61 protein-coding genes and 1 pseudogene (2 of these 62 cut by a window edge) are annotated in these 57671 nt (G+C 41.7%); 14 read left to right on the top strand and 48 right to left on the bottom strand.

Annotated elements, in window-relative coordinates; all coding sequences use genetic code 11:
* From V6Z54_RS11610 to degQ, 4 genes are all read right to left on the bottom strand, one after another.
* Window positions 1-104 carry the 5' portion of an ATP-binding protein gene (locus tag V6Z54_RS11610; protein ID WP_041088467.1) on the bottom strand. The gene continues 2209 nt to the left of window position 1, outside the view, so only the first 104 of its 2313 coding nucleotides appear in the window; it begins with the start codon at window positions 102-104; its stop codon lies off the left edge, out of view.
* Between the two features lie 54 nt (window positions 105-158).
* Window positions 159-329: a competence pheromone ComX gene (gene comX / locus V6Z54_RS11605; protein WP_073979080.1), complete on the bottom strand. Its 171-nt coding sequence runs from the start codon at window positions 327-329 to the stop codon at window positions 159-161.
* Complete coding sequence (locus V6Z54_RS11600; RefSeq protein WP_073979079.1) at window positions 326-1240, bottom strand: polyprenyl synthetase family protein; 915 nt, start codon at window positions 1238-1240, stop codon at window positions 326-328. Before V6Z54_RS11600 ends, comX begins: the two co-directional genes overlap by 4 nt.
* A 151-nt stretch (window positions 1241-1391) precedes the next feature.
* The gene (gene degQ, locus V6Z54_RS11595; protein WP_003213123.1) at window positions 1392-1532 is read right to left on the bottom strand and encodes a degradation enzyme regulation protein DegQ; all 141 of its coding nucleotides are present in this window, start codon (window positions 1530-1532) and stop codon (window positions 1392-1394) included.
* Window positions 1533-2037: 505 nt separating this feature from the next.
* Here degQ and V6Z54_RS11590 point away from each other — a divergent pair.
* A complete protein-coding gene (locus V6Z54_RS11590) occupies window positions 2038-2394 on the top strand; it encodes an inner spore coat protein (RefSeq protein ID WP_269102381.1) in 357 nt (118 codons plus the stop codon).
* A gap of 35 nt (window positions 2395-2429) precedes the next feature.
* On the opposite strand, the gene V6Z54_RS11585 is transcribed toward V6Z54_RS11590, so the two are convergent.
* From V6Z54_RS11585 to V6Z54_RS11545, 9 genes are all read right to left on the bottom strand, one after another.
* Entirely contained in the window at window positions 2430-3656 is a 1227-nt protein-coding gene (locus tag V6Z54_RS11585; RefSeq protein ID WP_041088461.1) for an HDOD domain-containing protein, read from the bottom strand.
* 137 nt (window positions 3657-3793) lie between these two features.
* Window positions 3794-5266: a nicotinate phosphoribosyltransferase gene (locus tag V6Z54_RS11580; protein WP_024423327.1), complete on the bottom strand. Its 1473-nt coding sequence runs from the start codon at window positions 5264-5266 to the stop codon at window positions 3794-3796.
* A gap of 17 nt (window positions 5267-5283) precedes the next feature.
* Entirely contained in the window at window positions 5284-5835 is a 552-nt protein-coding gene (locus V6Z54_RS11575) for an isochorismatase family cysteine hydrolase (RefSeq protein ID WP_024425949.1), read from the bottom strand.
* Window positions 5836-5895: 60 nt separating this feature from the next.
* A complete protein-coding gene (locus V6Z54_RS11570) occupies window positions 5896-6303 on the bottom strand; it encodes a YueI family protein (protein ID WP_269102383.1) in 408 nt (135 codons plus the stop codon).
* 27 nt (window positions 6304-6330) lie between these two features.
* Entirely contained in the window at window positions 6331-6579 is a 249-nt protein-coding gene (locus V6Z54_RS11565) for a YueH family protein (protein WP_041088665.1), read from the bottom strand.
* A gap of 96 nt (window positions 6580-6675) precedes the next feature.
* Complete coding sequence (locus tag V6Z54_RS11560) at window positions 6676-6897, bottom strand: spore germination protein (RefSeq protein WP_041088663.1); 222 nt, start codon at window positions 6895-6897, stop codon at window positions 6676-6678.
* Between the two features lie 98 nt (window positions 6898-6995).
* Window positions 6996-7217: a spore germination protein gene (locus tag V6Z54_RS11555; RefSeq protein WP_041088457.1), complete on the bottom strand. Its 222-nt coding sequence runs from the start codon at window positions 7215-7217 to the stop codon at window positions 6996-6998.
* A gap of 66 nt (window positions 7218-7283) precedes the next feature.
* Entirely contained in the window at window positions 7284-8387 is a 1104-nt protein-coding gene (locus V6Z54_RS11550; protein WP_041088455.1) for an AI-2E family transporter, read from the bottom strand.
* Between the two features lie 183 nt (window positions 8388-8570).
* Window positions 8571-8807 carry a YuzF family protein gene (locus V6Z54_RS11545; protein WP_024423334.1) on the bottom strand — a complete coding sequence of 79 codons (237 nt, stop codon included), beginning with the start codon at window positions 8805-8807 and terminating at the stop codon, window positions 8571-8573.
* Between the two features lie 176 nt (window positions 8808-8983).
* Between V6Z54_RS11545 and V6Z54_RS11540 the strand changes: the two genes are divergently transcribed.
* A complete protein-coding gene (locus tag V6Z54_RS11540; protein WP_231120179.1) occupies window positions 8984-10471 on the top strand; it encodes an alpha/beta hydrolase in 1488 nt (495 codons plus the stop codon).
* Here V6Z54_RS11540 and V6Z54_RS11535 read toward each other — a convergent pair.
* The 8 genes from V6Z54_RS11535 to V6Z54_RS11500 form a co-directional block, all read right to left on the bottom strand.
* Entirely contained in the window at window positions 10468-11001 is a 534-nt protein-coding gene (locus V6Z54_RS11535; protein WP_024423336.1) for an HD domain-containing protein, read from the bottom strand. The genes V6Z54_RS11540 and V6Z54_RS11535 overlap by 4 nt on opposite strands.
* A gap of 144 nt (window positions 11002-11145) precedes the next feature.
* Window positions 11146-11889, bottom strand: a complete 744-nt coding sequence (locus V6Z54_RS11530; protein ID WP_041088661.1) for a (S)-benzoin forming benzil reductase — start codon at window positions 11887-11889, stop codon at window positions 11146-11148.
* A 99-nt stretch (window positions 11890-11988) separates the two neighbouring features.
* Window positions 11989-12474 (bottom strand): type VII secretion protein EssA, encoded by a 486-nt coding sequence (essA, locus tag V6Z54_RS11525; RefSeq protein WP_073979075.1) that lies wholly within the window; start codon window positions 12472-12474, stop codon window positions 11989-11991.
* Window positions 12464-15361 carry a type VII secretion protein EsaA gene (gene esaA, locus V6Z54_RS11520; protein ID WP_338527344.1) on the bottom strand — a complete coding sequence of 966 codons (2898 nt, stop codon included), beginning with the start codon at window positions 15359-15361 and terminating at the stop codon, window positions 12464-12466. The genes essA and esaA overlap by 11 nt, the downstream gene beginning before the upstream one ends.
* On the bottom strand, window positions 15358-19833 hold the full coding sequence (gene essC / locus V6Z54_RS11515) for a type VII secretion protein EssC (protein ID WP_073979073.1): 4476 nt from the start codon (window positions 19831-19833) through the stop codon (window positions 15358-15360). Before essC ends, esaA begins: the two co-directional genes overlap by 4 nt.
* Window positions 19834-19884: 51 nt before the next feature.
* Window positions 19885-21198: a type VII secretion protein EssB gene (gene essB / locus V6Z54_RS11510; protein ID WP_041088444.1), complete on the bottom strand. Its 1314-nt coding sequence runs from the start codon at window positions 21196-21198 to the stop codon at window positions 19885-19887.
* Between the two features lie 14 nt (window positions 21199-21212).
* Window positions 21213-21452, bottom strand: coding sequence for an EsaB/YukD family protein (locus tag V6Z54_RS11505; protein WP_003213579.1), 240 nt, complete (start codon window positions 21450-21452; stop codon window positions 21213-21215).
* Window positions 21453-21547: 95 nt separating this feature from the next.
* Complete coding sequence (locus tag V6Z54_RS11500) at window positions 21548-21841, bottom strand: WXG100 family type VII secretion target (RefSeq protein ID WP_003213769.1); 294 nt, start codon at window positions 21839-21841, stop codon at window positions 21548-21550.
* 406 nt (window positions 21842-22247) lie between these two features.
* Between V6Z54_RS11500 and V6Z54_RS11495 the strand changes: the two genes are divergently transcribed.
* From V6Z54_RS11495 to V6Z54_RS11485, 3 genes are all read left to right on the top strand, one after another.
* Entirely contained in the window at window positions 22248-23477 is a 1230-nt protein-coding gene (locus V6Z54_RS11495) for a PucR family transcriptional regulator (protein ID WP_338527343.1), read from the top strand.
* 110 nt (window positions 23478-23587) lie between these two features.
* A complete protein-coding gene (gene ald / locus V6Z54_RS11490) occupies window positions 23588-24724 on the top strand; it encodes an alanine dehydrogenase (RefSeq protein ID WP_338527342.1) in 1137 nt (378 codons plus the stop codon).
* Window positions 24725-24841: 117 nt separating this feature from the next.
* Complete coding sequence (locus tag V6Z54_RS11485) at window positions 24842-25438, top strand: biotin transporter BioY (protein WP_041088439.1); 597 nt, start codon at window positions 24842-24844, stop codon at window positions 25436-25438.
* A gap of 39 nt (window positions 25439-25477) precedes the next feature.
* On the opposite strand, the gene V6Z54_RS11480 is transcribed toward V6Z54_RS11485, so the two are convergent.
* The 3 genes from V6Z54_RS11480 to V6Z54_RS11470 form a co-directional block, all read right to left on the bottom strand.
* Complete coding sequence (locus tag V6Z54_RS11480; protein ID WP_041088437.1) at window positions 25478-26254, bottom strand: sporulation protein; 777 nt, start codon at window positions 26252-26254, stop codon at window positions 25478-25480.
* A 158-nt stretch (window positions 26255-26412) separates the two neighbouring features.
* A complete protein-coding gene (locus V6Z54_RS11475) occupies window positions 26413-27741 on the bottom strand; it encodes a Na+/H+ antiporter family protein (RefSeq protein WP_041088435.1) in 1329 nt (442 codons plus the stop codon).
* Between the two features lie 141 nt (window positions 27742-27882).
* A complete protein-coding gene (locus tag V6Z54_RS11470; RefSeq protein ID WP_041088433.1) occupies window positions 27883-29373 on the bottom strand; it encodes a leucyl aminopeptidase in 1491 nt (496 codons plus the stop codon).
* A gap of 324 nt (window positions 29374-29697) precedes the next feature.
* Between V6Z54_RS11470 and V6Z54_RS11465 the strand changes: the two genes are divergently transcribed.
* A complete protein-coding gene (locus V6Z54_RS11465) occupies window positions 29698-30174 on the top strand; it encodes a divergent PAP2 family protein (protein WP_024423347.1) in 477 nt (158 codons plus the stop codon).
* 40 nt (window positions 30175-30214) lie between these two features.
* Here V6Z54_RS11465 and V6Z54_RS11460 read toward each other — a convergent pair whose 3' ends face one another.
* The 4 genes from V6Z54_RS11460 to V6Z54_RS11445 all read right to left on the bottom strand — a co-directional run bounded on the left by V6Z54_RS11460 (window position 30215) and on the right by V6Z54_RS11445 (window position 32839).
* On the bottom strand, window positions 30215-30859 hold the full coding sequence (locus tag V6Z54_RS11460; RefSeq protein ID WP_039181168.1) for a 3D domain-containing protein: 645 nt from the start codon (window positions 30857-30859) through the stop codon (window positions 30215-30217).
* A gap of 99 nt (window positions 30860-30958) precedes the next feature.
* Complete coding sequence (locus tag V6Z54_RS11455) at window positions 30959-31279, bottom strand: YuiB family protein (protein WP_039181171.1); 321 nt, start codon at window positions 31277-31279, stop codon at window positions 30959-30961.
* An 81-nt stretch (window positions 31280-31360) separates the two neighbouring features.
* Complete coding sequence (locus tag V6Z54_RS11450; RefSeq protein WP_158333015.1) at window positions 31361-31486, bottom strand: YuiA family protein; 126 nt, start codon at window positions 31484-31486, stop codon at window positions 31361-31363.
* A 135-nt stretch (window positions 31487-31621) separates the two neighbouring features.
* Window positions 31622-32839 carry an NAD(P)/FAD-dependent oxidoreductase gene (locus V6Z54_RS11445; RefSeq protein ID WP_024423350.1) on the bottom strand — a complete coding sequence of 406 codons (1218 nt, stop codon included), beginning with the start codon at window positions 32837-32839 and terminating at the stop codon, window positions 31622-31624.
* Window positions 32840-33230: 391 nt separating this feature from the next.
* Here V6Z54_RS11445 and yumC point away from each other — a divergent pair, with 391 nt between their 5' ends.
* Window positions 33231-34229 (top strand): ferredoxin--NADP reductase 2, encoded by a 999-nt coding sequence (gene yumC, locus V6Z54_RS11440; protein WP_041088429.1) that lies wholly within the window; start codon window positions 33231-33233, stop codon window positions 34227-34229.
* Between the two features lie 46 nt (window positions 34230-34275).
* Here yumC and V6Z54_RS11435 read toward each other — a convergent pair whose 3' ends face one another.
* Window positions 34276-34482 (bottom strand): hypothetical protein, encoded by a 207-nt coding sequence (locus V6Z54_RS11435; RefSeq protein ID WP_024423352.1) that lies wholly within the window; start codon window positions 34480-34482, stop codon window positions 34276-34278.
* Between the two features lie 238 nt (window positions 34483-34720).
* Here V6Z54_RS11435 and V6Z54_RS11430 point away from each other — a divergent pair, with 238 nt between their 5' ends.
* On the top strand, window positions 34721-35488 hold the full coding sequence (locus V6Z54_RS11430) for a MerR family transcriptional regulator (RefSeq protein WP_338527341.1): 768 nt from the start codon (window positions 34721-34723) through the stop codon (window positions 35486-35488).
* A gap of 296 nt (window positions 35489-35784) precedes the next feature.
* Here V6Z54_RS11430 and V6Z54_RS11425 read toward each other — a convergent pair whose 3' ends face one another.
* The 3 genes from V6Z54_RS11425 to V6Z54_RS11415 form a co-directional block, all read right to left on the bottom strand.
* Window positions 35785-36147, bottom strand: coding sequence for an iron-sulfur cluster assembly accessory protein (locus V6Z54_RS11425; RefSeq protein ID WP_024423354.1), 363 nt, complete (start codon window positions 36145-36147; stop codon window positions 35785-35787).
* Between the two features lie 74 nt (window positions 36148-36221).
* Window positions 36222-37076 (bottom strand): diaminopimelate epimerase, encoded by an 855-nt coding sequence (gene dapF / locus V6Z54_RS11420; protein ID WP_269102403.1) that lies wholly within the window; start codon window positions 37074-37076, stop codon window positions 36222-36224.
* Window positions 37077-37346: 270 nt separating this feature from the next.
* On the bottom strand, window positions 37347-37583 hold the full coding sequence (locus V6Z54_RS11415; RefSeq protein ID WP_008346813.1) for a YuzB family protein: 237 nt from the start codon (window positions 37581-37583) through the stop codon (window positions 37347-37349).
* 255 nt (window positions 37584-37838) lie between these two features.
* Here V6Z54_RS11415 and V6Z54_RS11410 point away from each other — a divergent pair, with 255 nt between their 5' ends.
* Window positions 37839-38906, top strand: coding sequence for an NAD(P)/FAD-dependent oxidoreductase (locus tag V6Z54_RS11410; RefSeq protein ID WP_034282611.1), 1068 nt, complete (start codon window positions 37839-37841; stop codon window positions 38904-38906).
* 50 nt (window positions 38907-38956) lie between these two features.
* Here V6Z54_RS11410 and V6Z54_RS11405 read toward each other — a convergent pair whose 3' ends face one another.
* Window positions 38957-39187 carry a hypothetical protein gene (locus V6Z54_RS11405; RefSeq protein WP_039181181.1) on the bottom strand — a complete coding sequence of 77 codons (231 nt, stop codon included), beginning with the start codon at window positions 39185-39187 and terminating at the stop codon, window positions 38957-38959.
* 98 nt (window positions 39188-39285) lie between these two features.
* Window positions 39286-39615, bottom strand: coding sequence for a YuzD family protein (locus V6Z54_RS11400; protein ID WP_075611862.1), 330 nt, complete (start codon window positions 39613-39615; stop codon window positions 39286-39288).
* A gap of 121 nt (window positions 39616-39736) precedes the next feature.
* Here V6Z54_RS11400 and V6Z54_RS11395 point away from each other — a divergent pair.
* Window positions 39737-40036: pseudogene (locus V6Z54_RS11395) on the top strand (NifU family protein).
* 226 nt (window positions 40037-40262) lie between these two features.
* Here the strand turns inward: V6Z54_RS11395 and V6Z54_RS11390 are convergent.
* The 6 genes from V6Z54_RS11390 to yutH form a co-directional block, all read right to left on the bottom strand.
* Entirely contained in the window at window positions 40263-42233 is a 1971-nt protein-coding gene (locus V6Z54_RS11390; RefSeq protein ID WP_338527340.1) for a S9 family peptidase, read from the bottom strand.
* A 104-nt stretch (window positions 42234-42337) separates the two neighbouring features.
* Window positions 42338-43270 carry a homoserine kinase gene (gene thrB / locus V6Z54_RS11385; RefSeq protein WP_041088416.1) on the bottom strand — a complete coding sequence of 311 codons (933 nt, stop codon included), beginning with the start codon at window positions 43268-43270 and terminating at the stop codon, window positions 42338-42340.
* Window positions 43267-44328, bottom strand: coding sequence for a threonine synthase (thrC, locus tag V6Z54_RS11380; protein WP_338527339.1), 1062 nt, complete (start codon window positions 44326-44328; stop codon window positions 43267-43269). Before thrC ends, thrB begins: the two co-directional genes overlap by 4 nt.
* A complete protein-coding gene (locus tag V6Z54_RS11375) occupies window positions 44328-45629 on the bottom strand; it encodes a homoserine dehydrogenase (RefSeq protein WP_041088412.1) in 1302 nt (433 codons plus the stop codon). The genes thrC and V6Z54_RS11375 overlap by 1 nt, the downstream gene beginning before the upstream one ends.
* 223 nt (window positions 45630-45852) lie before the next feature.
* The gene (locus tag V6Z54_RS11370) at window positions 45853-46821 is read right to left on the bottom strand and encodes a D-glycerate dehydrogenase (protein ID WP_073979066.1); all 969 of its coding nucleotides are present in this window, start codon (window positions 46819-46821) and stop codon (window positions 45853-45855) included.
* A 74-nt stretch (window positions 46822-46895) separates the two neighbouring features.
* Complete coding sequence (yutH, locus tag V6Z54_RS11365) at window positions 46896-47918, bottom strand: spore coat putative kinase YutH (RefSeq protein ID WP_041088408.1); 1023 nt, start codon at window positions 47916-47918, stop codon at window positions 46896-46898.
* A gap of 132 nt (window positions 47919-48050) precedes the next feature.
* Here yutH and V6Z54_RS11360 point away from each other — a divergent pair, with 132 nt between their 5' ends.
* On the top strand, window positions 48051-48551 hold the full coding sequence (locus V6Z54_RS11360) for a phosphatidylglycerophosphatase A (RefSeq protein WP_041088406.1): 501 nt from the start codon (window positions 48051-48053) through the stop codon (window positions 48549-48551).
* 39 nt (window positions 48552-48590) lie between these two features.
* Here the strand turns inward: V6Z54_RS11360 and V6Z54_RS11355 are convergent, their stop codons facing one another.
* The 3 genes from V6Z54_RS11355 to V6Z54_RS11345 are packed head-to-tail and all read right to left on the bottom strand — an operon-like array spanning window position 48591 to window position 50112.
* Window positions 48591-49364: a TIGR01457 family HAD-type hydrolase gene (locus tag V6Z54_RS11355; protein WP_338527973.1), complete on the bottom strand. Its 774-nt coding sequence runs from the start codon at window positions 49362-49364 to the stop codon at window positions 48591-48593.
* Window positions 49365-49382: 18 nt separating this feature from the next.
* Complete coding sequence (locus V6Z54_RS11350) at window positions 49383-49817, bottom strand: DUF86 domain-containing protein (RefSeq protein WP_041088402.1); 435 nt, start codon at window positions 49815-49817, stop codon at window positions 49383-49385.
* A gap of 19 nt (window positions 49818-49836) precedes the next feature.
* Window positions 49837-50112 (bottom strand): YutD family protein, encoded by a 276-nt coding sequence (locus V6Z54_RS11345; RefSeq protein ID WP_039181199.1) that lies wholly within the window; start codon window positions 50110-50112, stop codon window positions 49837-49839.
* Between the two features lie 120 nt (window positions 50113-50232).
* Between V6Z54_RS11345 and V6Z54_RS11340 the strand changes: the two genes are divergently transcribed.
* Window positions 50233-50868 (top strand): YhcN/YlaJ family sporulation lipoprotein, encoded by a 636-nt coding sequence (locus V6Z54_RS11340; protein WP_034659879.1) that lies wholly within the window; start codon window positions 50233-50235, stop codon window positions 50866-50868.
* A gap of 39 nt (window positions 50869-50907) precedes the next feature.
* On the opposite strand, the gene lipA is transcribed toward V6Z54_RS11340, so the two are convergent.
* A complete protein-coding gene (lipA, locus tag V6Z54_RS11335) occupies window positions 50908-51804 on the bottom strand; it encodes a lipoyl synthase (protein ID WP_008360456.1) in 897 nt (298 codons plus the stop codon).
* 326 nt (window positions 51805-52130) lie between these two features.
* Between lipA and V6Z54_RS11330 the strand changes: the two genes are divergently transcribed.
* Complete coding sequence (locus V6Z54_RS11330) at window positions 52131-53078, top strand: M23 family metallopeptidase (RefSeq protein ID WP_241768940.1); 948 nt, start codon at window positions 52131-52133, stop codon at window positions 53076-53078.
* A 27-nt stretch (window positions 53079-53105) separates the two neighbouring features.
* Here V6Z54_RS11330 and yunB read toward each other — a convergent pair whose 3' ends face one another.
* From yunB to V6Z54_RS11310, 4 genes are all read right to left on the bottom strand, one after another.
* Window positions 53106-53876 (bottom strand): sporulation protein YunB, encoded by a 771-nt coding sequence (gene yunB, locus V6Z54_RS11325; RefSeq protein ID WP_024423371.1) that lies wholly within the window; start codon window positions 53874-53876, stop codon window positions 53106-53108.
* 69 nt (window positions 53877-53945) lie between these two features.
* The gene (locus V6Z54_RS11320; protein ID WP_041088397.1) at window positions 53946-54251 is read right to left on the bottom strand and encodes a DUF1805 domain-containing protein; all 306 of its coding nucleotides are present in this window, start codon (window positions 54249-54251) and stop codon (window positions 53946-53948) included.
* Window positions 54252-54318: 67 nt separating this feature from the next.
* Window positions 54319-55692 carry a bifunctional UDP-sugar hydrolase/5'-nucleotidase gene (locus tag V6Z54_RS11315; protein WP_305960650.1) on the bottom strand — a complete coding sequence of 458 codons (1374 nt, stop codon included), beginning with the start codon at window positions 55690-55692 and terminating at the stop codon, window positions 54319-54321.
* Window positions 55693-55755: 63 nt separating this feature from the next.
* Window positions 55756-56607: a DUF72 domain-containing protein gene (locus tag V6Z54_RS11310; protein WP_064498081.1), complete on the bottom strand. Its 852-nt coding sequence runs from the start codon at window positions 56605-56607 to the stop codon at window positions 55756-55758.
* 305 nt (window positions 56608-56912) lie between these two features.
* On the opposite strand from V6Z54_RS11310, the gene V6Z54_RS11305 reads away from it, so the two are divergent.
* Window positions 56913-57671: the 5' portion of a helix-turn-helix domain-containing protein gene (locus V6Z54_RS11305; protein ID WP_338527338.1), read on the top strand. The gene runs 411 nt beyond the window's last position; 759 of the gene's 1170 nt are visible here — the first part of the coding sequence; it begins with the start codon at window positions 56913-56915; its stop codon lies off the right edge, out of view.

The following is a 57671-nucleotide window of genomic DNA, read 5'->3' as shown; positions in this document are numbered from 1 at the left end:
GCTCCATTAAAAATATCAAATACATAAATATATGAAACATAGATCACAAATAAAAAAGACAGAAAAACCAAAAAAGCAGATAGTTTCGTATAAGTTATCTTCATGTATAAAACATCCTTAACTGGAGAACTTTTAAATCATTTTTTAAATGAATAGTATCATTTATAGTACCATATATAATCTGCAGACATTTGCCCTTTTTTAATGCCTTGAATAATTACTTTCATGGTTTGCTCATCTGTGTGAATTAAATTTGCATTCCCTAACTCCAATTCATTCACAACACCAGGATTTTTCACTAAATATGCAATAACATTTTGAATGTTCAACCATTGCCCTCCTTTGTCATAAATGCACATAATTGTTCCTTCTTCGTCCCCGGTAAATCAAGTTGTTCAATTCCTTGCTTCATTTTTAACAGCATAATCTCTCTCATCGATACCATGTACTGAGTCAAACCAGCTTCAAGTAACTTCTGCTTCAATTGAAACGGCTTTTGCTCTGACTCATCCAGCCGCTTAGAAAAGAAGGAAAGAAGCTCTTGACTGGCATCGTTAAAACGTCTTTGTAAATAACTGAATGCCAGCGTTTGTTTTTTTTGAAAATCTCCGTTTGATTTTGAAAATAACGCAAAAAAATCGTTACTGATCTGTTCAGCAACACCATAATATATCGAATAAGATTCCACAGTGGCGTTTATTTTTCCTGTCGCTAAATAAACACCCAGTACGCTAGAAAGAGCTGTTAAAGATCCTGATTTTTTCCTTAAAACCTCTACACACTCTTCTTCTGTTCCATGCAAATGACGCAAATCCTCGTGCTGCCCTTCCATTGACATTTTGATGAAATGGAACAATTTCTCTATTAGTTGTGGATTATTTTCACATATGGATGTGATGAATTGGATACTCACCGTATACAAATACGTAGATGCATTGATGGCCACTCCTTGGTCGACGTTCATCCAAGGATACGAATCATTGTCCTGATCTTCAATATCATCTAATATATCGGCAGATAAAATGAGAAGTTCAATCCCTGCTGCCAGTTTTGAAATCGCTTGCTTGTCTTGTCCGCCAAATGCCTCATAATGCTGGTAAGCCAATTGACCAAGAGGAAATTCTTCTTTTCTATCTGTAAATTTCAGAAGCAGCTTTTGTAAATCATTCTGCCTGACTGCATGTTGAATAAAATCAGACATATTCTGCTTGATTTTTGTATTCTCTAGATAGTTTAGCATACTCGATCTTGTACCTCACCCTTTCGTCTTTTATTTTACTAAAAAGACATAAGCAAATGTCCACTGACATCACTATTTAACAATTATATAATAATATATCCTTTTTTTGTATGTATTTGGATAAAAAAAAGACTTGATGATTATCAAGTCTTTAAGAAATTTTCACATATTCATATTTGTCGTATTGATCAATGCTTTTGTTAATGTTATGAAGAGAAGCCGTTGTTTCTCTGATTTCGTTTTCAAGTTTCCATAATAATTGTTTAAGTTCTTCGATTTCATACTTTTCCATCGATTCCACTCTCCTTTTTTGGAAGATCAATGTATTTGTGTATGGTGATTGGGTCATAAGTATTTGATCTGTTACTAACAGTGTAAATGTAATTGAGTATTTTTTCACCGAAAAGTATGCACAAAACGTGTGCGTGATACCGCAAAATTCAATAGGTCTTTTTTCATCATTTTCTGACTTTTCAAATCATACTTTTATCTCAATTTCAAAGGAATTGCGTCATTTTTGCGACAGGAATAGGCATCATTCGTCACACTTCTCTTCCAATAGAACGTACGATCCCCTCTGTATCTTCGGTTTTGCGTGTCATAGGTCAGACGACAGACGCTATTGTGGACACCGCAATTTTTTGGCGACATTCACCGAAATTGACCGCAAAAGTACCTATTTTTATGCTGGAATTACATAGATAGAAAGATCATTTTGATTCTTTATTCTGATTTTCTACATACATTTAGAACAGATATCCGTCCAATTTCACGTCAATGAGAGAAGAGGTGACCATGTGTTTTACTATGTTCCTTATCATGCTTTGCAGATTCCCGCAATGAGCCGCGCATACCCGCCGCGCACGCCAATGACTTTTCCTCCAGTTGATGCCCACTCATTTCAACGAGCCGCAAAAGAATCAGCCCGTCTCGTTGCTGATGCTTCACTCATTACACAGCAAATTTCAAGCTCCCTTCCGTTTGCGCAGCGCATCATGGAGGCTGCTGAACGCTCTGATTCGACAAGTGTCATCCGAATGCTGAAGCAAATCGGTGTGAAAAGCGGCATCGATATCCGCTTTAGTCCAGAAGGCATTCGAATCTACTTGTCTCTTGCCTCCAGCAGACTTTTCCTTCTTTTACAGTGGGCATGACAAAGAAAAAGCCGCTCTCACGCGAGCGGCTTTTCTTAAGATTCAAACATTTTATGGCACCATTCAATGGCTTCAATATAACAGCCATAGGCTTCCTGTTTCGGGAGATTTCCAACTAACATCTCATCATCCCATTCATTTCGTTCAATACGTTTGGCCACACCTAACACAAAAGAATAATCATTTTCATAGCCAAGCAGTGCCTCGCCAACTTCATCAGAAAGCGGCAGCTCCTTCACAAGTTCTGTGATATCTGCCCTGACAAGTGTATCAATGAGAGAAAACATACCTGTCAGCATATAAGAGGCAGGGTGCTTTCGTTCAGTCCGAGAGGCAATCAGTTCACACGTTTTGGCACGAATGAATGACATTTTGATAATTTCTTTTTGGCTTGAGTTAGCTTGGACATTCAGTTCTTTAAATGAAAGGATAAAGATCCAGCGCCGAATTTCATTAAACCCAAGCAGGATAATCGCCTGCCGGATACTCTTAATTTGATATAGACGTCTCATGCCGCCTGAATTCAGCATTTTTAATAATTGATATGATAGCGAAAGGTCACTTTCAATAAAATGGGTCACGGTTTGGATATTCGGCTGGTCCTTGCTTAACTCATTTAAAAGCTGATGGTACGCATGGAAGCTGGTCGATAATGCTCGTCCCGATATCACATGCGGCTCACTAAAGAAATAACCTTGAAACAAGTGGAAGCCCGCTTTTAGCGCTTCTTCATATTCTCTTCTCGTTTCTACCTTTTCTGCTAGGAATCGAAGGCGATACTTTTTATACGTATTCAGAATATCTCTTCGTTCTTGCGTTGTCGTTTTCAGAAAGTCAATTTTTAAAATATCAATGCAATAGAGGAGTTCCTCAAGCAGCTTGTCACTATAATGTGTTCCGTTTAGGAAGAAATCATCGAGTGCAATCGTATATCCCCATTTTTTTAACTGCTTACATCTCATAATAAGTGCCGGGGTAATTGGTACATTTTCTAATATCTCGATCACAAGCTGATGCGGATCAAAATAGGTGAGCAGATCAGATGAAAGCAAGCTTTCGGTGAAATTAATGTAGCATCGTTTTCCTTCTGTCAGTGTTTCGATGCCGATATTTAGAAAACTATTGATAATGAGGTCCGTTGTCGCTTGATCACCGTCTTCAGCGCTATATGTATTGGTTTCACTATCTCTATAAAGCAGCTCATATGATACGACTTGTTCTTTTCTGTTAAAAATAGGCTGTCTCGCAACAAACACCCTCAACTGCTCCAATCCTCCTTTATGCCATGACAAACAAGATGTGCTTTCAGTATACCAAATGATTGCGATTTTAGTTCATTTTCAATCGGTCAAAATAAAAAAAAGAGACCATCTGGCTTGATGATCTCCCTTTCTTCAAATCATTCGCTTTCATAAAGCTCTTTTTTGATTTTATTTTTCACATCATGGATAAACTGCATTTTATTATCCCAGCATTTTTGACTCAAATCGACTGGATATTCTTCTGGTTTGCTGATTCGTTTGTATTCCTCCCAGAAGAGTCCAAGACTGTCCTGCACGTAAGCTTGAATCGTTTGAATATCTGGATTGTCATAGACAAGTTTTCCTTGTTCAAAAATCGGAACGTGAAGATCTTTCGCCACAAAGTTCGTCACGAATTTACTAATAAATGTATGCACAGGATGGAACATTTTTAGTTTATCCTCACTATGAACATCTTCCTCTTCAAGCGCAATATAGTCACCTTCAGAATGATGATTCAATTGATTGATAATGCGGTACACACGTTTACGGCCCGGTGTTGTCACTTTCTCTGGGTTGGATGAAATTTTGATGGTATCATTCATTTTACCGTTTTCTTCAATGGACACCAGTTTATACACTGCACCGAGGGCTGGCTGATCGAATGCTGTGATCAGTTTTGTCCCAACACCCCACACATCAATTTTGGCGCCCTGTGCCTTTAAATTCATAATGGTGTGTTCATCAAGATCGCTTGATGCAATGACTTTTGCATCATGGAATCCTGCTTCATCCAGCATTGTTCTAGCTTTTTTAGACAAGTATGCAAGGTCTCCGCTATCAAGTCTGACACCAATGAAGTTGATTTTGTCTCCAAATTCTTTCGCTACCTTAATCGCATTCGGAATACCTGATCTGACAGTATCATACGTATCGACTAAAAAGACACAGTCTGTATGTGTTTCAGCATATTTTTTAAATGCTGTATATTCATCACGGTATGCTTGTACAAGTGCGTGAGCATGTGTTCCTGATACGGGGATGTTAAAGCGTTTCCCAGCACGAACATTACTTGTTGCCTGGAAGCCGCCGATGAGTGCCGCTCTTGCTCCCCACATCGCCGCATCCATTTCATGTGCACGTCTTGTTCCGAATTCTAATGCTGTCTCATCTTCAATGATTCCTTTAATCCGAGCCGCTTTTGTTGCAATCAGCGTCTGGAAATTCACGATATTGAGCAATGCCGTTTCGATTAACTGAGCTTCAACAAGCGTTGCCTCGATACGCATAATCGGTTCATTCGCAAAGACAATTTCTCCTTCTCGCATTGAATGAAGTGTACCTGTAAAGGACAATCCGCTTAAATAGTCTATGAAATCGCTTTTATAACCAAGTTCATCTTTTAAATACGCAAGATCGCTTTCAGTGAAGGAAAAGTCCGATAAATATTCAATCGCTTTCTCTAAGCCAGCAAATACAGCGAAGCCATTGTCAAATGGAAGCTTTCTAAAGAAGAGTTCAAAGACTGCCTTCTTCTCATGAATGCCGTCTCTCCAATACGTTTCTGCCATGTTAATTTGATAAAGATCTGTATGTAGTGATAAACTGTCGTCATTAAACCGATGCTCCAACTTCCATTCTCCTTCCCTTACTTAACCACTTTCGCACCAAGCGACTGCTCAAAGTGAGAAAGTGCCCACTCGTGCCCCGCTTCATTAAAACTCGCCACAGCATTTTGGTGAATCACAAGCTCAAAGCCTTTATTGTACGCATCAACAGCTGTATGAAGTACACAAATATCGGTACATACGCCGGCTAAGTGAAGTTCCGTGATGCCGCGCTCGCGCAGTTTCATTTCTAATTGAGTGCCTGCAAAAGCAGAGTATCTTGTTTTTTCCATATAGTAGACATGTTTTAAATGTTTTGACGTGTGAAATAGTGAACTTAGTTGTCCATAAAGTTCAATACCCTCTGTTCCGCGAATATTATGGGGCGGAAATAACTTTGTCTCTGGATGATAAGGGTCCTCTTCTTCATGATGATCGACAGCAAAGACGACAAAGTGGCCTTCATCAATAAATGAAGAAGTGATCTCTGTGATCTTAGACTCAATCGCCTGTCCAGGCTTTCCGCATGTCAGTTTTCCATCGTCTGCAACAAAATCAACTGTATAATCAATACAAATCAACGCTTTGCCCATCCGCATCTCTCCCATATGCTCTTTTGAATCATTATATCTTATTCATTTCACTAGGGAAACCTATTCAACAGATTCATGAGAAAAAGCTTTTTGAAACAGTTCATCCTCTATATAAATGTGCTCCTGATTCACCGCAATTGGCATCTCTATGACAAGGCCAAAAGGAGAGTGCGCTTCGTGATGATTCACCACTTTAAAGGAACATCCAGCGGCATTTGCCATTTTCACATATTGAGAATAAGAAGCATAGGACAGTTCACCATTTAAAAGAAGTGAGGCCTGTCGATTGGCCTTCAATACTTGTTCTACCTCTTGATACGGTTTATTTCTTGATACCTGTCCCTTTGTGAGGGCGAGAAGCGCTCGTTCCCTTAATGAACCAAGAAACATCCTTCGTTCATCGGGTTTTGTTTCAGCATGTCCAAATATCCCTTGCTGCAAATAAAAGTCTACGGATTCTTCTTTCATCGCTGTTTTCACTCCTGGTTTCTAAATTTACATTTCTGTGACCCAGTGCACAATCTTGAGTGCGAGGTCACGGGCTTCGTCTGTGTCTACTCTTTCCATTAATGATTGTTCAAGCGTATGGATGAGCTGCTTCTTTTCGTCCTCATACGCAATGGAAATACTCCATTCAATGTCAGGTACGGCTACAAGCGTTTTATATTCTTTTTTATTTTCATGTAAATATACATTGTAGTTCTTTGGCTGTCCGCTTGTGATGTGTGCTTTTCTAATTTTCATTTGACTCAGTTCACACCTCTTTTTTCTTCTTACATCCATATCCATTGTACCATAAAAAAAGACAGCTTCTGAAAAGGAATTCCCTTTCAAAGCTGGCTACGCATTAAAGCTCTTTTGCTGGCTGATTAGGTCTATATCCCACATAAACGTAACGTTTGGACTGCTAAAAAATTGGACAAAGTCTCCTGCATTATAGGTACCTGAACCACCGGCGGAGTGATCGACACTTTTTGGCGAAATGGCAAAAACATCACCGAAATGTGCAGAACCATTTCCACTCACACGGTCAATATGAATAGGTCCAACAATCGCTGGCATCTTTCCACCACCTTTTCTACCCATATCATATGCCCAGCTCAAAAATACGTGTATGAAAAATAAAAAAGACAGCTGATCTGTGATCATCAGCTGTCTTTCTATGCATTAAATGATTGAGGCTGGCCAAACAATGTAAAGTCCCAAAGCATCGTGGCATTTGGATCACTTGTAAGTGACATATAATCACCGGAATTAAAGGCTCCCGCACCGCCAGAAGAGTGGTCTACAGCCAAAGGAGCAATGGCCAGGACATCACCGAAAGTAGCTGCACCGTTTCCTCCTAACGACTCGATATGAATAGGTCCAACGATTGCAGGCATCAGAATCTCCCCCTATCTGCTTATCTCAATCATCTTATGCAAGAAGGGAAAAGATGTGCATCTGTCCTAGACGTTTAAATGCTGTTCCTTGCGAGAGCGCTGACGCAGCTGCACCAATCTGACAATATTCAAGGTGATGGCTTTGAGCAGTGCATAAACAGGAACCGCAAAGATCATGCCAAGGATTCCGCCAAAGCTTCCTGCCCCAATTAATAACAAGATAATGGTCAAAGGATGTGTGTTGAGGCGTTTCCCAATAATCAAAGGTGAAATGACATTTCCATCAATTTGCTGAACGACAAGAATGACAATGACTGTCACCACCGCTTTTCCAGGCGAATCAAGAAACGCAATAAGCACAGCTGGTGCCGCGCCAAGATATGGCCCAAGGTATGGAATCACATTTGTGACCGCAATGATAATACCAAGAATGAGCGCATATTTCACACCAATTAATAAGTACCCGATAAAACAAGCCACTCCAACAAATAAACAGACAACAATCTGCCCTTGTATGTAAGCCGCAAGCGTATCGTTTAATTCTTTAAAGATTTTCAATCCTTCTTTACGATAAGGCATTGGCAAAAATTGAACGAGCTTGTCCGGAAACTTATGTCCGTCTTTCAACATATAAAACAAAATGAACGGAACTGTGATCACAGCTAAAGCAATATTGGCAATAACGCCAAATACAGCAGACATACTTGAAGCAATATTTTCCGGCAAATCTTTTAATGTCGAAACAATTGTCTGTTCAAACTTCGAGACGGAGACATAATCTTGGTTCATCATCCAAGTAAACGTTTTAGAATGCGAGAAGTCGTTCATAAATTTCTGCATATCCGTCACATAACCAGGGAAGCTTTTGACAAGTCCACCGACCTGCGTGACAATAATCGGTCCCGCAGCATTCACAATGAACGTGATGAGTCCGATGAACAAAAGATAAATGATCAGGATAGCAAGTGTCCTAGGAATTTTCTTGGACAAAAATCGAACAATTGGATTAAAGATGAAAAAGAGAATTCCCGCCAGCAAGATGGGAACAAACAAGGTTGAAGCAAATAAAATAATCGGCTGAAATAAAAACGAAACCTTTGTTGATACATAAACAATGAGTAAAACAAGTAATATTTGGAATGTCCAAAAATGAACTTTAGATTTTAACAAAGATGCTCCTCCTGTTACGTATTGATCTTATTAAAAAACTACTATTCAACCCACCTTCTGTCAACTGCTTCTTGTTTTAGAACCTTATTTTTTGTAAAAAAAAGAACAATTGGTATATCATGCACTTTTTCCAGATATACATTCTATAAGCATGAAAAAAGCAGACACCTTTGCGTCTGCTTGTTACACTCTTTCACTGTGATCAGGCATCACCGATACAATTTGCTGGATCCGCACATAAAAAACTGATTTTGCCCCCGCCTCAATGACAATATGATCCGGCATGACTTCCTTCAATTTTCCGCGCACCGTATCTTTCACTGTTTGAACAATTAATCTCATACCGATTACTTTCTGCAATGTTTGATAAACATATGGATCAACTAATGAAACAAGCTGCGGACTTCCTTGTTGTGCCATCCTACCTGCCCCTTTACTTGTGTATTTACCCACAGCGTATGCAATGACCCATGTGAATGTCACTCAGGGCAAACCTACAACACAAATACCACATTTTAACATTTTATATAATTTTACATCTTTTGGAAGTATAATAGATTGGTGCTGCCAACAACTTAAATCATTTGAAGAGGTGAATGATCTTGAAAAAACTCATCTGTCTCGCTGCTGTCATGCTCTTTTTTTCCTTTGCAAGTTATGCGTATGCAGGATCAATTGGAGATGAACCTGGGACACCGGGGAAGTGGTTTAAAGGAGAAGCGCCAGTTCAAAAAGACGAGTCAAAACCGCCACTTGTTTTTGTTCACGGCATTAACAGCTCCTCCTCCACATGGTTCGACCGAAACGACATGGCAAAGCAAGCTGTTCTGAACGGATACGAAAGCGCATTCATAGATTTGTATCCAGATCAGGATACGAAAAAGAATGGCAAACTATTAGCAGAAAAGCTAAAAGAAATCTATGATGTGTTCGGTCGAAAACTCATTGTGATTGGTCATAGTAAAGGCGGGGTGGATACACAGTCCGCACTCGTGTATCACAATGCCCATCCATATGTAGAGAAGGTCATCACACTTGGCTCCCCTCATTACGGGACGCCGCTGGCAGATTTAGCGTATAGCAAGGGCGGAAGCTGGCTCGCGGAAATTCTTGGACAAAAAAGCGATGCGCTCTATTCTTTGCAAACGGGGCTCATGGCGGCTTTTCGAAGTGAAACCGACAAGCTGGAGAAGTTTCCTCAAAAATACATCACTTATTCGGGATCGGAATGGGGAACATTTGGCGGGGTGCTGTACTTAGGCGGCATGTATTTAAAGAGCTTTGGTGCAAACGATGGCGCCGTCACGGTAAGCAGCACAAGACTATCATATGCAAACAATATTTTAACAGGGAAATGGGATCACAACTCCATTAAAAACGGCACAAGCATGTTCCCTGTATTCCAGCATCAGCTGCTGGCAAATGCCGCAAGCACTGGAAAAGAAAATATAGAGAACCCCAACTCTACTGAGCTGAATACAGATGTTTATGTGAAAGGCGGAGAAAGCGAAAAGGATAAAACAGAAGCGTTCTATGTAGAGGAAGGAACGAATGGCTTATCGATTCAGTGGTTAAATGAAAGGCAGGAGGCGCGGCCGGAAATCATCGCCCCAAATGGAGACGTCTTAACAAATCTGAAGACATCGGAAGCATCATTCCCATATGAAGGCGCATTTTCGCACCATGTGCAAATCAATAAACCCGTTCCTGGAAAATGGACAATTCGATCAAATTCAGGAAAAAAGACTCCTTATTTGCTGCTCGTATCCTTTGATTCACCATTAAATGAAGAAATCAAAGCAGAGGCAGCGAAATCAGGGGATGAGGCATCAACCCATTCAAGCGGTCTGATTAAACGATTAAGCAAGAAAGTAGAAACCTTTTACTTTAAGGATGCCCAAAAAGATCATCCACTCAAAACAACTGCTTCATCAGCTGTTCAATTGAAAAAAGAAGGTGCTTATTCTGTCACGGTTCATTACACTGGACTCACTGCATCAGGTACATCAGCATTTAACCGTACCGTTATTCGCACATTGTATGTCGATCAGCATGGAAATATTCATGGTGACAATCCATACTAAACAGAACGTTTCATGGGCTGAAGTGCCTGTTGCACTTTCTGATCCAATTCCGTGATTTTTTTCATCGCAAGTGATTCGTCTATTTGTCTGTAATGGTGATGCCCGCCAGGCTCTTCATCCATTTCATCTGCTTTCTTAACGATTTGCTGGAGTGTGTCCTTATGAAGGTCGCCCTCTGGCAAATATGAATCCGTATGAAGCAGAATTGCAAGCGCAATATCTTTGGCTGCCTTTGGTTCCTCACCGAGGCGTATGAGCAGTTTGTGAGCACGCTCTGCGCCTTTAATGGCATGAATATCATTCCGTCTATATGTCTCGTAATCCCATTCTCCGCCAGCTGTATACCATTCATAGTGGCCGATGTCATGCAAGAGGGCTGCTTTCACAGCGAGATCTGGATTAATCCCAGCCTGCACCGCCAGTTTGAATGCGTGATAAGCACAAGCAATCGCATGGGCTTTACCTGAACGATTTAAATATTTTTGAGCGACTGGATGGGTGTAAACATCCATTAATGTAACCTTTCTCATGGAAACCCCTCCTTATCTATATTTTTAGCATCCTAACATATTCTGAAAAGAAACTCAAATGTTCTGTTATATTTTCTATGAGTCTCAAAAATAGCTTATGTCAAATGAGCTGTTTTTGCTTGTACAATACGAAAAAAGCAGTCGTTATGACTGCTTTTTCACATACTCACGTGCATCGTAGACACATCCTCCAGCTGGATCATCACCTAAAAGATCGAGCAAAATCCCTGCGACTTCATCTGGACTCTTCAGTGTGCCTGTTTCATATAATTGCTGAAAACGGTCTATTTGTTCAAAGTCTTGTTTTGATGACTTCCGAATTTCTCCCTGCATATCTGTATCGATCGTGCCGGGTGAAAAGGAAAACGTGTTGATCGGATGCGCCTCGTCCTGCTGTTCCTCATGAAAAGTCCTCATAAACATATCGAGTCCTGCCTTTGAACTGCAATACGCACTCCAGCCTTTGTATGGGTTTTTCGCCGCTCCAGAAGAGAGATGAACGATCGTTTTCTTTCCGTTAAATGATTGAGTCTGCTTGGCAAACACATGGCTCAGCAAAACAGGAATGACAAGATTCAACTTGTAATGCTGATGAAGCGTATCCTGTCCGCCTTGTCCAACGCGTTTGATAGGTGTAACCATTCCTGCGTTATTGACGAATAAGATATCATCAGCATCTGCCAGAGTTTGCGGCGTGAGACTATGTTGAAGCCATTTGGCCGCTGCTTCTTCATTTGTCAAATCAACCTGAGTATGTGTGAGCTTTGGATGGGATATCGGCGATGCACTTCTTGCTGCTGTGTACACATGATCCCCACGTGAAAGCAGCCTGTTCACAAGTGCTAGGCCAAAACCTTTTGATCCGCCTGTAACGATTGAAATTCGAATGACAATCTCCTCCCTTGATATCACTATTTTACGTAGTGAAACGGTATGACATCAAGCAATCTGCATAAAGAAAAGCCTGCCTCTTTTAAAAGAGACAAACTATTTCTTTTCAGCCTTCGCATTCACCTTTGGAATCAGGATAATCATCACGACGAGACCAAGGGCTATCAAGAAACCAAAGATAATCGGAAGCAGTGCCGATGTCTGCTTCTCATGTTCATCCTCAGAAGGTGCTGATACAGCCGAATCACTAAAAGAGATATTCATCTCATTCATCATACGAGCTGGTGTTTTGGGCGGGTTCTCTTTTAGATCACTGAAAAGCTGCGGAGAAAGAGATCCGCCCGGGGCTTTAGGCGGTTCAGCAAAATGAATGTCTGTTTTGATTTTTGACGTCGTTTTGCTTTGTTCGTATTTCGTTTGATCCCTCAATATACTCGAGTTAATATTGAGCTCCTTTTCCTGATATTCATTCGGCTTGACATTCGTATCCGTATCTTCACCAGCAGCAAAAGCGGCAGGGATGAGGAGAAAAAGGGAAACGGCAGCGAGTGCCGCCCCTTTCACGAATAGATTAAGCTTCATGAGTCACATCACGTTCCTCTGTTTTATCTTTCCATAGCTTTTTCACAAGCGGTACGACCATGAAAAGGACAGTTAAAATCACTAACCCTGTGACGCCCATTCCAAAGGTGTCTCCATTTCCATATTGGATCGACAAGTACACGTCTGTCACTGGATTGGTAAAGTGGAAATTCGGCATTACCAAATCAATTAACGGTGCGACAAAGAAGAAAATAAGCGCCGTTGCTGCCATCCATCCGGCAATGGAACCGAAAAGGAAGGCCGTGCGAATAAAGGCAGAGCACGCCACCAATAACAAAATGGTGAAGATCGACCATTGAATGGCTTGATCATCTGCAAGCTTGTAAATGTTCAGTCCAAACAAGCTGATCATGAGTCCTACTAATAGATTTAAGATGCCAAACAGTGCACCTTTGACCAGCATCGGAGCTGACGCATAATACGAGCTGAAAAAGCCAATTAACAAACTGCTGATCATTACAATGACCAAAATGACGACCGGCGGTACAGTCTGCGTTTTTTCTTCCGGCACATCGCCGCTGATTTTCAGCGGATTGGCTAAATGGTTATACACATAGTTGCTGTTGCCTTGATCACTTAATGTATTTCCTAAAATACCCTTTAAATCTTGCTGAACAAGTTTTGTAGAGTCGACATTCTTGCTCCAGTTTTCATTCAGCGTATCTGCTTTTTCTTGAACCGTTGTCACACTCTCTTCAATGTTATTCGTATAATCCGCCACCCCTTTTTGGCGGTCGGTTAACGAACTCATATTTTCAGAAAGACGAAGCACTTCCTGACCAATTGAATCCTGTGCACTGACAACAATTGAGCTGCCTGCAAGGTCTGCTGTATATACCGCATCTCCTTGATCAGCCATTTGCTCAGCTACATTGTCCGCACTTTCAGCAATTGTCTGTAATTCCTGTTCCATGCTTGCCTGCTGAGTCGTGATGTACTCTGCATAGCCATCTGAGAACTTCTGCATCTCATCAATAAAAGTAGACACATCATCGTTTGATGTCAGCATCTGGTTTTTGAGCTTATCCCAGTTTTCTGTTTCTTCTTTTTTGATAGAGAGGATGGATTGGATTTCTTCTCCTTTAGTGTCATATAGAGAAGAGTTATTAGATGGTTGATAGACATTTGTGATCATTAGCTCTAGCTGAGAGAGTTGATTTGAATAGTCCATTAATTTTTTAGTTCTTGTTGATTTCGTTTCGAATTTTTTCTCAAAAAGATTATCGCTAAAGACATTACTAATCGGTGAGTTCCTGCGCTTCAGCTCTTTTACTTTGCTTACAATGGATGATTCCTGATTTTTGATTTCATTTGGAATGACATTATATCGATCTTGTAACCATAGAATCATCTTTTCAAGTTTATCTACTTTTTTCGTCAGACTCTCAAGCTCTTTACTCATTTGACTCACTTTGTCTTTCAATTCGTCATTATGAGCAGCAGCTTTTTCTTGAATTTTCTTTTTCACTTCATCTAAGCGAGTTGAGAGTGCTTTTAGGTCATCCTGCGATGAATTCTTACTGCTGGTATCTGGCTGAGCAGGATTTTCACCGCTTTCACCTTGTTCCCCATCTTCAGTCGTAGGCGGTGTTTCCTGTTCTCCTAATTGATCCGCAAGTTCGTTCATCTCTATTGAAATTTGTGAGAGTTCATTTGTTTCTTCATCTAAGTTAATCCCAATCTCTTCTGGGTTTTCATTATCTTGGTCTGATGGCCCGTCATCATCAGAATCAACTGGCGGTTCCGGCTCGTCCATTAACTCTTGCCTTTTTGCTAATAGCTTTGTCTGCAGGGCTGATATTTTATTTCGATAATCTTCTAAGTAACGCTCTTCATACTTTTTAATCAGTTCTTCCTGAGACGTCTTCACAAGTTCCGTTAATCCCGTTGATTGCTTAGGAATAGCCTCTTCTCTCGACTTTTGAACAGATTGGATGGCGCTGTCAGTTGTTTTCAGCTGACTTTGTACCCCGTTGATGTCTGTTTTGAGTCCACCCATTTGATCACTAAAGCTGCGGACATTTTGGTTTTGAATGTCAGCGAGCTGTTTGAGCCCTTGCTGGATTTGCTTTTGGTTTGTTGATTGCGCTTTGATCAAGAGATCCTTTTGTTTGTCTTGATACTGCTGGTATTGATCGACTACTTTCACAAAGTCCTTTAACTGGTTATTTGCTTCTTCTGTTGTACTCAAGCCGTCTTTATATTGTTTCTGTGAATCGGCCATTGCATTCTTTAATTCTTCTATTTGTTTCTTCTGCTGCTGTACGGCATCTGATAGTTTGTTCGAGTTCGGCTTATAGAAATTGTACATCGTGTTTTGGAATTCGACTTCTTTGCCGACAATATGCTCAAACTCTTCTCTTACATTGCCAATCTCCTGTGATACAAAACTCCAGTATAACGTCGACATCTGTTCATTCATTTTCTTTTGCGCATTTTCTAGCTCTCTTTGCACTTTCTCTTTATTGACTGCATTGAGCTGATCTTGAATCGAAAATTGAATGGACGCCTTTTCAGGATGGTCTTTATCATAGCTCAGCACATTTTTAGAGAAGTCAGACGGAATATAGAGGACAGCGTCATACTTTCTGTTTTTCAGTCCATTTTCCGCCGCACTGCGATTCACTACAGTCCATGTATAATCAGGACGCTCTGACAATGCTGCCACAACATCCTGTCCGAAACGAGCCGTGTTTTCACTTTCACTCGCTCCCATATCCTCATTGACCACCGCAATATTACGTGTGGCATTCTTCTTCTGCTTTGCCGGATCATCTCCAATCAGGTGGAAAAATAAAACCGGCAGCACAAGAATTAATATCATGGTGGATATGATTTTGATGGAGCTTTTTTGCTGCTCTGTCATTGAACACTCTTCCTTTCTACCGCACATAAAGGAACCTGGATTTTCTTCTCTTTCCCGTTTTCAACCAAATAGCCGAAGCCGGGCTGAATTTCCGGTTCTTGTCTTGCATACGGAAGCGGTATGATGTTTTGCTCTGATTTTTTCATGAGTAACATGGCATGACGAACTTGTTTGATTTCGTTTGTGAGTGCATCATAGCCCTTACTGAACTCGGTATGATTCCCTGATGCAATCAGGCTGAAGCCTAAGTGTGCATATGACTTCATGAAATCAGCCAATTGATCTTGAAGACGCGGATCGATCGTCTGCTGAAAACGCGTAATGCCATCAATCACAAGCACAATTTGAGGAAATGACAGCTGATCGGTCTCTCCTCGGCGTACAGCTTCGACATACATCTCTTCCCGCACCTTGAATAAGCGGTCCATTTCTTCTGCCCATTCCGTGATATCATCCTTTGTTTCAAGGTAATCAATGTTCTCTTCTTTTGCATAATGGGATAGACCTCGATCAATTGAATCAAAGACAGCCAGTTTTTCAGGCTTTGCTACTAAAAGCTGCTCAAGCATTAGTTTTGTCACATTTGTTTTCCCGCGCTGCGTTTGACCGATGATGAGGCAATGTTTATTCTTTTTCAAGTCAAAATAAACAGGTGCCACAGATTCCTCATCTAATCCGACTGGAATGTCATAAGGCGGTTTTTGTTCATCTAAACGACTCTCAAGCTCCCAAACTGTCAGCTTATCAGGAAGCATTGGCACAGGCTTTGGTTTTTCGGCTGCTTCAAAGCGGTCATGAAGAAGCTGTATCTCTTGTTTCAGATGCTCAAACAATTCGAGATCATTCTCTCCTTCAACTGGCAAAAACATTTGCGCAAAATAAAGCTCCTCTTTGTTGATAATCACTCGTCCTGGGATCGGCTCTAAACTGAATTTCGGTCTGCCAATAATCGAGTACGCCTCTCCTTGATCCATTAAGTAATGGACAATCTTAGTTTTCAGATTGTTCATCAGCGATTGACGCACTGCATTTACCCGAGTCGCTGTAATCAAGAAGTATATACCTAGTGATTGTCCGTCACGGCTCAGCTGAATAAATTCAGATTCGAGATCATGCATTTCGTCTTTGACAATGTCAAAGTTGTCAATCACGATAAAAATGAACGGAAGCTTTTTCTCATTTAAGGCATTGTACATTTTGATATGACTCATTTCTTGCTGTCTGAATAATCGCTTGCGATATTCAACCTCTTCCCGCAGACGCTTCATTGATTTTTGAATTTTTCTCATCTGATCCATTAAGAAATAATCCGCCGTATGCGGCAGTTTGGCTAACGGAAGCAATGTTCCGTTTCCGAAATCATAAATATATGCGTGCCATTCTTCAGGTGAATACCTCTCCGCAAAGCTCATCAATAGTGTTGTAGCAGCAAGTGATTTGCCATAGCCGGAGGAACCAAAGATGCCAATGTTCCCATCTTCCATCATTTGATAAGAAAGTGGATGCTGGCTTTGCTGATCTGGTTCATCGACAAGCGCAAAATGGAAGACATGCTCTTCACTCGACGCATAACGTGTTTTTGGAATACGTTCCTCAAGCGGTGGAAGCCATGGACTTGGCAGCTTCTCAATTCCAAGCTCTTGCTGCATACGTTCAATTTCATCCACAACAGCAGAAATTTCCGTCACTGTCTCTTTTTTCACTGCTGGCTCTGTGCTTACTCCTGATAACGGAATAAGACCTGTATCAGTCACAATGGCAATGTCATCTTCTGAGCCGTAGCCATCCTCCATATATGGTGCACCGCTCCAAGCCGATTGGAACAATTCATAAATTTCATTGTTGCCCACTTGTAAATAACCGCGGCCTGTGACGGTAATGGACGCTGCATCACTATTTTTCAAAATTTCTTTACTGTCTGACGCATCTTGCACTTTTAGTGCGACCTTAAAACGGGAGTTACTCCAAATCTGATCATCAATGACCCCGCCTGGCTTTTGGGTAGCTAAGATCAGATGGACCCCGAGGCTTCGACCGATACGTGCAGCACTGACAAGCTCTCTAATAAAGTCTGGCTCTTCACTTTTTAATTCAGCAAACTCATCAGAGATTAAGAACAAGTGAGGCATTGCCTGCTCAGCCTTTTTCTCCTTGTAGAGCTTCGTATAATCATTGATGTGATTCACATGATACTGATCAAACAGCCGCTGTCTTTTCTTCAATTCACTTTTAATTGAGGCAAGCGCTCTTTCACTAAAGTTCTTGCTGCCTTCAATATTGGTGATCGTTCCAAGTAAATGAGGAATATTTCGGAACGGCTGTGCCATTCCGCCTCCTTTGTAGTCAATCAACAGGAAAGCAACTTCGTGCGGGTGAAAATGTACAGCGAGCGATAAAATATATGTCTGTAAAAATTCACTTTTCCCTGATCCCGTTGTTCCCGCCAATAGTCCGTGCGGGCCGTGTGCTTTTTCATGCAGGTTCAGATCGACAATGTCGTTTTTCCCTTTATAACCGATTGGCACTGATAATGATTTGGCCGTTTCTGAAGTCAGCCATTTTTCACGAATGCCAATGTCATCTACATGTTTGGCATGGAAAAGATCAAGGAATGAGACCGTCTCAGGAATCGAATTGGTCATGCCAACTTGATGATCTAATGTTCTCAAGGTTCTGGCAAACAGTTCATTGTCCCCGCGCTGATGTGTATCAAGCTGAAACGGAATTCGTACTGCCTTCTTGTGCTGAATGAGAATATCTCCTTCTTCTTCGTTAATATAACGGACAAGCGTCGAAATATTTTCAGCTAAGCTTTCCTTTGTTTCTGCTGCAAAGATGATGGAGATACCAAGATCTGTCCGGCTGCCTTCTAAGTATTCTAAAATCACATGCTCGGCAATGAGCTCATGATTTGTCACGATGAACACAAAATGAGGCGTAAAGATTTTCTTCTCTTTTTCTTCTTCTAAATCACGCTCACGTAAAATTTCATAAATCGAGGACAACAGCTGATCGCGTGTTTGTTCGTTGTAAATAAACCCTTTGCCATATGTATGAGGCAGCTGGAGGTGCGGAAGCCATTTCATCCATTCCCAATTCTCATACTCCTGCTCATGAAAGATAAAGACAAATCTCAAATCGTGATAGCTGTGCGAGAAAGCAAGCTGTCCGACAAGCTGATGAAGCTCATTTTTCACAATCGCAGGCTTCCCAATTAATCCTGTTGGACCATCCGCAAGGCCGAATGTAATCGGGACATTCTTCACTTCACGATATACTTTTTGCATGTGCTGCGTTTGTTCCATTAAGTCATCAACATCTCGATTGGCCATATCGCCGCCGCTCATCGATAATTCATAGCTTGATGGGACTGCTCCCGTTCCAAGACGCAGATGCAAGAAGTCGTCACTCACAAGTGTCTTTTCCCAAATGCGGCCGCTGATTTCTGATGTTAAATACTTCATTTGTTCAAATGACGGATAATGATATGTCAAAATATATTGCTGGCGGTCATACAGCTCCTGCAGCTCTTTCCGCTTATTTTCTAAATAAAGAGAATAGACTCGCTGCCGCTTCTCTTCTCGTCTTTTGCGCTGTGATTTTTCTTTAAAGTATTGAACGGACGATGTAATTAACGTCATGATAAACATCGCCATCGACACGACAATAAAGATTCCGCGCGGCTGGATAAGGGCGACAATCCCCATCACAAGGAGCATGACAAGCGGCGGAAGGACAACAAGCCAAAGCCCTCTGCTGTTATTTTCACTCTCCTGCGAAGGAAAGCTAAAGGATACCCGGTCATCTGGTAAATCATAAATCAAACGCGGTGTACGTCTGTATGAAGGGTATTTTTGTTTTGTTTCGGTGCTTGGCGGTCTTGTTTTTTCCAAGCGTGTTTGAAAGGGTTCGTAAGCTGTCACCTTTAATAAATCATCATCTATGAATGTCACCGTCAGAAAGTTCCAGAACAGCTCATCTCCGGCATAAACCTTCTCTGGACCGTTGATTTTCTTTCCGTTCACGTAAATCGTCTCGTCCTGAGGCATGACATACCATGTCCCTTCGATTTTCTCTAAAGTGAACTGGCTGGCATCTTGAAACATGGAATGAGCTTGTTCTTTCCACACATCGATCTCATCTTTCTCTTCACGTGAAAAAGACAGCTCAACTCTATTTCCTAGGTAATAAATATGCTGATCATGGTGTGCATCCATTAAAATAAATGTGAGTGAACCAAGCTGATATGGTTCATGTGGAAGTAATTTGCCTTTCTTCTCATCTCCCTGATAAATAGTAAAACCATCATTCGGTTCATCAGGAGATAAACGAATTGTCCCTTCATCAAATGAAAGTGAAGGGATTGTCACCGTATGCTCTATTTCTGGTCCAATCAGAGCTTCTCGATTGAACTGCTCATCTAAACGGACGGTTTGATAATCCTCCTCATAAAAAACCCAAAGAAGACTCAAACGCTCCACCTCCTCATCGGACAGCACCAACTGTCAGTTGTATCGAAAGAATTATTTTTTCTCATCTTTTTTTGTCTGAGAGGTTTTCTTTTTCGCTTCAGATTCTTTCTCTTTTTTCTCTTGATCGGCTTTTGACTGCTCTTTTTGTTCAGCTGTTTCATCTGCTTGGCTTTCGCCCGATGAGTCACTTGTGCTTGTCTCAGTTGTTTCTTTTTCTTCATATTTCGCCATTTCTTTAATGATTGGATCTAGCTGTTTTTGTTTTTCTTCAGCAGAAAGACTGTCATCGTTTTGAATTTCATTGCGGTAGGCGACGAGTGCCGTGAATATGTACCTGTCGTCTCCAAGCACCCGTGCAATATCAAGTGCTTCCTTGCTATTGCCTTGTCCAATATGAATCCAGAATAGGAAGTATTGCGGATCTGTCTGCAATGTGTACGTTTCTGTGATTTCTTTTTTATGCTGATCAAGTAAGAGGCTGCCTTGATTCGTTTGTACATACGAAATGGCCAGTTCATATTGAAGAGAGACTGGCATTTTATTGGCTGGATACTTCTCTAACGTATCCACCACTTGACTGTACTGCTTGTTGAGATAATATTTGTTTGCCTCGACGTATGCTTCTTGTTTTGGCATGGCAAAAAAGAAGGTATAAATGGTGTACACCAATGCAGGGATTAATAGGACAAGTAGACCTAGTCCGATGTATCGCTCAATCTTCCATTTCTTTTTAGGGATGGTTAAGAGCGTTTTTTCTTTCGTATCGATTGCTTTGATCTTTTGCTCAATCAAAGCTGACAACTCTTCCAGCGACTTCGTTTCACTAATTTCTTTTGCCAGCTCAGATAATTTCAACGTTTCATTGTAAGCCACATATTCTTGAAATTGATATTCATGGTCAACCACTCGAAGAACGACGGCCTTGACCTCTTTTAACAGGCGATGTTCATCAGTTTCATATGGCGGGAGGCTTTCTTTGACTCCATAATGCAAAAATGCAGGAGCTAAGCCTTGATGAAAAACAATGTTTTCAGGAGAAACAATAGGATGCAGCCGCTTCACATCGTGTTTAAGAACTGCATCGACAAGCTGGTATGAAAAAATCCATTTGCTTTTTTCATCCTTTGCATGGATGAAACGAAATTCCTGATAGGCAGGAGGCGGTTGTATAGAAATGATGACCTCATCTTCGGTTAATTGAATCTCTTTCTGAAATGAAGGGTTGATGTCTTTGATCGGTGCCGCTTCTAAACCGTCTAAGAGTTTAATTGTCTCTTTTTGAAAAATAAAGGTATAGGTGCCTCCCTCTTTTTTCATGACTGCTTCTAATTGTTCTTCTAAATAGGAACTCTTTTTATCTGCCATTTACAAAAGTCCTTTCATAGTATTTCCAGCCTGTCTCCTGTGGTAATTCCACAGTCTGACAGCTTATATTCGCCTGAAAACACAGCTTTCTTATTGACTACTCGCACCCATCCGCCTTCCCGCTTTGGAAGCGAGATTTGTTTTGCCTGCCAGGCGATATGGATGACTTGTTTAATATGTAAATAATTTGATAGTCTCAAATCAAACACACTGCCATCATAATTTTTTAAGTCGATGGTAATATCGATATACACAAATTTCCACCTCACAAAATAGAAAGAGCGCCGGCATCCATTGACAGACTCGGCGCTGTTTCTGCTTTTCACACTTAGAAAGGAAATCCCCTTGATTAGCCGCGGATTTGGCTTGCGATGTCTTGGTCAGTGCTTTCAAGTGTATTTGCCGTTTGATCAAGCTGATTGCTGACATCTGTTAATAGATCAGACATTTTGATAAATGAAGGCTTAAGCTGTTCGTATTGATCAGCAAATGCTTCACTAGAAGCACCTTCCCACATTCCTTTTAAATCAGAGATCATTCTATTTAGACGATCAACTTGGTTTAACACTTCTTGACTTTCAACACCATATTGCTTAGCGGTCGCTCTTAGTTCTTCTGGGGTTACGCGAATAATTCCTGACATATTCCTCATTACCTCCCGTGCATAGCCGCCATATAATGGGCTAATCCACTTATTTTTTGACGTTATTATTATAAAAACAGAAATGATACACAGTCAAACAAATCTGTTTTTATTTTACAAAATGAGTCTATAGAATTACTGTTTTTTCGCTCTTTATCTAGTATTTAACAATTTTTTGGTCATATATTCTTAATAAGTATCCGCTCACTTCGATGAACCTTTCCGCCTATTGATTTTTTACTACGTTATTATTGTACTATTTCTTTTTCATCGTGCTTCAGCATCCATTTGCTTGCTTCTCACACTTTTTGTTTTTTTAAGTTTATGGCAGTTTTTTGTTGATTTACGTACCTCATTCTCTTCATAATGTAAGTACGTGAAATATTCGAAAAAGCAGGGGTTTTTTATGACAAAAAAGACAGATCCGTTTAAGTATAGTCTTGATCGTTTAGAGGATGTGGCAGACCAAATTAGTGATGTGCTCAATTGCCCTATTACTATAGAAGATACTCATCATCGATTATTGGCATATAGCACACACAATGATTTTACTGATCCCGCCAGAACTTCAACCATTATCTCCCGCCGGGTACCAGAAAAAGTCATCAATCGGCTTTGGAAGGACGGCATCATTCCTACACTCCTTAAAACAGACGAACCGCTTCGTGTCCCTCAAATTGCAGAGGTGGGTTTATCTAGCAGGGTCGCCATATCCATCTGGAAGGACAAAGAAGTGCTCGGATTTATTTGGGCGATTGAATCCGCACAGCCATTTTCAGAAGAAGAAATGGACCTTCTCAAAATGGCAGCACATGCCGTGAAAAACAAATTACTCAATTTACAAATTCGAAAAACAAAAACAGAGGAACGCAATCAGGAGCTTTTCTGGAAGATGCTTACGGGTCATATTCATGAAAAGGATGAGATGCTTGACCTTTTTTTAAGACTTGGCATCAGATGTCCAGACACATATGCCATCATCATCTTCCGTCTTCGTGACGAACTCACAGAGGAGACAGAAAAAAAGCTGTCCTATCTGCTTGAAACAACACAGCAAGTCCAGGTACTGTTAACGACTGTTGATTTTCACGAATTCATTATTCTTGTCTCCCCAAAAACAGAACATCCGCTTCAAGATATTAAACAATTCACAAGCGGCATGCTGCAGCAGCTTGCAGACCGGTATCATATTCAGTATGTTCAGGCAGCAATTGGAGGAATTTACGATAACATCTCTCAAATTCAGCCTTCCTATAAAGAGGCACTGGCTGTATTAAAAACGAAAGAACGCTTTCCAGTTGAAACAGAACGTTTAAACAGCTTTTCTGAACTAGGCATTTATCAATATCTTGATGTGCTTGCTGAGAAGCGAAAGGGCTCTTCTTACTCCAGTTACTCTTTATCGAAGCTGGAGGATTACGACCTGAGGCATCATTCCAACCTTGTCGAAACACTTGAACGGTTTATTGACTGTGACAGCAATGCCAATATTGCCGCAAAGCAATTAAATATCCACATCAATACCTTAAATTATCGATTAAAACGGATTACAGACATCGCAGAAATTGATTTAAAAAACATGAATGAGAAAATGACCATATACCTTGATATGAAGCTAAAAAACGTCCATTTGTGAAATTTCACAAAGAGGCGTTTTTTTATTTTTTATTTCAACCGAAGAATTTTCTAAACTTTCAGGATACACTAGACATACAATATCAATAGATAAGCATAGGAGGAATAAACATGATCATCGGCATTCCGAAAGAAATTAAGAACAATGAAAACCGAGTGGCATTAACACCAGGAGCAGCTTCTCAATTGCTTTCAGCTGGACATCAGATTTTGATTGAAACAAACGCTGGTTTTGGAAGCGGATTCACTGATGACGATTATGTATCTGTTGGTGCAGAGATTCTTGATCAGGCGAAAGATGTATGGGCATCTTCTGATATGATCATGAAAGTAAAAGAACCATTACCTGAGGAATATCCTTATTTCAGAGAAGGACTCATCTTATTTACGTACCTGCATCTAGCCGCAGAGCCCTCCTTGGCTGAAGCATTAAAACAAAAAGGCGTTACAGCCATTGCTTATGAAACCGTAACGGACGGAAGATCCCTCCCTCTTCTCACACCTATGTCTGAAGTAGCAGGCAGAATGGCTGCTCAAATTGGTGCACAATTTTTAGAAAAGCCAAAAGGCGGAAAGGGTATTTTACTTGCAGGTGTACCAGGGGTATCAAGGGGAAAGGTCACCATTATTGGCGGCGGTGTTGTTGGAACAAATGCAGCGAAAATGGCGATCGGACTTGGCGCAGATGTCACCCTGATTGATGTAAACGCAGAACGCCTGCGTCAGCTGGACGACCAATTTGGCCATCAAATGAAAACGTTAATGTCCAATCCTGTCAACATTGCAGATTCAGTCAGTGAGGCAGATCTTCTCATTTGTGCTGTGCTGATTCCTGGTGCCAAAGCACCAACGCTTGTGACAGAAGAAATGGTGAAACAAATGAAGCCTGGTTCTGTCATTGTGGATGTAGCGATTGATCAAGGCGGCATTGTCGAAACCATTGATCATATCACAACCCATGACCAGCCTACTTATGAAAAACACGGCATATTGCATTATGCTGTCGCCAACATGCCAGGTGCGGTTCCGCGGACATCAACTGTTGCGTTAACGAATGTCACTGTTCCATATGCACTGCAAATTGCGAATAAAGGCGCTGCAAAAGCCATTAGAGAAAACAACGCCATCGCAGAAGGTGTCAATGTCATGAACGGACATATCACGTACGAAGCGGTCGCTCGTGATCTCGGCTATGATTACGTACCTGTCAGCAAAGCCATCGATGCCACTTTTATGACCGAAGCTTAATCAACTACCCGCCCTCTTGATGGGCGGGTTTTTATTGTTAACTCAAAATAAAAACAAGTTGACAAAATTTCTTCTTCCCCTTAATCTATTTGTACAGATAAGACAGGGGGAAACATCATGCAAAAGAAGACACGAACTGCTGACTTTGTGCTAGTCGGAATGTTTGCTGCACTCATGGCTATCGGGGCCAATATCACATCTATTGTGCCGTTTTTACAGGTCGGCGGAATTCCACTTACGATGCAGCCGTTTTTTTGTGTGCTTGCCGGTCTCTTACTCGGCAGACGGCTCGGGGCATTAGCTATGATTGTCTATGCCTTGGTTGGAATTGCTGGTGCACCAGTATTCGCTCAGTTCTCTGCGGGCTTTGGGGTCATTTTAGGCAAAAGCGGCGGCTTTGTATTATCATACATCCCTGCTGCCTGGCTTGCCGGATTCATTCTAGAAAAAAGAAATAATCCTGGCTTTGGCCGCTTTTTGCTTGCAGCCATTGCTGGTACGACCGTGATGTATGTGATTGGAACGACCTATACATACCTCGCATTAAATGTATGGCTAAATGCACCGATTTCCTATCAAACCACATGGTTCTTTATGATCTGGTTTATGGTAAAAGATTACGCATTGACTATATTACTTGCGATGCTGGCACCTAAAATTTATCGCTCTGTATCCAAAGCCACATCCTTTCGAAAACAAGAAGCTGTTTCATAGAAAAAAGAGCCTGTTATCATTCAGGCTCTTTTTTCATCATTACTCAGCGTATTGATCTATGATTTGTTCTAGCATTCCTTCAAGTACTTCTACATTTTCAAGATCTGATGGACTGAAGCGGTAGCGCGCAAGCTGTTCTCCTTCATTATACATCTCTTCGAGCCATCCTCTCAGGCCTCTTGCTCTGCGGTCGACTTCAAAAACAATGTCTAAGCCGCCTTCATCTATCAGAAAAATCAGCTCTAGCTCATCAAGCATATAGCGATAGTAGTCTGATGTCGGAATGAACTCGAATTCTTGGACGAATGGCAGGCGCCGCTGAAAGTAAGGTGCTTGCTCACAGTCTGCTTCGTTCAGGTGGAAGCCAAGATTTCTAGTGGCCTCCAGTACATTTCTCACCCAAGGATGTGCTTCAACGAAAATGCGGTCATAGTCAGATTTATCGATTCCGCCTTGGATATCAAGGTCTGTCATTACTGCAATTTCTACTTTTCCGATCGTCATCGGGGTATCGATAGGAAGAATAAATGAAAACGGAAATTCATGCTTTTCTCCAGGCTGAATGGTAAAAGAATCCGTCACCCGTAAAGTAAAGATATTCACATATTTTCTATGCTCTTCATCATCTTTCACAATCACATACTGTGTTTGAATCTTGACATTGATATAGCGGATGTCCTGAGCAATTTTTCCGCCCTTTACATGGACAGTTCCCTTTACTTCTTGTCCTGGATAATAAGCGTTTTTCTCTAAAATGGTATCTACTTTTGCTGCACCAATCCCAGCACTTGCCGCTAGCTTTTTAAAAAATGACATATCCCATCTTCCCCTTTTCATTTTTATCAGCATATATACGTAATATAGAGGAAGAAAGATTCATTTAATTCATACTTTTGTCCTAATTATTTTTCATCTACGAACAACAAAAAAGCTTATAGAAAAAACATCATCGTTTTCTCTACAAGCTTTGCATTTTACAGAATAATCGTTGCCAGCCAGCCGAACAGTACAAGCGGAATATTATAATAGATAAAAGTCGGGACACAAGTTCCCCAAATGTGGTGATGCTGTCCATCCATATTCAATCCAGATGTTGGTCCAAGCGTACTGTCACTTGCAGGTGAACCTGCGTCCCCAACAGCCGCAGCAGAACCAATAATAGCAATGGTAGCCATTGGACTAAATCCTAAGTGTAAGCAAAGTGGAACAAAGATGGTTGTAATAATCGGAATCGTTGCAAATGATGATCCGATCCCCATCGTCACAAGCAGGCCAACGAGCAGCATTAAAATCGCTGCAAGGCTCTGGTTGTTGCCGATAAATTGGGAAGATGCTTTGACAAGAGATTCAATGTCTCCTGTTTTTGTTAAAACGTTCGCAAATCCAGCGGCAACAAGCATGACAAAACCGATAAAAGCCATCATATTCATTCCAGATGTAATCAGTTCATCTGCTTCACCGCGTTTCATCATTCCAGTCACAAACAAGACAAGCAGTCCTGAGAGTGCACCGAAGATCATTCCTTCTACGCCAAGGCTTTGCGATAGATAAAGCTGGACAATCAACGAAACGAGAATAGCAAGACCGGCAAAGAATAAGCTTTTTTTCGTATAAGCCGATTTTTCTACGTCTGTAATTTCACGATCCTCATATACCTTCGGCTTTCGATATACAAAAATGGAAACGATCAATCCAAGAACCATACCCGCAACAGGAATCAGCATTGCATATGGAATATCTGCTAAGTCTACAGTCAGACCCGCTTCCTTCATATTGTCACGAAGCATTCCGTGGAAAATCTGTCCAAAACCGACTGGAAGTAATATATATGGTGCAGTGAGTCCGAAGGTCATGACACAGGCTAGCAGTCTGCGGTCAATTTGAAGTTCGTTAAACACCTTTAATAACGGCGGAATTAAGACTGGGATAAAGGCAATATGAACAGGAACGACGTTCTGTGAAAAACAAGACACGATCAAAATGACAAGAACGATAAGCACTTTTGATAGTGTTTTCCGTCTTGAATCGCCTTCTTTTCCTAGAAGCTTTACCGCTCCTTCAACCATGGCATCTGGTAGACCTGTTTTCGTCAGTGCCGCAGCAAATGCCCCTAATAACGCATAACTAATCGCCACGGTTGCATTTCCTCCGAGTCCGTCCGTAAAGGCGTCCACTGTTCCTCCCAAGCCCAATCCACCTGCAAGTCCGCCAGCTAAAGCGCCTATTGCCAGCGCAATCACGACATTGACCCGCAGCAAGCTTAATATCAACATTAAAACAACCGCTAAAACAACTGCATTCATGGTGAAACCTCCGAAATCCTTTAGTTTACTAATGTAGTAGATAATTAAAGTACCAACGTATGTTACCATAGAAAAAAAACTTCGTCAAATGGCGTATGTCCTACATAAAAAAAGCCCTGCCACTTGGCAGAGCCTTCTCCTTTATTTTGTTGCTTCAAATCGTTCCACAAATGTTGCGAGTGATCTCACCATCACACCTGTTGCCCCTGTTGGTCCAAAGCATGAAGGTTTTTCTGTTGTTGCAGTGCCTGCAATATCTAAGTGAACCCAAGGCGTTTCCTCTGCAAATTCGCCAATGAAAGCACCTGCCATGATCGCATGACCATCACGGCCTGGTGAGTTATTGAGATCCGCCATTTTGCTGTTTCGTACTCGTTTCTTATCTTTTTCCGTGATTGGCAGCTGCCAGATCATTTCACCGCATTCTTCTGATGCCTCTTTAAACTGAGCGTACAGCTCATCGTTATTGGTCATCGCGCCTGTTGTCTCATTTCCAAGCGCCACAATGACACCGCCTGTTAATGTGGCCACATCTACAAGGACAGAGGCACCGTGCTGCTTCGCATATGTCACCCCATCTGCTAAAACAAGACGGCCTTCTGCATCTGTATTGAGCACTTCGATTGTTTTACCGCTTAGTGACACAATGACGTCGTCCGGCTTCATAGCGTCTGCGGAAATCATATTATCCGTTGAGGCGATGACCGCTATGACATTTTGCTCTGGGCGAAGTTCCCCGATGATTTCCATTGCACCTAAAACAGAGGCTGAGCCGCCCATATCTGTTTTCATGCCAACCATACTCGCTCTTGGCTTTAAAGAGTAGCCGCCGGTATCATACGTGATGCCTTTACCGACAAGACCAATGACGTCTGTCCATTCTTCCTTGCCTTGATATTTCAGCACGATGAGTTTTGGCGGTTCTGTTGAGCCTCTATTGACGGCTAAAATACCGCCCATTCCGAGCTCTTCCATTTGTTCTTTATCTAAAATTTCAATTTCAAATTCATATTTATATGCAAGCTCTGCCGCATACGAAGCCAGATCAGAGGATGTGAGCATGTTCGGCGGCATATTCACAAGGGTACGGGCCGAATTGACTGACTGTCCGTACACTTCACCGACTTTCAGACTCGCCTGAATTTCAGCTTGATCATGCTCCGTCGTTGCATAAACAAACTCGATAAAGCGATCTGGTTCATTTGTTTTATGTTTAAAATCCTGCAATTCATATGTAGCTAAAAGGCAGCTTTCAGAAAGGGCATGGGCTGCATCTTGGGCAGGCAGATCCTTTCCAACAAACGTATCCAGCAAGACAGAAACCGCTTGCTTTTTATCTTGATGAAGCTTTTTAAATAAATGGGCAAACACTTCTTTTGCCTCTTCAAACGTGTAATCTGATTCCTTCCCAAGCCCGACAAAATAAATGCGTTTGATGCCTGTTTCAGGGGATGGGAAAAACTTCGAAAGCTGATTTCGTTTGGATGAAATGTCGCCTTCTTTTAATAATTCAGTGATTCTTCCTTCAAGTAATTCATCCATTTCTTTTGCTTTTCCTGATAATTGGCTCTTTTGAAAAAGTCCGATCGCCAGTGTATCTTTATGCTGCAATTCATTTGTCGAGAAAAACATATTTATCACACGCTCCTTAATGAACTCCATTTTTCACATTGGAACTTCTATTATATCAAAATTTGCGTGCCTATACGATCATTGCCAGTCTGTCTTTACTTGTTGAACATTTATATTTTCACACGTGGAAGGGCATCATGAAAAAGCGGTGAAAACCTAAGCAGCCTGTCCGTGTTCTCCTCGTTCCACATCTAGTTTCTTTAATGTTATAATGAACATGGACTTGGCAGCATTTTTTACTGCTATCATTTTTTTATCATACTAGGATTTTTAGTCCATCATTTCGCACGATATTTTTTCTTAAAGAGAGGATGTTTCTTGTTCATGAGCGTACTGACGAATTTTCCGCTGCTTGCCAGCCTAGCAGCCATCTTTTTTGCACAATTTGTAAAAGTACCGATTCAATTTATTATTTCTAGACGACTAGATTGGTCGCTCATTACAAGCACAGGCGGAATGCCAAGTTCACACTCCGCAGCAGTAACAGCACTCTCCACAGCAGTGGCTTTAGAGCACGGGCTAGATACATCTATCTTTGCCATTTCCGCTATCTTTGCCATTATTACCATGTTTGATGCGACAGGCGTTCGCAGACAGGCAGGAGAACAGGCGACTGTTCTCAACAAGCTCGTAACAGATTTTAACCGATTTGTTTCCGAAGCAAAGAATTTCCCAAATGCGGAAGAAAAAGAAAAGCAAAAGAAATTAAAAGAGCTTCTTGGTCATAAGCCGATTGAAGTCTTCTTCGGCGGTTTAACAGGGATCTTGCTGACACTCATCTTAGATTATTACTTCATGTAGAAGCGAAAAAGCTTTGGACCTTAAATGGCCCAAAGCTTTTTTATTCTTTATTGGCTTGAAACTGCTGACGGAATACTTGCATCGATTCTGCTTCATTGAGCTGATTTAAGTCTTTTTCCGTTAACGTTCCTTCGCCCTTTTTGATGATATACACATCGAGCACTTTTTTACCCCATTCTCTATACACATCATCAACGGTTTCATAGTATAAATCAAGCTTATGACCTTTAATCGCTTTCCCGGTATCTGCAACGACACCGTAGCCATAGTTTGGGATAAACAGCACCGTTCCAATCGGAAAAACGGATGGGTCGGCTGCCACTGTTGAATATAAATCACGTTTCACTTTGACGCCTGAATATGTAATGCCATATGCATGATGTTCCTTCGTTTTGCCTGTTGATTCCACACCTGCTGTATAGCCGGTTGCCACAACCTTCTGCTTCGGGTAATCGTTCCAATTAAACGCCTCTTCGAGAGAAACAGATCGCATGTCTTCACTTTTGAGTGCCATCGTTTCCCTTTTTGGCTGCTGAAAAAAAGAAGATACTTGCTTGCCCGCATCGGTCTCTTTCACCCACGCAGCTAAATCACTTGGTTCGACTCCAGATATGCCCGTAAAGCTTGTCAAAAGTGCAATCATGAATAGCGCTGTCATGAACAATCGTTTCATCCATGTTTTCATCTCTATTTGTCACTCCTCTACCCATCTATTTGTTTCCAAACAAAATGGAAACTATGCAAAGGAGAAACAAAAAAACCCACTTGCGTGTCCACAAGTGAGTTAAAACATTTGATACCCTCTTTTTCGAAGTGCATTAATGACAAAACCTGATGCGATCGCACCAATCAGGCCGCTTAATAAGATGATGATATCTGCCGCAGCGAGTGAGACGATCCGGTCTCCTATTCCTGAAAAAGCAGTGCCAGGCTCTCTTACATAAGCGATCATCTTTTGATTGTTAATAATGAAAAGGCATACAATTGGATATAAAATAGCCATAATCCATGACATTCTCAGCAGCATATTGAGCAAAAAACCAATGCCAAAGAATAACACGAAAAATAAAATAACTGAAATGATAACGACTGGTAAACTGATCACTTCATCTCCACCCCCAAATATCCCATCATTAGTTTAACTTGGAAATAGAGATGAAGTCAATCAATGGAAAAAGCAGAACGATTAACGCTTCTTTCCTGTCCCTTTACATTCCTCACACGTTTCAGATCCGCCGAGCAATAGCTGAAAATACCCTTTTCCTGAACAATATTGACAGGCTGATGTTTTTTCCTTTGTTTGTGCATTCATATTGCTCACTCCTTAATCTAAATTTTCTGATAATTCATCATAACATATTTTTCTGTCCAGTACCAAGTGAGAAAATATTCCGTCAAACATGAAAAAACGTGTACCACAGGGATACACGTTTTTGTCTATATCGGTTTAGAAGAACTTGAATTTTCCTTTTTTCAGAACAAGTCCTGGTCCGCCAACCATGAATAATGAACGGTTGTCGATGATTTTTTTCATTGCAGAAGCTTTTGTTCCTTGAAGTTTTTTACCAAACGCAACACCTACAGCGTCGTGTTCACCAAGAGAAGCAACTGTTCCTTTGATGTCTGGCTTAAAGCTTTCAAGAGAACCGCCTTTTACTAGTGCTGCAAGGTTTTTCGCTACTGTTTCACCTTGCTGCATAGCGATTTGTGCAGTTGGTGGGTATGGACGGTTGATTTCTTCATTGATAATCAATGAACAGTCACCAATGATGAAGACATCATCATTTTCTGGTACACGAAGATCTGGAGAAACTTTTACGCGGCCGCGCATGTTTTCAAAACCAGCTTCTTCAACGATTGGGTTACCGCGTACACCTGCAGCCCAAACAACAGTTGCAGCTTTGATTTCTTCTGTATCATCGTCTTTTCCAACAATGATACCTTCAGGCGTACATTCTTTGATCGCTGTACCGATTTTGAACTCAACACCTTTACCTTGAAGGTAGTTCATCGCATAGTCGATCAATTCTGGATCGAATCCAGGAAGAGCTGTTGGCGCAGCTTCTACACAGATGATACGCACGTCTTTTTGATCAATGTCATACTCTTTGCAAAGCTCAGGCACACGGTTTCCAAGCTCACCAAGGAACTCAATACCTGTGAATCCAGCGCCTCCGACAACGATCGTCAAACGCTCTGGACGTTTTTCAGCATCCGTATTATACGTAGCAAATTGAAGCTCGATGTGCTCACGAAGCTGACGAGCAGAGTTGATGTTAGAGATTGAGAATGCGTATTCTTTCAATCCTGCAATACCAAATGTTTCAGGAACAGCACCAAGTGCAACAACAAGGTAGTCATAAGAAAGTTCGCCATCTGATGTCACAACTTTCTTCGCTTCCTTATCAATGCTTTCAACTGTTGCTTGTACAAAGTTGACACGGGAACTGTTAATCACATCTTTGATTTGATAACGACAGCGGTCATGATGAAGAGTACCTGCACTTGCTTCATGTAACCATGTTGTTTCGTAATGATAATTATGCTTGTTCACAAGAGTAATGTCCGCATCATTTGTGCCAAGCTGTTTTGTTAATCTTGTTACAGTCATTAATCCGCCATAACCTGCACCTAATACAACGATTTTCGGTTTATTCACTGGAATCACATCCACCTTTTTTAAATTTGCTGTAAAACGGATAAAGAATTACATATCGTTATTCTCAACCGCTTTGCGGCATTTTATGAAATTTAAACAAAAAAATAAGTATGTGAAAATCTGAACTTTCACCTACATAAAACGAAAGCATTTGACCGTATCCGACAAAAATTCATAAAAAATTAATATTTAGTTCCCTTAACAATAATAGCGAGTTCTGCTCCAATTTTCAAGGCTTTAAACTGAAAATCCTTATGATAAACGGTCTTTCTCACTTTTTCCTCCTTTTCAAAGCTTCAGCATCAAAAAACGACAAGTTTTTCAAAACAAGTCAAACGACGATATGTGGTATGATATGATATAGTGATAACAATTTTCATTTGGGAGGATTAAAGGAATGCAAGAAGATTCTAAGGTATATGACATTACCGTTATCGGGGGCGGCCCAGTTGGATTGTTTACTGCGTTTTACGGAGGCATGAGACAGGCAAGTGTGAAAATCATTGAAAGCCTTCCTCAGCTCGGCGGTCAACTATCCGCTCTTTACCCTGAAAAATATATTTATGATGTGGCTGGTTTTCCAAAAATCCGCGCACAAGAATTAGTTGATAACTTAAAGGAACAAATGGATAAATTTGATCAAACCATTTGCTTAGAGCAGGCTGTTGAAACGGTTGAAAAGCAAGCAGATGGGATCTTTAAACTTGTCACAAATCAAGAGATTCATTATTCTAAAACAATTATCATCACAGCTGGTAACGGTGCATTCCAACCGAGAAAGCTTGAATTGGATACTGCAGAATCATTTGAAGGAAGCAATCTGCACTACTTCATTAATGACCTGAACCAATTTGCCGGCAGACGCGTGGCCGTTCTTGGAGGCGGAGACTCTGCGGTGGATTGGGCACTCATGCTTGAACCAATCGCAAAAGAAGTATCCATCATTCACCGCCGCGATAAATTCCGCGCACATGAGCACAGTGTAGAAAACCTGCACAACTCGAAGGTCAATGTGCTGACTCCATTTGTGCCAACTGAGCTCATTGGTGAAGACCGCATTGAACAGATCGTGCTCGAAGAAGTCAAAGGCGACAAAAAACAAGTACTTGATGTGGACGATGTGATCGTCAACTTCGGTTTCGTTTCCTCCCTTGGACCAATCAAACAATGGGGCCTTGAAATCGAAAAGAACTCCATCGTGGTGAAATCTACAATGGAAACAAACATTGAAGGCTTCTATGCAGCAGGAGATATCTGTACGTATGAAGGAAAAGTCAAATTGATTGCAAGCGGATTTGGTGAAGCACCAACTGCTGTCAACAATGCGAAAGCCTACATGGACCCGAAAGCCCGTGTACAGCCTCTCCATTCCACAAGCTTATTTGAAAATAAATAAGAACGGATCAAAAAAGGAGTTCCCACTCAAGGAACTCCTTTTTCGTTTATTTAAAAACCCCAATATAGGCATTTGCCATTCCTAGTACCATTGCAGCAAGCAGCACCACAACAATCCCTGCCACAACCAAAATCACCCGATCCTTCACACGTTCCTTTTTCGGAAGCGGCTTCTCAATCCCGCAAGATGGACACGTTTTGGAACGATACGGAATCAATTCATGACAGTTCCTGCAATTGATTTGTTCACTCAAACCTCAGCAACCTCTTTTCTCACTACAGTTTATGTTTGGTTTTCATGATACTCTTTTCGAGGGGAAATAGCCAGTTGTTCGGGTAAGCTGTAACAAAATTGAGCGATTTGCGAGAAAAACATAACTCCTTGAATTCACTACTTCAAACAAGATCAACAATGATATAAATTTTTAAAAAGATGATTGACCCTAACGCAACGTCATATTTTATAGTGGATATCAAGAGAGGTGAATTGAAATGAAAGTAAAAGAAGTAGCTGAATTATTTGGTATTAGCATTCGTACACTTCATCATTACGACAAGATTGGTTTATTGACTCCAAGTGAAGTCACAGATAATCGTTATCGGCTCTATTCAGAAGAAAACCTTGAAACATTACAGCAAATATTATTTTTCAGGGAACTTGGATTTCCATTGAAGGAAATCCAAAAGATGATGCACAATCCTTCATTTAATAAGAAAGAAGCATTTATGCTACAAAGAAAAATGTTAATAGAGAAACGAGATAATCTCAATAAAATGATCGGAAATATTGATAAGACGCTACAACATTTAACGGGAGAAACTCAATACACCTATAAAGAGAGGTTTGAGAGTATGAATATGAAATTTAGTCAATATGAAGAAGAAGCTCGTCACCGTTGGGGAAATCAAGCTGTTGATGAAGTCAGCTCAAAACTAAATCATTTGTCTAAAGATGAACAAATTGAATTATCTGATAGCTGGGATAGCATACTGAATAAACTAGCCTCTCTTCTCAGCCATTCCCCTAAATCCAAAGAGGTGCAAATCGTCATCAAACAATGGTACGACTTTTTAAACGAAAACTTTCGTTATTACTCTCTTGATGCTTTTAACGGTTTAGGCCAACTCTATATTCAAGATGAACGTTTCACAAAGAATATAGATCGATATGGTGAGGGCTTGGCATCATTTATGAGCGAAGCGATGAAAGTCTTTACTACTCTTCATAAAAGAGGGAACAGCTTTGAAAATGATGATTGAGAATACACTCGATTAATACGAAACGTTATTCTCAACGAAACACAACAAAGAACATTTTTTCCGACACACCCTGATGAAACTTTTTGAAAGATGTGGAAGATGAACAGAGGAAATACTAAGAAACTGCGAGCTTTTTTCTAATTAAATATCTTTATAAAGAGGACGTGCTGAGTGATTGAAGTCATGTCCTTTTTTTGCATCTTTAAAAACAACACAAAAAACCTCCTCAAGAAAATGATTAATATGAGGAGGTCTTCATTATACAAATGGTTTTACAGAATGAATTGTTTTAACCCTTAACACTCTTCCGGCGTACCGGTATTCGTCGCTGTTCTGAAAGAAGAACCACATCCGCATGATGCGATGGCGTTTGGATTGTCAATCGTGAAACCGCCGCCCATGAGTGATTGTTTGAAATCAATGATGGTTCCGTTCATGATATCAAGGCTTTCGGAGTCGACAAGGACATTGATGCCGTGCTGCTCGAACTGCGTGTCTTTCTCTGAGACTTCATGGTCAAAGCCCATGCCGTACGAAAGACCGCTGCAGCCGCCGCCTTTTACGCCCACGCGCAGGAACGCATTTTCTTCTTCATGCTCTTTCATCATATCTTTAATCTGCAGTGCAGCAGCTTCTGTAATGGTTACTGGTGTACTCATGATCATCCCTCCTTTTGACTGGATGTTTCTTTTTCAATTATAAACGTGATGATGCCTTTTCTCAAATAAATGGTTTAGAGATAAAATGTCCCGTCACAAATGGTCTCCGCAGGTCCTGTCATAAGTACGTGGTCATTGTCTTTCCAGCGAATGATGAGGTCTCCGCCTGCTAAATGAACGGTCATGTCTGTTTCTTTTTTCGCCTGCCCATTCACAATTGTGGATACAGCCGCAGCACAAGCCCCTGTTCCGCAGGCCTGTGTAATGCCTGAGCCTCTTTCCCACACACGAAAATGCAGTTCGGTTTCACTGACAACTTCAACAAATTCTACATTGACGCCTTCTGGAAACATATCGTGTTTTTCAATGATCGGCCCAAGTATATGAAGAGGTGCTTTTTCAATGTCCTCTAAATAAAAAACGATGTGCGGATTTCCCATTGAAACGGCTGTTCCATTTAAATTCGCAGTGCCAAAATCAAGCGGCTCATTAATTGTTGTGCTGGCCGGTTCACCAAGCATCGGCATCGCTTCTTTTTCAAAACGCGGTTTTCCCATATCTACTGTGACTAGCTGAACATGACCATCCTGAGCGTGAACGGTCGCTTCAACAAGTCCTGACAATGTCTCAATCTGGAACGTTGTGTCCGTCACAATTTGATGCTCATACACATACTTTGCAACGCAGCGCAGCCCGTTACCGCAGTTTTTGCCCTCTGAACCATCATTGTTGAAAATGCGCATCTTCACAGGTGCAACATCTGATGGGCAAATAAGGATCATCCCGTCAGAACCGATTCCTGTATAAACAGAAGAAACGCGAATCGCTATTTCTGATAGCTGCTCTTCTGGAAGCTGTTCCTTCATCTGATTAACGTAAATATAATTATTTCCTAATCCGTGCATTTTCGTGAATTGAAATGATGTCATGAGCTTCCTCCAAAAATGTTGTTTCTTTATAGTATAAAAGGAGTCGATTCAGGAGACAATCTTATCATCCCCCGTTTTTCATACATAAAAGCTCTTTGCTGCCATGGCAAAGGGCTTTTATTATGCATATGCCTCTTTTTCTCTCGTGTGATGCTTCATATTGATGATATTTTATTAGCATAACATATTGGATGCGCTTTCTATTCATTCTCCTTAAAAATGGAAGCTGAAAATGTGAAAAAAATGCACCTCATGACCCATGTGGTGCATTTAAAACATGTCGTTTTCCTCTATAAAAGCATAAATACGCTCGACTAGCTGCTCTGCATTTTCTCCTGAAACAAATTCTCCATTCACAAGTGCAAATGGGGAGTCCATACATTTGCCGCAATAGCTTAAACAGCCGTATTCCATTACGTCTAGGTTTGGGTCTTTTTCAAGCTTCTCTTTTGCCTCTTGAGACCCTTGTGCAAGATTACTTACACAAAATTCGATCAGTGGAAACACTGTGCTTCACCTCACATTGCCTTACCATCCTACCGAAATTCCTTGAATTAGTCAAAATATGAGCTTCATCTGTATCGTTACGCCTATTCTTCATAAAATGTTTTACTATTTAGGACTAACTGATGAATATGTAGGTTATTTTGAAACAATTATTGTGGTTTCACAGTAAATTCGATATAATTTTATTTGGTATTTTAACTTAAAGTTTTTTAGTATAAGTGTTTTTCAATGTCTACGGGGAAAAGGAGAATCGTCATGAAAAATTTAGTCTTGATCGGCGGAGGTTACGGGAATATGCGGGTTCTCCACCGCTTATTGCCAAATCAATTACCTGATGATGTCACTATCACATTAATTGATCGAAATCCTTACCACTGTTTAAAAACAGAATATTATGCACTTGCTGCTGGAACGATCTCTGATCATCACATTCGAGTATCTTTTCCAGAGCATCCGAAGCTGGATATTCAATACGGGGAAGTAGAAAAAATTGATATTGAAAACAAACAGATCTTATTCAGCGACCGTGAACCGATTCCGTATGATGATACGGTGATTGGACTCGGCTGTGAGGACAAGTATCATAATGTCCCTGGTGCGAAAGAACATACATACAGCATTCAAACCATTGATCAGTCAAGACATGCGTATAACAAATTAAACAATTTGAGCGCAGGTGCAACGGTTGGCATCGTCGGTGCTGGACTTAGCGGGGTAGAGCTGGCCAGTGAACTAAGAGAAAGCCGTGCTGATTTAAACATTATTCTTTTTGACCGCGGAGAGTTGATACTATCAAGCTTCCCAAAAAGATTAAGTTTGTATGTGCAAAAGTGGTTTGAAGAAAATGACGTAAAGATCATTAACTGTGCCAATATTACAAAGGTTGAAGAAGGTGTCGTTTACAACCATGATGACGCGATTGAAGCAGATGTCATCGTGTGGACAGCAGGAATACAGCCAAGCAAAGTGGTACGAGAGATGGATGTTGAAAAAGACGCACAAGGCCGCGTCGTATTAACTCCTCATCATAATCTTCCAGGGGATGAGCATGTATATGTCGTAGGTGACTGCGCAAGTCTACCGCATGCCCCAAGTGCACAGCTTGCTGAGGCGCAGGCAGAACAAATTGTCCAATCTCTGCAAAAACGCTGGAAAAATGAGCCGCTTCCTGAGGCTTATCCACAGTTTAAGCTAAAAGGTGTTTTAGGTTCTTTAGGGAAAAAAGCCGGCTTTGGCTTAGTCGCTGATCGTCCACTTGTTGGCCGGGTGCCAAGACTCCTGAAATCTGGACTCCTTTGGATGTACAAGCATCACAATGGCTAAAATCATGTGAATTTTTTCTCAAAGCTCCTTCGTGACGAGGGAGCTTTTTTCTATGAAACGGCATGTGCCGATGAGTTGGTCCATTTGATCGGAGCAAGGGCAAGAATGCAGTCTTTACGAAAGGTTCTCATTGTCTTCTTCGATAAACAATACGCTTGGATAAGCTGATCCGTTTGACGGTGTACAATGATTTTTCTCTTCGTGCACTCTCCATTTTTCTTCATATAAATCATCTCAATCGGCACTTGCTGATGAAGAGATTGTTTCAGTAAATAATTCATGATGCTCACGCTCCTTTCATTTCATTATAAACGAACAAACGTTCTTTTTCAATACAAAAAGGAACGTTTGTTCGTTTCTTCCTCAAAAAAAGAACAGCTTATTCACTGCTCTCCTTGTACCCGTATCTCTCCATTTCTTGATAAATGTCTTTTAATTTCGGATTGCCCTCTCCAACGATTTGATCCTCTACTAAGACAAGTGGATAAAAGAATTCATCATCAAGAATTCGTTCAGACAATTCCTTTTGTTGTTCGTTTTCTGGCGGGTGCTCTATATCAATATATGTGATGCGAAATGGCTGATTCGGATATTTTCGTTTTAATGCTGCATCTAACCATTCAAATGTATCTTTTGAAGAAGGCAGATTCACGCAGCTAGCGCACAGTACATCTCTTCCATATACATAAAGATCGACAGTTTTGTTCATTTGACAAGCCCCCTATTCTTTCTTCATTTTAGCTGAATTTTCTGGATGAAAAAAGTCAAAATCACTTTTTGTTTCAAGATGAGATTGTGCTATAATGAGAAGGAAACTTTGAAACCAATCAATAGATTTTTATCGTCCAGATGAATATAATGGTGATATGTTGTGAAAGGAGCGATTATATCTAATGACTGAAGTCGAAATGAAAGACCAAGTACAGGAAGTACTGGACAAACTTCGTCCATTTCTATTACGTGATGGTGGAGACTGTGAGCTTGTAGACATTGAAGATGGCATTGTGAAATTACGTCTTCTTGGTGCATGCGGCAGCTGCCCAAGTTCAACCATTACATTGAAAGCCGGTATTGAGCGCGCATTATTAGAAGAAGTGCCTGGCGTTGTAGAAGTTGAACAGGTTTTCTAATTCACATATGACATGAAAACGACCCTAATCGGGTCGTTTTTTTCATGATTGACAAAGGCTTTAGCCCTTTGTCTTCTTTTCAGCGTGATAAGAAAACCCTTGAAGTCAAGGAAGGACGAGTACTGGCGCGGAGCGAATTTTCTATTCGTGAGCACCAGCACGCAGGACTGACACCGAATGCAAGGGTTTGTCAGCACGCTGAAGTGGCCCGATTAGGGTCGTTTTTTTAGGCTAGCTTTTCTCTAAACCATTCCTTAATAAAGGTCAGTCTTTGAATACGCTGCCCCGGGTGGCCGCTTCTGGATAAATCATGAGATGCCTTCGGGAATTTGACCAATCTTGTGTCTTTCCCAAGCTCCTTCAATGCCACAAAAAGCTGTTCTGCTTGATCAACTGGGCAGCGATAATCTTCATCGCTGTGCAGGATGAGAAGCGGCGTGTTCATCTGCTTCACATATTTTAGCGGAGAACGATCCCATAGCTTATCGACAGAATCATAAATATCCCCATCAATCTGCCACCTTGTAAAGAAATAACCGATATCACTGATGCCATAAAAGCTAATCCAGTTTGAAATGGAGCGCTGTGTGACAGCTGCACGGAAGCGGTCGGTCTGACCGACAATCCAGTTGGTCATAAAACCGCCATAGCTGCCGCCTGTCACGCCAAGCCTTGTTTCATCAAGGAAATCATAGGCTTTGAGCACATGATCAACAGCCTGCATGACATCGTCATAATCAACGTCACCATAGCTTCCTCTTACACGGTCGGTAAACATCTGTCCGTATCCATGACTTCCGTGCGGATTGATATACACGATGGCATAGCCTTCTGAAGCGAGCATTTGAAATTCATGAAAATACGTATAACCATACATCGCATGCGGTCCGCCATGAACCTCTAGAATGAGCGGATATTTCTTTCCCTCTTCCATCTGGGAAGGCTTCATAAACCAGCCATGCACCTCGTCACCATCTTTTGACTGAAAAGAAAATGGTTCAGGTTCCGATACGATATGCTCCTTTAGAAAATCATGATGCTCAAATGTGATTTGCTTTAGTTCTGTCTCCCCTAATGTCATCTCATACAGCTCACTTGGTGAGACAGGTGAAAGCCGGCTGAGCAGTAGTTTGGTTTCATCTGGATGAAGGCTGAAATTGGTGATATGTTCCGACTCTAGTCGAACTGGATAGGCTAAACCTTCAATAGAGAAATAATAAATCCCTGTACTGCCTTGATCAGAAACAAGCGTATAAAATCCTTGGCTGTCCTTTGTCCACTGTGGAACCTGATAGGCCTCTCCCATCACGCTATCTCCTGCCATACAGTTTCCAACATACATATCGAGCATTTCTGACAGCTGAACCACCTTGTCTTCTTTCAGATCATACAGCCATATTGATGGGAAGGTGGCATTTTGAAATTCGCGCTCATGTCCAATATACAAAAGACTCTCTCCATTTGGAGAAAAAGATACGGTGGAATAAGCACCGTTTGCTTGTGTGATCTTTTTTGTCTGACCATCTTCTAATGACAGAAGACACACGTCACTTATGTAAGGTATCTGTGGATTTAATTGAATAAAGGCAAGCCATTTGCCGCATGGAGAAATCGTATGATTCATATGATGAACCTGCTCGCTCGTGATAGGCTCTACCTCTCCTGAACGGATATCCACTTTCACGATCTGTGTGACACGCCCATCTAAAAAGCCTCTTCCATCTGCTTTATAGGTCAAATCATCATATACCGCTGGAGCAAATTCATCTTGCTCTTCCTTTTTTTCATCATGAACAGATTCTGATTGTTTCAATGACACAGCCGCATAAATGAATGCTCCGTCGGGAGAAAAGACAGGGTGAGATACTCCGTATGGAATCTTTGTTAAAGTACGCACGCCGCCTCCTTCGCTCTTTATGAGTGCGAGCTGAGGGGCTTCCTTTGGTTTTTGCAAAATAAAAGCAAGTTGTCTGCCGTCTTTTGACCAAACTGGCTGATGATGCTTTCCATCCTCAAATGTCCATTGTGCCAGCTCCTCTGTCTCTTCATCTCGTACCCATAAGTGGATGTTGTAATCGTCCTTTTTCTCATTCACAGTGACTTTTGTAAAGACTGCCTTTTTTCCATCTGGTGAATAAACCGGATGAGAAACAGAAACAATCTTCGTTAAATCTTCTGCCGTCATCAATTTCTTCATGAATGTATCTCCCCCTTATATGGATAAAAAATAGTTCGATCCTCTAAATAATAATCCCTGCTTCTTCCCATAAAAAACAAGCATAAAAAAAGAACGTGCAGATTTTACAGCACGTTCTTTACTTGATTAACAGGATGATGCTGCACGACAACACCTTCTACTGGCACCGTCAGCAAATCGACTTCGCAATGCGGGAAGTTTTGGGCAAGCTGCTCTTTCAGTGCTTCACCCTTCCCTTTTTCCACTAAGGTGAGGATCGTCGGCCCAGCACCGCTCAAAGCTGTTCCATACGCTCCTTTGAGCGAAGCGACATGCTCTACCTTCGACAGCTCTGGAACGAGCATTGTGCGGTAAGGCTGATGAAATAAATCCTTATTCATCATTTCTCCAACAAGCGGCCAGTTTTGCGTCATTAATGCGGCAACAAGGACGTTGCTCACAGCACTCGCACTGACAGCATGCTTATAGGAAAAATCCTCTGGCAGGACATCACGGGCATCCTTTGTGAGCACTTCATAAAAAGGAATGACCACGACAACATCTACATCCACATGCTGTACTTTAACGGCATGGGTTTTGTCTTCTTCATGAAGACCAATTAGTAAACCACCGAATAAAGAGGCACCCGCATTATCTGGATGACCTTCTATCTCACTTGCATAAAAGAGCTTCTGATCATCTGTCATGTTTAATTCAAGAAGCTGATTGGCGAGTTCAATGGCGGCCACGATGGCAGCAGCGCTGCTGCCAAGCCCTCGTGCCAATGGAATATCACTCCACACTTTGACATGAACAGGCGGGAGTGTTTTTCCAAAGTCATCTGCGACCTTTTTGGCTGTTTGATAAATTAGGTTGTCGGTGCCTGATGGAATTCCAGCTACGACATCTGTTTCTGCTTCAAACAGCCAGCTATCATGGTCATAGACCGATAGCTTTAAATAGCGGCTGAGTGCCATTCCAACTGAATCAAAGCCTGGTCCTAAATTGGCAGTGCTTCCCGGTACTGTGATTGAAAAAAGCATGGAGGCTTCACTCATACGCGTGCGGCCTTTTCTAAGTGTTCAAGAATTTGATCTTCATCTGCATCGAGTGTGACCGGCTTAATTTGCGAAATATCAATAGCCGTATTTGGATCTTTCAGTCCGTTGCCTGTTAGTACCGCAACAACTTTACTGCCTGGCTTGATTTCACCAGATTTCACCTGCTTTAACACGCCGGCAATTGACGCACATGAGCCAGGCTCTGCAAACACACCTTCTTCACGTGCAATCAATTGATACGCATGAAGAATTTCCTCATCAGTCACTTCATCAATCTTTCCGTTTGATTCATCTGCGGCTGCCACAGCTTGTTTCCAGCTCGCTGGATTTCCGATACGGATAGCCGTTGCCACTGTTTCTGGCTGCTCAATCACTTCATTTCGAACGATTGCCGCTGCACCTTCTGCTTCAAAACCACGCATGACAGGCAGTCCAGTTCCTTTGTTCTCGTGATATTCCTTGAAGCCTTTCCAGTAGGCTGTGATGTTCCCGGCATTTCCAACAGGAATCGCCAGTACGTCCGGGGCAGAGCCTAGCTGCTCACAGATTTCAAATGCTGCTGTCTTTTGTCCTTCAATTCGATAAGGATTGACGGAGTTCACAAGGGCGATCGGCGCTTTTTCACAGATACTGCGGACGATTTTCAATGCATCATCAAAGTTGCCGTCAATGGCAATGATCTCTGCTCCGTACATGACAGCCTGTGCAAGCTTACCGAAGGCAATTTTCCCGTCTGGAATGATGACAATACATTTCATATCAGCACGGGCTGCATAAGCTGCTGCTGCTGCAGAGGTATTCCCTGTTGAAGCGCACATGATTGTATCATTGCCTTCTTCTTTTGCCTTTGCAACGGCCATGACCATTCCTCGATCCTTGAAAGAACCTGTTGGATTGACGCCTTCTGTTTTCACATGAAGCTCGATCCCCAGCTTTTCTGAAAGCTTGGCGAGATGGATCAGCGGTGTATTCCCTTCATTTAATGTTAGTTTAGGTGTAGATTCGTTTACTGGTAAGAATTCTTGAAATTCTTCAATGAGTCCATTCCATTTCATCAGCTTAAACCGTTCCCTTCTACTCGGTACGTGCTCTTCACTTGAACCACCACATCGAGGTCGTTTAATTTTTGCAGAATATTTGAGAAATCTTCTTCTGAGGTCTGATGTGTAATAATCACAATTTCAGCCAGCTCATCATGTCCTTTTACAGGAAGCTGAAGGATTTTTTCAAAGCTGATGCCTCTTTCAGAAAAAATAGATGTAATGCGGGAGAATGCCCCGACTTGATCTCTGACATGAATTCTTAAAAACTGCTGAGCAAATACTTCTGATGACGATTTGATCTTCTTCTCAAACTGCGGTGCGATAAATCCGCTTCCGTTCACGCCAAGGCGCATGTTTTTCATTACTGCGACTAAGTCTGATACAACAGCTGTTGCTGTTGGCAGACTTCCTGCTCCAGGTCCGTAAAACATCGTTTCTCCTACAGCACTTCCGTAGACATACACCGCATTAAATTCATTGTTGACGGATGATAATGGATGATGATCAGGAAGTAAGGTTGGCTGAACGCTGACCTCCACTTTCTCTCCATCCCGCTGAGCAATTCCGATCAGCTTCATTGTATAGCCAAACCGCTTACTGAAATTAATATCCTCATCAGAGATTTCAGAAATACCTTTCACCTTGACGTCGTCTAAATCTACATTCATGGAAAAGCCGAGCCTTGCAAGAATCGCCATTTTCCTTGCTGCATCCAGTCCTTCTACATCAGCTGTCGGGTCTGCTTCTGCAAAGCCAAGATCCTGTGCTTCTTTTAAGACATCCTCATACGCGCTTTTATCGACATTCATTTTCGTTAAAATAAAATTCGTTGTACCGTTCACAATCCCCATCATCTTGGTGATTCGGTCAGAGGCGAGCCCTTCCTCCAGTGTTCGCAAAATCGGAATTCCTCCGGCGACACTTGCTTCATAATAAAGATCACAGCCATTTTCTTTCGCTACATGTAAAAGCTCCGTACCGTAAAGCGCCATTAAATCTTTATTGGCCGTAATGACATGCTTCTTCTCATTCAACGCATCTATTAAATATTGTTTTGTCTCTTCAATGCCGCCCATCACTTCAATGATGACGTCGACCTCTGGATCTCTAATCACATCATATACTTCAGTTGTGAAGACCTCTCTTGCGACATCCACATCTCTTTTTTTATCGGGATTGCTCACAAGCACTTTTTGTATTAATACCGGACAGCCGATTTGGTGCATTAATTTATCCTGATGGTCTTGGATAATTTTTACGACACCACTTCCCACTGTTCCTAATCCTAATAGCCCAACTCGAATTGCCTTCACCTGAAATTCCACCTTTCTCCGTAAATGTCCTCTCTAAAAAGACATTTGTTAACCTTACACAGACATTCAATGTACACACATTATAAAGGGGTATCCTCATTTTGACAAGGTAATAAAATAAGAGATTGTCAGAATGAAACCGCTTAACAGCTATTTACATCAAGATTCTATATTTTCAAAATATTTTTGTCAGAAAAGCTCCCGAACACCGGGAAGCTTTATATTATGAACGAACCGGCGTTTTGGCTGGCTCGTCTTGTAAGACAAGCGCTATATTTTCAGCACATAAACGCATCATCGTTTTTCTCGTTTCGACACTAGCACTTCCAATATGAGGGAGGACTGTGACGTTACGTAATGTCGTTAATGGATGAGATGGACTGACAGGCTCTTGTCTAAATACATCTAGACCTGCGCCGGCAATTTTTCCTGTTGTGACAGCCTCGTATAAAGCATCCTCATCCACCGTCTGTCCTCTTGATACGTTAATGAAATAAGCAGAGTTCTTCATCAGATCAAATGCTTGTTCATTAAACATGTCTTTCGTTTCCGAAGTTAACGGCGTCAGGCAGACGATGAAATCAGACTGTTTGAGCAGTTCCTCAAAACCCGCATAGGTCACGCCAAGCTGCGCTTCTGCCTCGGGTTTTCTTGAACGATTATGATAAAGGACATTCATATTAAAGCCTTTGGCCCGCTTGGCAAGTGCTTTTCCAATGCTGCCCATGCCGACAATCCCGAGCGTTTTGTGATGAACATCAGCACCAGCAAGAAGAAGCGGGCCCCAGCCTGTCCAATTTCCATCCTTAATCCAATCACTCGCCTCAACAATGCGTCTAGCTGACGCCATCAGAAGGGCAAAGGCTAAATCAGCCGTCGATTCTGTTAAGACGTCTGGTGTATGACATACAGTGATTCCGCGCTTTTTGGCTGCTTCAACATCAATATTGTCATAGCCAACAGCAAGGTTTGCGACCACCTTGATATTCGGAGCCTTTGATAAGAGGGGCTCATCTATTTGATCTGACAGCATGGTGAGAAGCGCATCCGCTTTAGCTGCTTGTGTTTCTAGCTCTTCTCTTGGACACGGCTCATCCTCGCTCGGCCACATCTCAACATGAGCGACTTCTTTTAATGGTGTAAGTGATGCTTCATCAAGCTTTCTTGTGATATAGACATAAGGTTTCGTCAAGAAGGACACTCCTTTAATCGATTTCTTTAAGCATAACGAAAAACGCCTCAAGAGAAAAGAGACGTTTCGTCTGTTCACTGAAACTTCAAATCAGCTGCAGGCTGAATCCAGCCAATAGCCGGAATGGGGCTCCCGCCGCTTCGCATGGCACTCATTTCTTGAAAGACCTTCAAAAAGTATTCATAGCGGCTCGCATCATTTAAGACGTAATCTAACCGCTCTTCATAATATGCTTTTTCATTTTCTCCAGACATGTAGTAGCCTTCCACAATTTCAAAATAATGAAGCGGGAACAGCAGACGGCTGTATAACAAACGCTTTGAAAAGGAGGAAAGAGGTGTCACCTGCTCGTATTGCTGAAGAAAGGAAAAGCCTTCTTCAATTAAATCTTCCTTATGCTGTACAAAGGTCTCTCTTAAGTATTCGGCAATATCACGGGTTGGATGATCAAATACCCAATCCACAGGTAAACGAAGCGGCTGCTCATGCGGCCATGTCATACGTGAAAAGCGCTGATGACAGACAGTGCCTGAGTCACCTTCTTTCGGTTCATCATCGAGCTCAGTATCGACTAAATATTGAATGGCATTCTCCGTTAATCCAAGATAATACGGAAACGATTCAATGAATTTTTGTTCAAACCGTTCCAGCGGTTTTTGGTGCATTTGCTGCATCCAAAAGCCTTCAAGCTGATCTAATCGTTTTGCCCATAATTCCTTCCAGGCACCGACACGTTTTGTTTCCGATACTTCATATGGAAATCCTCTTCCTCTAACATGAAAGGATGCCAGCTCTGACGCATGCTGAAACGAGCGGCTTGAGATCGGAGGCGCTGCTTTTAATAAAGCGTACTGCTCCTTCCCATGAGTAAAGGTAGGTTTCTCTTCATTTGTTAATTCAAACACAGCGACGTATGGGTCTCCAGCATTCAGTAAATACTGACTGATATGATACAACTCTGAGAGTTCTTCTTCTCGCAAATGAGACACAGGAACAATGAGGAAGAGAGCCTCCGCCGTTTGAAAGCTCTGATAACTGCCGTATGGCATAAATTGACGAACATCAATACCAAATGTGTGATAAATGGTTTCTTTCATGTTTTCACCTGCGTTCCTATGATCAATCTCTTATCATATCGTAGTCGCAGGTTAAGGGATTTATGAATACTATTTACTATCCGAAGCTTTTTACACATTGTGGACAAATTAAGAGGATTGGGTGAGGAATACATGCCGCATCATCATGAGATGAACGAAGTAGAAAAAACAGCAAGACGCCGTTTACAAGAACGAGGCGTAACCATTCAAGATATAGCAGACCTTGTCTACTTTTTACAGGAAAAATATCATCCTGGCTTAGACATGACAGAATGCCTCCACAATGTGGAGCGTGTCATCGCAAAACGTGAAGTCCAAAATGCGATTTTAACGGGCGTCGAACTAGACGTACTCGCCGAGCAAAAGAAGCTGACTGAGCCGCTTCAATCAATACTTGAAACGGACGAAAGCCTGTATGGCGTTGATGAAATTTTATCCTTTGCTATCGTCAATATTTATGGTTCGATCGGCTTTACGAATTACGGATATATCGATAAAGAAAAACCAGGAATTCTCGGGAAACTCAACGATAAATCCACAGGCGAATGCCACACCTTTTTAGATGACATCGTCGGCGCTATTGCTGCTGCCGCATCAAGCAGGCTGGCACATAGTGCGAGAAATGCAGAATAAAGAAAAAGAGGACGCGCGCGTAACGCTTGTCCTCTTTTTTTATGATAATCGTTCAATCCACTCGGATAATGAATCAATGACATAGGTTGGCTGCTTTTCATACTGCTGGAGCAGCTCTTTTGTTGTCACACCTGTATGGACGAGTAATGTGTCCATGCCTGCATTCATTCCTGCCATAATATCCGTATCATAGTTATCACCCACCATGAGCGTCTCAGACACATCTGTCCCAAGCACACGCATCGCTTGTTCCATAATAATTGATTCTGGCTTTCCGATAAATGTCGGCTGAACTGTTGTCGTCACGGTCAGTACAGATGTTAACGAGCCGTTCCCTGGCAAAAGCCCTCTTTCTGTTGGGATGGCAATATCTCCATTTGTTGAGACAAATTGTGCACCTTGACGAATAGCAATCGCACCTACTGCTAATTTTTCATATGTAATGCCCCGATCAATTCCAACAACAACGAAATCAGCGTCTTCCTGACCAAACGTCAGCCCTTTTTCTTCAATGGCCTGCTTGATTCCTTCTTCACCGATCACGTAAACTGACGCATCTTTCTTTTGCTCAGCAATATAATTGGCCGTCGCCATACTTGTTGTAAAAACTTGTTCTTCTGTTGCTGGGATATCAAATGAAACGAGTTTTTCCGCTACCTGCTTTGGCGTTCGTGATGAGTTATTCGTGACAAATAAGTAAGGGATGTTCAACTCATTTAACTTTTGAACAAATCGACCTGCTTCTTCGATCTTTTCTGTTCCTTTATACATTGTACCGTCTAAATCAATTAAATAGCCTTTGTATTTCATGATGCTCACAACTCCAATGGTTTATTTAAACGCTGATACTGGGCCAAGCTCCTGCTCCAAGTAGGTTCGGATGCGGCTTGGAAAAACCTTTAGCGCCTGCTCTACTTCGCTGATCACCTGCAATAAGTCATGATGATCCACTTCCTGATATTGCTGCACAAGTGTTTTGCGGGATGAGACAAGCTTTTTCAGCTGACTGCCTTCTCCTTCTGGTACGACCTTTTCATCAACAAGGATATCCATGATGTCATCATAGCTTCCTGGGTCACGCATAATAAAGCCATCAATCATGTCATTTCCAGTATCAAGAATACATTCGACGAGCAAATGAACAATTCGTTCCAGCGCTTTTTTTTCTAAAGGACTTGTCCATGTTTGATGACTCTGCATCAACTCATATTGCTCCTCGAAAAAACGTAATGTCTCTTCAATCTTTTTTCTGTCTACGAAATACATTATGACGCTCCCCTTTGCGTTATTTTCTGATTCGTTTTAAGACAAAATAGGCACAGCCAAAATTACAGTATTCATAAATGTATTCATCGAGTGTGCTGATTTTAGTATCAAATGTGGCCTTTTGGTTTTGGTCATCAAAGAACCCTTTCAGCCTGAGCTGATTATAGCCCCAGTCCCCCACAATATAATCATACTTATTTAAAATATCTGAGTACCTTGCTTTAAACGCTTCTTCATTAAAGCCGTCTTTGATATCTCTTACAAGATCAAAGGTAGCATTCTGAATGACGATCATCTTCTCACCTCTTTTTAAACGATCCATCTTTAATGATAATTCATTGGAAGAACTCCATCAATTGCTAAAGCATGTTTTTTCCGTTTTAGCCGAAGCTAAAGGAAAAAGGAGGTCACATTTATGAAGAAACAACTGACAGCCGCGATTCTCCTCAGCATGCTTTTAGGCGGGTGCGGCTTTCAATCAGGTATGAACCGACAAGTGGATGAAGATTCTTCAAGTAAAACCATCCGTCTGTCGGATCGTCATGAAGGAAATAATTCCAACATGCCAGAAGCAGACACAAACAGAGCAGGATATGTTCGTTATCAGCGCCAGCAAGTAACGGATCAGAAAGAAAGAACCCCTGCTTTAAATCGTGAGCATCTTGCCCACGTGATTACAAGTTTAACGGTGCAGCTGCCAAACATCAAAGATGCAGCCACACTTGTGACAGATGAGGATGCACTCATCGTGTATCGAACAGGAAACAAAAACCGTGATGAATCTGCCGATCAAGTAAAGAAAACGGCGGTTTCTGTTCTCCCTCGTTATTATCATGTATACGTCTCTGATAATCCAGAGCACTTTCAATCCATTGCCAATTTTTCACGTCTTCAAACCAATTCACGTGATTTTGACCAGATTTTAACCAAAACAATTCAGCAAATGAAGTATTCCCCTCAAGGTGGAGATATTTCAACGAAAGAAGATGCAAATGGGATGACGAATTCCGACCGTACGATGAGAAGAAACGCCCCTTATGGCCAAAATTAATATGAGAAAAAACGCCAGAGAGCTCTGGCGTTTTCTTTGTTATGCTTGCGCCTGACGCTTTTTAGACGCTTCGTTTACTTGTTCATCTGCATGGTAGGAAGAGCGCACAAGCGGTCCAGCTTCACAGTGGCTAAAGCCTTTTGACATCGCAATTTCCTTCAGCTCTGCAAACTCATCCGGATGGTAGTATTTTTGAACTTTCAAATGCTTTTTCGAAGGCTGTAGGTACTGACCAATCGCCATAATATCCACGTTATTGGCAAGAAGATCATCCATGACTTCAATGATTTCTTCCTTCGTTTCACCGAGTCCAATCATAATGCTTGATTTTGTTGGAATGTCAGGCTGCATTTCTTTTGCACGACGCAAGAATTCTAATGAACGATCATATGTAGCACGCGCACGAACTCTTGGCGTTAATCTGCGAACTGTTTCAATGTTGTGATTTAAAATGTCAGGACGAGTGTCCATTAACGTCTTCAAGTTATCATAATTACCGCCCATGTCGGAAGGGAGAACTTCAATGGTCGTAAATGGGCTTTTTCTTCTAATCGCACGAACGGTTTCAGCGAACACACCTGCTCCGCCATCCTTTTGATCATCCCTTGCAACCGCTGTGATGACAGCGTGCTTTAAATTCATTAAGGCTACTGAATCTGCCACGCGTTCTGGCTCTTGCAGGTCAAGCTCAGTTGGAAGTCCAGTTTTCACCGCACAGAAACGGCATGCGCGCGTACAAACAGATCCAAGGATCATAAATGTAGCGGTTCTTCTCACTGCCCAGCATTCATGAATATTCGGACATTTTGCTTCCTCACAAACGGTATGCAGGTTGTTTTCCCGCATCATTTTCTTCAAACCGGTATAGTTTTCATTCGTATTCAGCTTAATTTTAAGCCAGTCCGGTTTTCTTACGTGCTCTTCCTTCTTTGCCAATTCCATCATCTCCATATGAATTCGTTAAAGGTGCATCTACAAAAATCTTCCTGCTATATACGATGGATGCAGCTAAGAAGCTGCAAAAAATTGAATCTTCGGCCTAAAGCCTTTTCTTTAGACACTTTAACATAGTACAGATTGAACAACAAGGGAATGAGCTGCAAAAATACCCAAAAGCCTCCTAAAAAAACAGAAGAAAATTACTAACATTTTCTTCTTATGAAATAGAGTGATCTAACCACACTAAACGGTAGAAGACGATGCTCGATGAAAGGAGATGGACGTTTGTGAAAGTGGTTTTAGCCATCATGATTGCTCTTTCAATGCTCCCTTTACCTGTTCATGCAGAAGGGACCGGCAAACAGCCAGATGAATTGAAGCAGAGAATGGCCCTATATGAAAAAGTCTCCATCATAACACAGGTTCCATGGTATGTACTTGCTGCAGTTGATCAGTATGAACACAATATTCGAAAAAGTAGAAGAGATTTACCGAAACAAAAAGGCGTCATTGGCATCTACATTCCCCGGGAAATGTGGATTGGACCAGAAAACCCAAATAAACAAGATACCTCTCCTTTAAGCATTAAAGTGTTTGACGGAATTGGTCTTGATGGGAATGGGGATGGCAAAGCGGACAGCGATGACGATGAGGATGTATTATTCACGTTTGCTCAATACTTGCTTCACTACGGCAGCAGCATTGAGCAATTAAAAATTGGCTTATGGGATTATTATGGACGGGACCAAACCGTTGGAATCATTTCATCCTTTATGAAGCTATATAAGCACTACGGCCATCTTGATCTTGGAAAGCATGCTTTTCCTCTTCCGGTTGGAGCTGACTACAGCTACCGAAGTACATGGGGAGATGCGAGAGGATTTGGAGGAAGAAGAATTCATGAGGGAACCGATTTATTTGCCCATTATGGACTTCCCGTTCGTGCGACATCATATGGTGTAATTGAAATGAAAGGATGGAACCGCTTTGGCGGCTGGCGGATAGGCATTCGAGATATTCATAATCATTATCATTACTTCGCTCACTTAAACGGCTTTGCAAAAGGACTCAAGACCGGTCAAATTGTTGAACCTGGCCAGGTAATTGGATCTGTCGGAAGCTCCGGTTACGGACCTCCTGGCACCGCAGGAAAGTTTCCGCCGCATCTTCACTATGGCATGTACAAAGACAATGGCAGAACCGAATGGTCATTTGATCCATACCCTCATTTGAGGGCGTGGGAGAGAGCTGAACGGAAACGAAAATCGTAAAAAAACAGCCCAATCATTGTTGGGCTGTTATTCCTTTTTCTTCTTTTTCTCTGGAAGAACAATTGATGGAGCCCCTGAGTTTGTTCCGCTGCCATTATAATAATCTGGTACGTCTCCTTGAACGGCTTGTATGGAGACAGGAACAGAGTTTTTAACTACGATTGTTTCAGAAGCAAATGGGATAATGACTCTTACCTTGACCTCGATCAGAACACTAATATCAATCAAGGCATTGTTGATACCATAAGGCTTAATGTTTTTTTCAACGTCCGTATGCGGATCACCAATCACACTAAAGCGTACAGGTACTTTTGGTCCGAGGTTGGCGATGAGTGCATTTCCGGATGCTTGCCCTAGCGGAATGTTATATATAATGCCGTCATGTCCATCTGTTTGATCCTTTAGCGCTTCTTTTGCCTCTTTTTGAAAGTTCCCCTTTTCAATGTCCTCTAAATTTTTCTGAAGATGACGCGACAGGTCAGCCATTGCTTTCGATGTTGCTTGCGCATTAAAATCGATGGTCGTCACTTTTCCGTTCTCACTTGTATTCATGACCACCATATCCTTCATATTCTCCTGATCGTCTGCAAAGTCTTGAACTGAATATTGTATGAGGTGATTGGCGATGCGCTCTGTTTCTAGTTCAGCAATGTGAATAAGGGTTGGTTTAATTGATCGGTTGATAAAAAATAAACTAATCACGGTTGAGAGCACAAAGAATAAGATCGCAAGCAGCATGACGTATCGGAATGGCAAAGGGCCCTTTTTATAGGGGCGATAACGGCGGTTCATTCTCAATAAAAAATCCCCCCTTCTCCATTACAAGTGTATGCAGACAGGCGGGGGGATAGGAATCATCTGTTCATTTTATTTCACCATTTTCAATAACGCGTCTCTTCCAATGGTTCCAGCTGAAATGCCTAGCGCTTCTGCGGCGTATGTCACAGATTCTAATGGGGCATCAAGCAATTGATCAATAGTTCTCACTCCAACTGCTCTCCCTGCGATAATGCCTCTATCTGCAAGCTTTTCATTCAAGAGCCCGACATCCAGTGCACCGCACATGATATACCCATGTTCATTTGTTACTGCCATGAAATTTGTCTTCGGCAGCTTGACGGTGACCGCTGTAAAGGAATGGCCATCAATTGTAATAGGTGTTAAATTCACCAAATCCCTTCACTCCTCTCATCACAATCTATGTGAAAAGAGAGCGCGTGTTGTTAGGCTGAAGCGGATTTCATGTTGCTTCCTTCAAGCGCCATGTCAGAACATCACGTAAAAATTCAGGCATAAAATATTCAATGTGTTCGTGATCACGGATATGAGGAAAAAGAGAGCCTAATGTATACATATCGACTGTGCCAACAGTATAGGAGGCGTCTTTTTTGATCAATTGACCATGTACAAAGACATCCTTCACCCGTTTGGCCTCGCCTTCTTCTAATGTATAGCTGAGGCCGCTATATAGCATTTTCCCCATCAGCTCACCTCTAAAGCCGAAGCCTTTGATGCGCAGCTGTTCCATTTTTTGTTCACAGCCCCGCTGAACCGTTTCGATGAGCTGTTGACCGGTAAGCGTCACCCGAATGGGATTAATGGGATGCGGACATATCCGGTGGATTTCTTCTCTTGTGACGATCCCTGCCTCTAATGAATCAAGCACCATACCTGCATTCATCATGCCAATATCCGCTCCGCACCAATCTTTAATGGCATCTGTTAAGAGCTGCGGTAGCGGAGATTCGTCGAACCACTTCGTTTCTAGCTTCGTCTCAATTATTGTTACTTTTTCCTGCATCAGTGCTTTTGCTCTTCTCTCCGCCTGCTGTAAGGTGGTGATGGCTTCATCTGATTCACTGATAAGCTGATCCACTGACTGCACTGTCGCTTTTTTCTCTATCAGCTCTTTGCGCGCTGTATCGATTGTCAGCTCGACACAGCCAATATAATGCCCATACTTTTCAGCGCATGCAAGAAGCACCCCATTGTCCATTTCACCTTGTTCTAACAGATGATGCGTGTGCGAGCCTAGGATGATGTCGATTTCAGGGAAGTCACGGGCGACCTCTCGATCATGGATAATACCGAGATGGGATAAGAGCACAATGACATCTGCCTGTCCCTTCACTTCCTGCAGCATGTCCCGTATGCTGTCAAACGGATCAGTAATGTTCCAGCCCAGCTTTTCATAAACAGGTGTATACGCAATGGTCACACCTAAGAGACAGAGCTTCAGTCCGTTTTCCATTGTGATCATATGATAGGGCTTTGCCCATGATGGCCTTTTTCCTTTCTCAAATAGATTAGACAGGACCACTGGAAATTGTGCATTCTCATACAAGTGATCGAGCTGATCATGTGGCAGCGTAATGCCTTCATTATTCCCGATCGTAACTCCATCATAGCCAAGCTGATTGAGGAGCTTGACATTTACCTTTCCATAATCAGCTTCGGATACGAGGTTCACTCGATCCATATGGTCGCCAATATCAAACAAGAGCATCTGATCGTGAACTTGACGCTTTTCTTCAATAAAAGCTGCAATTTTTGGCCAGTTCTCAAAGTGGCTGTGCAAGTCGTTTGTATGATATAACCATAGCTTCTGCAGCATGTTGATCTCTCCCTCAAGTTGTCACTGAACCGTCTCATTCAGGTTGAAAGCCGCAGCTTTCGTTTAACTAAATAAATCTAACTGCTTCGGAGACAGGCTTGAATACGTGATATCCAGCAAATCAATCATCTGCTGTCCATTTGCTGCTGCATCTCCGCCGGAGTTATTATTAAACACGACATAGACATCTTTCGATTGCTGATGCAGGATGTCGAGATTCTTTTTCCACTCTTTTAATTCAGCTTCATTATATAAATATAAGTATCTCACTTCACGCCAATTCTCATGGTCTGCCGGGTGAAGCCAGCCCTGTTTATTCCTTCCGTGAAATCGGACCAATGTTTTATCACGGTGTGTAGCTTGTATGACTGGCGGAATGGAGCCCTCTCCTACTTGCGGTTCATCACAGACGGAATGAATCCATCCTTCCTTTTCCATAAAGGACAAAGTCTGCTCATAAAATTCCTCTGAAAACCATGTACGGTTTCGGAATTCGAGAGCACAAGGAATATCACCCATCTTCTCCTTACACCATCTTAAATAATGGACGTGCTCTTTTTTGCAATCAAACCAAGGTGGAAATTGAAAGAGCACCATGGCCAGTTTCCCTTCACGGATGAGTGGAGTCAGCGAAAGAATAAATGCATCAAACATATCCTCCTTCGAAGCAAACGGAATCTCACCCCTTTGATGTCCAGTCATCCCTTGGTATGCTTTCACAACAAATTGAAAGTCATCCGGAGTATCCTTTATCCACTTTTCATGATTACGCTCAGGCTGAACCGCATAAAAGCTGGCATCTAGTTCCACAATGGGAAACGTTGATGCGTAGTGAAACAGCTTTTGCGCGCTGCCAATTTTCGGCGGATAAAGACTGTCATGATCTCCCCAGCCAGTTAATCCGATATAAATCATGTTTCTCACCTCTTGCCACTCTCATGTATAAACGGCTTCCTCACATCAAAGCCTTTGTTCCTTGTGATACCCATATTTCTGAAAGAAATTCTTCTGTCTACAACATATCATATTTGCTCGTAATTCTGAATGAAGATGACTGGCGGCACGTGATTTTGTCCTGACGCTCTGTTTTTTTGTCATATTAATTAACAACTTTCTATCTAAAATGATTTTAGCTGATAACATAAAATGCATATCAGAGATGTTGACAGCAATTGTCCATTTTTTTATTCATCTTCACCAATAAAGGAGATTGAGTGGATATGAACATAGCCGATAACCAGTTTGACATATTACAAAAAATGGCCAGAAATATTCACAAGCCCGTTTATTTATTTAACCAGCATGGACGTATTCTCTATACCTCGCACCCCATGATGACGAGCCCAGAATGGATGCACATTCTCCCCTTTTTTCAAAGTAGGACAACTCATTCTTTTTCGATGATACATGCAAAACAAACCTTTTCCATCTTTCCGATCGATTTAAACGAACAAACATGCGATTATCTGGTCATCCTTTCTTTCATTCACCCGCAGAATAAAGCATTGCATGGGATGATTGCAAATGCAGTGAACGAAATGTCGATTGCGCGCATGAGACAATATGCCGCCCTGCAAACGGCCAAGCGTGCTAGAAATGAGGGTTTTCGCAGATGGATAGAGAGGGCGTCGTTTTCCCAGCAAGATCATTTACATTTCGCTCAGGCGTTTGGATTAAAGGCCGAATGCCGCTATCTATGTATGATCTGTCAACTTGATCAGCGCAGTGATACCACATGTTTTATGAAGCAGCAAATGGTTTTAGATCATGTGATTGATCTGCTCGAAAGTGCACTCCTAAGCTGCCCATTTCCTGCCTTTCTGTTTGTCAAAGGTGATATGGGTGTTGTATTGATGGAGGAGACTGGCAGTTGGCCGGAGGTTAGCGGCAGTCTCATCTCTTTTTTAAAACAATTGCAGAAGCTTGTTAAACTGCAAGTGAATCACACCATTTCTTTTGGGGTGAGCTTGACAGCCTGC

The organism is Bacillus sp. MAG717A (assembly GCF_036884855.1).
GTDB lineage: Bacteria > Bacillota > Bacilli > Bacillales > Bacillaceae > Bacillus > Bacillus safensis.
The sequence above is the reverse complement of the archived record's forward strand: the minus strand, read 5'-3'. Positions and strand labels throughout refer to the sequence as shown.

Coding starts and splice junctions, on each gene's coding strand:
- V6Z54_RS11535 (WP_024423336.1), bottom strand. CDS start 11,001: ATGAGAAAGGTTACATTAATGGATGTTTACACCCATCCAGTCGCTCAA.
- esaA (WP_338527344.1), bottom strand. CDS start 15,361: ATGACAGAGCAGCAAAAAAGCTCCATCAAAATCATATCCACCATGATA.
- essA (WP_073979075.1), bottom strand. CDS start 12,474: ATGAAGCTTAATCTATTCGTGAAAGGGGCGGCACTCGCTGCCGTTTCC.
- V6Z54_RS11575 (WP_024425949.1), bottom strand. CDS start 5,835: ATGGGCAAAGCGTTGATTTGTATTGATTATACAGTTGATTTTGTTGCA.
- V6Z54_RS11310 (WP_064498081.1), bottom strand. CDS start 56,607: ATGATTTATATCGGATTAACTGGCTGGGGAGATCATGACAGTCTTTAT.
- V6Z54_RS11560 (WP_041088663.1), bottom strand. CDS start 6,897: ATGCCAGCGATTGTTGGACCTATTCATATTGACCGTGTGAGTGGAAAT.
- V6Z54_RS11545 (WP_024423334.1), bottom strand. CDS start 8,807: ATGGCACAACAAGGAAGTCCGCAGCTTGTTTCATTAGTTGATCCATAT.
- V6Z54_RS11410 (WP_034282611.1), top strand. CDS start 37,839: ATGAAAAATTTAGTCTTGATCGGCGGAGGTTACGGGAATATGCGGGTT.
- degQ (WP_003213123.1), bottom strand. CDS start 1,532: ATGGAAAAGTATGAAATCGAAGAACTTAAACAATTATTATGGAAACTT.
- V6Z54_RS11400 (WP_075611862.1), bottom strand. CDS start 39,615: ATGAACAAAACTGTCGATCTTTATGTATATGGAAGAGATGTACTGTGC.
- thrC (WP_338527339.1), bottom strand. CDS start 44,328: ATGAAATGGAATGGACTCATTGAAGAATTTCAAGAATTCTTACCAGTA.
- yutH (WP_041088408.1), bottom strand. CDS start 47,918: ATGAAAGAAACCATTTATCACACATTTGGTATTGATGTTCGTCAATTT.
- V6Z54_RS11430 (WP_338527341.1), top strand. CDS start 34,721: ATGAAAGTAAAAGAAGTAGCTGAATTATTTGGTATTAGCATTCGTACA.
- V6Z54_RS11405 (WP_039181181.1), bottom strand. CDS start 39,187: ATGAATTATTTACTGAAACAATCTCTTCATCAGCAAGTGCCGATTGAG.
- V6Z54_RS11500 (WP_003213769.1), bottom strand. CDS start 21,841: ATGTCAGGAATTATTCGCGTAACCCCAGAAGAACTAAGAGCGACCGCT.
- V6Z54_RS11470 (WP_041088433.1), bottom strand. CDS start 29,373: ATGTTTTTCTCGACAAATGAATTGCAGCATAAAGATACACTGGCGATC.
- V6Z54_RS11570 (WP_269102383.1), bottom strand. CDS start 6,303: ATGAAAGAAGAATCCGTAGACTTTTATTTGCAGCAAGGGATATTTGGA.
- V6Z54_RS11425 (WP_024423354.1), bottom strand. CDS start 36,147: ATGAGTACACCAGTAACCATTACAGAAGCTGCTGCACTGCAGATTAAA.
- V6Z54_RS11350 (WP_041088402.1), bottom strand. CDS start 49,817: ATGTATTTCGTAGACAGAAAAAAGATTGAAGAGACATTACGTTTTTTC.
- V6Z54_RS11555 (WP_041088457.1), bottom strand. CDS start 7,217: ATGCCTGCAATCGTTGGACCTATTCATATCGAGTCGTTAGGAGGAAAC.
- V6Z54_RS11340 (WP_034659879.1), top strand. CDS start 50,233: ATGAAGAAACAACTGACAGCCGCGATTCTCCTCAGCATGCTTTTAGGC.
- essB (WP_041088444.1), bottom strand. CDS start 21,198: ATGGCAGATAAAAAGAGTTCCTATTTAGAAGAACAATTAGAAGCAGTC.
- V6Z54_RS11485 (WP_041088439.1), top strand. CDS start 24,842: ATGCAAAAGAAGACACGAACTGCTGACTTTGTGCTAGTCGGAATGTTT.
- V6Z54_RS11315 (WP_305960650.1), bottom strand. CDS start 55,692: ATGCTGCAGAAGCTATGGTTATATCATACAAACGACTTGCACAGCCAC.
- dapF (WP_269102403.1), bottom strand. CDS start 37,076: ATGACATCATTTCAATTCACGAAAATGCACGGATTAGGAAATAATTAT.
- ald (WP_338527342.1), top strand. CDS start 23,588: ATGATCATCGGCATTCCGAAAGAAATTAAGAACAATGAAAACCGAGTG.
- V6Z54_RS11480 (WP_041088437.1), bottom strand. CDS start 26,254: ATGTCATTTTTTAAAAAGCTAGCGGCAAGTGCTGGGATTGGTGCAGCA.
- V6Z54_RS11600 (WP_073979079.1), bottom strand. CDS start 1,240: ATGCTAAACTATCTAGAGAATACAAAAATCAAGCAGAATATGTCTGAT.
- V6Z54_RS11540 (WP_231120179.1), top strand. CDS start 8,984: ATGATCTTGAAAAAACTCATCTGTCTCGCTGCTGTCATGCTCTTTTTT.
- V6Z54_RS11345 (WP_039181199.1), bottom strand. CDS start 50,112: ATGATCGTCATTCAGAATGCTACCTTTGATCTTGTAAGAGATATCAAA.
- V6Z54_RS11460 (WP_039181168.1), bottom strand. CDS start 30,859: ATGAAAACATGGATGAAACGATTGTTCATGACAGCGCTATTCATGATT.
- V6Z54_RS11475 (WP_041088435.1), bottom strand. CDS start 27,741: ATGAATGCAGTTGTTTTAGCGGTTGTTTTAATGTTGATATTAAGCTTG.
- V6Z54_RS11565 (WP_041088665.1), bottom strand. CDS start 6,579: ATGAAAATTAGAAAAGCACACATCACAAGCGGACAGCCAAAGAACTAC.
- V6Z54_RS11330 (WP_241768940.1), top strand. CDS start 52,131: ATGCTCCCTTTACCTGTTCATGCAGAAGGGACCGGCAAACAGCCAGAT.
- yumC (WP_041088429.1), top strand. CDS start 33,231: ATGCAAGAAGATTCTAAGGTATATGACATTACCGTTATCGGGGGCGGC.
- V6Z54_RS11465 (WP_024423347.1), top strand. CDS start 29,698: ATGAGCGTACTGACGAATTTTCCGCTGCTTGCCAGCCTAGCAGCCATC.
- V6Z54_RS11360 (WP_041088406.1), top strand. CDS start 48,051: ATGCCGCATCATCATGAGATGAACGAAGTAGAAAAAACAGCAAGACGC.
- thrB (WP_041088416.1), bottom strand. CDS start 43,270: ATGAGTGAAGCCTCCATGCTTTTTTCAATCACAGTACCGGGAAGCACT.
- V6Z54_RS11390 (WP_338527340.1), bottom strand. CDS start 42,233: ATGAAGAAATTGATGACGGCAGAAGATTTAACGAAGATTGTTTCTGTT.
- V6Z54_RS11450 (WP_158333015.1), bottom strand. CDS start 31,486: ATGAATGCACAAACAAAGGAAAAAACATCAGCCTGTCAATATTGTTCA.
- V6Z54_RS11495 (WP_338527343.1), top strand. CDS start 22,248: ATGACAAAAAAGACAGATCCGTTTAAGTATAGTCTTGATCGTTTAGAG.